General features: G+C 71.0%; 62 protein-coding genes and 1 pseudogene (1 of these 63 only partly in view). 33 read left to right on the forward strand and 30 right to left on the reverse strand.

The window, feature by feature from the left end; translation table 11 throughout:
* Window positions 1-181: 181 nt before the first annotated feature.
* From DVA66_RS00005 to DVA66_RS00040, 8 genes are all read right to left on the reverse strand, one after another.
* Window positions 182-646, reverse strand: a complete 465-nt coding sequence (locus tag DVA66_RS00005; protein ID WP_198671342.1) for a lasso peptide biosynthesis B2 protein — start codon at window positions 644-646, stop codon at window positions 182-184.
* Complete coding sequence (locus DVA66_RS00010; RefSeq protein WP_114558163.1) at window positions 643-900, reverse strand: lasso peptide biosynthesis PqqD family chaperone; 258 nt, start codon at window positions 898-900, stop codon at window positions 643-645. The genes DVA66_RS00005 and DVA66_RS00010 overlap by 4 nt, the downstream gene beginning before the upstream one ends.
* A 40-nt stretch (window positions 901-940) precedes the next feature.
* Window positions 941-2,761 (reverse strand): asparagine synthase-related protein, encoded by a 1,821-nt coding sequence (locus DVA66_RS00015; protein ID WP_114558164.1) that lies wholly within the window; start codon window positions 2,759-2,761, stop codon window positions 941-943.
* 112 nt (window positions 2,762-2,873) lie between these two features.
* Window positions 2,874-3,494 carry a response regulator gene (locus DVA66_RS00020; protein WP_114558165.1) on the reverse strand — a complete coding sequence of 207 codons (621 nt, stop codon included), beginning with the start codon at window positions 3,492-3,494 and terminating at the stop codon, window positions 2,874-2,876.
* Window positions 3,494-4,837, reverse strand: coding sequence for a sensor histidine kinase (locus DVA66_RS00025; RefSeq protein WP_114558230.1), 1,344 nt, complete (start codon window positions 4,835-4,837; stop codon window positions 3,494-3,496). Before DVA66_RS00025 ends, DVA66_RS00020 begins: the two co-directional genes overlap by 1 nt.
* 6 nt (window positions 4,838-4,843) lie before the next feature.
* Entirely contained in the window at window positions 4,844-5,608 is a 765-nt protein-coding gene (locus DVA66_RS00030) for an ABC transporter permease (RefSeq protein WP_198671343.1), read from the reverse strand.
* Entirely contained in the window at window positions 5,608-6,543 is a 936-nt protein-coding gene (locus DVA66_RS00035; RefSeq protein WP_114558166.1) for an ABC transporter ATP-binding protein, read from the reverse strand. The genes DVA66_RS00030 and DVA66_RS00035 overlap by 1 nt, the downstream gene beginning before the upstream one ends.
* A 634-nt stretch (window positions 6,544-7,177) precedes the next feature.
* Window positions 7,178-7,936, reverse strand: coding sequence for a class I SAM-dependent methyltransferase (locus DVA66_RS00040; RefSeq protein WP_114558167.1), 759 nt, complete (start codon window positions 7,934-7,936; stop codon window positions 7,178-7,180).
* A gap of 319 nt (window positions 7,937-8,255) precedes the next feature.
* On the opposite strand from DVA66_RS00040, the gene DVA66_RS00045 reads away from it, so the two are divergent.
* Window positions 8,256-8,945, forward strand: coding sequence for an NUDIX domain-containing protein (locus DVA66_RS00045; protein WP_114558168.1), 690 nt, complete (start codon window positions 8,256-8,258; stop codon window positions 8,943-8,945).
* Window positions 8,946-9,597: 652 nt separating this feature from the next.
* Here DVA66_RS00045 and DVA66_RS00050 read toward each other — a convergent pair.
* The 4 genes from DVA66_RS00050 to DVA66_RS00065 form a co-directional block, all read right to left on the reverse strand.
* A complete protein-coding gene (locus DVA66_RS00050) occupies window positions 9,598-10,446 on the reverse strand; it encodes an aminoglycoside phosphotransferase family protein (RefSeq protein WP_157973727.1) in 849 nt (282 codons plus the stop codon).
* A gap of 37 nt (window positions 10,447-10,483) precedes the next feature.
* Window positions 10,484-11,245: a GNAT family N-acetyltransferase gene (locus DVA66_RS00055; RefSeq protein ID WP_114558170.1), complete on the reverse strand. Its 762-nt coding sequence runs from the start codon at window positions 11,243-11,245 to the stop codon at window positions 10,484-10,486.
* 338 nt (window positions 11,246-11,583) lie between these two features.
* Window positions 11,584-12,066 (reverse strand): type II toxin-antitoxin system VapC family toxin, encoded by a 483-nt coding sequence (locus tag DVA66_RS00060; protein WP_114558171.1) that lies wholly within the window; start codon window positions 12,064-12,066, stop codon window positions 11,584-11,586.
* Complete coding sequence (locus DVA66_RS00065; protein WP_157973729.1) at window positions 12,053-12,841, reverse strand: hypothetical protein; 789 nt, start codon at window positions 12,839-12,841, stop codon at window positions 12,053-12,055. The genes DVA66_RS00060 and DVA66_RS00065 overlap by 14 nt, the downstream gene beginning before the upstream one ends.
* Window positions 12,842-12,966: 125 nt before the next feature.
* Between DVA66_RS00065 and DVA66_RS00070 the strand changes: the two genes are divergently transcribed.
* On the forward strand, window positions 12,967-13,563 hold the full coding sequence (locus DVA66_RS00070) for a hypothetical protein (RefSeq protein ID WP_114558173.1): 597 nt from the start codon (window positions 12,967-12,969) through the stop codon (window positions 13,561-13,563).
* A 235-nt stretch (window positions 13,564-13,798) separates the two neighbouring features.
* On the opposite strand, the gene DVA66_RS00075 is transcribed toward DVA66_RS00070, so the two are convergent.
* Entirely contained in the window at window positions 13,799-14,779 is a 981-nt protein-coding gene (locus tag DVA66_RS00075) for a CPBP family intramembrane glutamic endopeptidase (protein WP_114558174.1), read from the reverse strand.
* A gap of 244 nt (window positions 14,780-15,023) precedes the next feature.
* On the opposite strand from DVA66_RS00075, the gene DVA66_RS00080 reads away from it, so the two are divergent.
* Both DVA66_RS00080 and DVA66_RS00085 read left to right on the forward strand, forming a co-directional pair.
* Window positions 15,024-15,242 (forward strand): YdeI/OmpD-associated family protein, encoded by a 219-nt coding sequence (locus DVA66_RS00080; protein ID WP_198671344.1) that lies wholly within the window; start codon window positions 15,024-15,026, stop codon window positions 15,240-15,242.
* Window positions 15,239-15,823, forward strand: a complete 585-nt coding sequence (locus DVA66_RS00085; protein ID WP_114558176.1) for a CGNR zinc finger domain-containing protein — start codon at window positions 15,239-15,241, stop codon at window positions 15,821-15,823. The genes DVA66_RS00080 and DVA66_RS00085 overlap by 4 nt, the downstream gene beginning before the upstream one ends.
* Before the next feature lie 153 nt (window positions 15,824-15,976).
* Here DVA66_RS00085 and DVA66_RS00090 read toward each other — a convergent pair whose 3' ends face one another.
* Window positions 15,977-16,375: a hypothetical protein gene (locus DVA66_RS00090; RefSeq protein WP_157973730.1), complete on the reverse strand. Its 399-nt coding sequence runs from the start codon at window positions 16,373-16,375 to the stop codon at window positions 15,977-15,979.
* A 178-nt stretch (window positions 16,376-16,553) separates the two neighbouring features.
* Complete coding sequence (locus DVA66_RS00100; protein ID WP_114558179.1) at window positions 16,554-17,744, reverse strand: Cmx/CmrA family chloramphenicol efflux MFS transporter; 1,191 nt, start codon at window positions 17,742-17,744, stop codon at window positions 16,554-16,556.
* Window positions 17,745-18,469: 725 nt separating this feature from the next.
* Here DVA66_RS00100 and DVA66_RS00105 point away from each other — a divergent pair.
* Both DVA66_RS00105 and DVA66_RS00110 read left to right on the forward strand, forming a co-directional pair.
* A complete protein-coding gene (locus tag DVA66_RS00105) occupies window positions 18,470-19,018 on the forward strand; it encodes a 2'-5' RNA ligase family protein (protein WP_232821651.1) in 549 nt (182 codons plus the stop codon).
* A gap of 54 nt (window positions 19,019-19,072) precedes the next feature.
* Window positions 19,073-19,663: a class I SAM-dependent methyltransferase gene (locus DVA66_RS00110; protein WP_198671345.1), complete on the forward strand. Its 591-nt coding sequence runs from the start codon at window positions 19,073-19,075 to the stop codon at window positions 19,661-19,663.
* A gap of 179 nt (window positions 19,664-19,842) precedes the next feature.
* On the opposite strand, the gene DVA66_RS00115 is transcribed toward DVA66_RS00110, so the two are convergent.
* Window positions 19,843-20,148 (reverse strand): hypothetical protein, encoded by a 306-nt coding sequence (locus DVA66_RS00115; RefSeq protein ID WP_114558182.1) that lies wholly within the window; start codon window positions 20,146-20,148, stop codon window positions 19,843-19,845.
* Window positions 20,149-20,772: 624 nt separating this feature from the next.
* Between DVA66_RS00115 and DVA66_RS00120 the strand changes: the two genes are divergently transcribed.
* The 5 genes from DVA66_RS00120 (at window position 20,773) to DVA66_RS00140 (ending at window position 24,294) form a co-directional block, all read left to right on the forward strand.
* Window positions 20,773-21,264: an NUDIX domain-containing protein gene (locus DVA66_RS00120; RefSeq protein WP_114558183.1), complete on the forward strand. Its 492-nt coding sequence runs from the start codon at window positions 20,773-20,775 to the stop codon at window positions 21,262-21,264.
* On the forward strand, window positions 21,261-21,962 hold the full coding sequence (locus DVA66_RS00125; protein ID WP_114558184.1) for a class I SAM-dependent methyltransferase: 702 nt from the start codon (window positions 21,261-21,263) through the stop codon (window positions 21,960-21,962). Before DVA66_RS00120 ends, DVA66_RS00125 begins: the two co-directional genes overlap by 4 nt.
* Window positions 21,963-22,036: 74 nt before the next feature.
* On the forward strand, window positions 22,037-22,636 hold the full coding sequence (locus DVA66_RS00130) for a GrpB family protein (RefSeq protein WP_114558185.1): 600 nt from the start codon (window positions 22,037-22,039) through the stop codon (window positions 22,634-22,636).
* A gap of 115 nt (window positions 22,637-22,751) precedes the next feature.
* Entirely contained in the window at window positions 22,752-23,507 is a 756-nt protein-coding gene (gene pyrH / locus DVA66_RS00135) for a UMP kinase (protein WP_114558186.1), read from the forward strand.
* A 1-nt stretch (window position 23,508) separates the two neighbouring features.
* Window positions 23,509-24,294 carry an inositol monophosphatase family protein gene (locus DVA66_RS00140; protein ID WP_114558187.1) on the forward strand — a complete coding sequence of 262 codons (786 nt, stop codon included), beginning with the start codon at window positions 23,509-23,511 and terminating at the stop codon, window positions 24,292-24,294.
* A 70-nt stretch (window positions 24,295-24,364) separates the two neighbouring features.
* Here DVA66_RS00140 and DVA66_RS00145 read toward each other — a convergent pair whose 3' ends face one another.
* On the reverse strand, window positions 24,365-24,628 hold the full coding sequence (locus DVA66_RS00145) for a hypothetical protein (RefSeq protein ID WP_114558188.1): 264 nt from the start codon (window positions 24,626-24,628) through the stop codon (window positions 24,365-24,367).
* Between the two features lie 88 nt (window positions 24,629-24,716).
* Here DVA66_RS00145 and DVA66_RS00150 point away from each other — a divergent pair, with 88 nt between their 5' ends.
* Entirely contained in the window at window positions 24,717-25,289 is a 573-nt protein-coding gene (locus DVA66_RS00150) for a GNAT family N-acetyltransferase (RefSeq protein WP_114558189.1), read from the forward strand.
* Here DVA66_RS00150 and DVA66_RS22055 read toward each other — a convergent pair whose 3' ends face one another.
* Window positions 25,290-26,501 (reverse strand): NUDIX hydrolase, encoded by a 1,212-nt coding sequence (locus DVA66_RS22055; protein ID WP_408608880.1) that lies wholly within the window; start codon window positions 26,499-26,501, stop codon window positions 25,290-25,292.
* Between DVA66_RS22055 and DVA66_RS00160 the strand changes: the two genes are divergently transcribed.
* Window positions 26,410-27,126: a rhamnogalacturonan acetylesterase gene (locus DVA66_RS00160; protein WP_114558191.1), complete on the forward strand. Its 717-nt coding sequence runs from the start codon at window positions 26,410-26,412 to the stop codon at window positions 27,124-27,126. The genes DVA66_RS22055 and DVA66_RS00160 overlap by 92 nt on opposite strands.
* Window positions 27,127-27,309: 183 nt before the next feature.
* Here DVA66_RS00160 and DVA66_RS00165 read toward each other — a convergent pair whose 3' ends face one another.
* Window positions 27,310-27,735 carry an NUDIX hydrolase gene (locus DVA66_RS00165; RefSeq protein WP_198671347.1) on the reverse strand — a complete coding sequence of 142 codons (426 nt, stop codon included), beginning with the start codon at window positions 27,733-27,735 and terminating at the stop codon, window positions 27,310-27,312.
* An 80-nt stretch (window positions 27,736-27,815) separates the two neighbouring features.
* Between DVA66_RS00165 and DVA66_RS00170 the strand changes: the two genes are divergently transcribed.
* On the forward strand, window positions 27,816-28,565 hold the full coding sequence (locus DVA66_RS00170) for a DNA methyltransferase (RefSeq protein WP_114558193.1): 750 nt from the start codon (window positions 27,816-27,818) through the stop codon (window positions 28,563-28,565).
* Between the two features lie 118 nt (window positions 28,566-28,683).
* Here the strand turns inward: DVA66_RS00170 and DVA66_RS00175 are convergent, their stop codons facing one another.
* On the reverse strand, window positions 28,684-29,271 hold the full coding sequence (locus tag DVA66_RS00175) for a TetR/AcrR family transcriptional regulator (RefSeq protein ID WP_114558194.1): 588 nt from the start codon (window positions 29,269-29,271) through the stop codon (window positions 28,684-28,686).
* Window positions 29,272-30,186, reverse strand: a complete 915-nt coding sequence (locus tag DVA66_RS00180; RefSeq protein WP_114558232.1) for an SDR family oxidoreductase — start codon at window positions 30,184-30,186, stop codon at window positions 29,272-29,274.
* A gap of 144 nt (window positions 30,187-30,330) precedes the next feature.
* On the opposite strand from DVA66_RS00180, the gene DVA66_RS00185 reads away from it, so the two are divergent.
* Genes DVA66_RS00185 through DVA66_RS00195 form a run of 3 tightly spaced genes read left to right on the forward strand, consistent with a single transcriptional unit; the run spans window position 30,331 to window position 32,404 of the window.
* Window positions 30,331-30,891: a TetR/AcrR family transcriptional regulator gene (locus DVA66_RS00185; RefSeq protein WP_232821648.1), complete on the forward strand. Its 561-nt coding sequence runs from the start codon at window positions 30,331-30,333 to the stop codon at window positions 30,889-30,891.
* Entirely contained in the window at window positions 30,888-31,643 is a 756-nt protein-coding gene (locus tag DVA66_RS00190; protein WP_114558195.1) for an ABC transporter ATP-binding protein, read from the forward strand. The genes DVA66_RS00185 and DVA66_RS00190 overlap by 4 nt, the downstream gene beginning before the upstream one ends.
* Complete coding sequence (locus tag DVA66_RS00195) at window positions 31,640-32,404, forward strand: ABC transporter permease (protein WP_114558196.1); 765 nt, start codon at window positions 31,640-31,642, stop codon at window positions 32,402-32,404. The genes DVA66_RS00190 and DVA66_RS00195 overlap by 4 nt, the downstream gene beginning before the upstream one ends.
* A 33-nt stretch (window positions 32,405-32,437) precedes the next feature.
* On the opposite strand, the gene DVA66_RS00200 is transcribed toward DVA66_RS00195, so the two are convergent.
* Together DVA66_RS00200 and DVA66_RS00205 are read right to left on the reverse strand one after the other, a co-directional pair.
* Window positions 32,438-33,025, reverse strand: coding sequence for a DUF402 domain-containing protein (locus tag DVA66_RS00200; RefSeq protein ID WP_114558197.1), 588 nt, complete (start codon window positions 33,023-33,025; stop codon window positions 32,438-32,440).
* Entirely contained in the window at window positions 33,022-33,804 is a 783-nt protein-coding gene (locus DVA66_RS00205; protein ID WP_114558198.1) for an exodeoxyribonuclease III, read from the reverse strand. The genes DVA66_RS00200 and DVA66_RS00205 overlap by 4 nt, the downstream gene beginning before the upstream one ends.
* 188 nt (window positions 33,805-33,992) lie before the next feature.
* On the opposite strand from DVA66_RS00205, the gene DVA66_RS00210 reads away from it, so the two are divergent.
* The 5 genes from DVA66_RS00210 to DVA66_RS00230 all read left to right on the forward strand — a co-directional run bounded on the left by DVA66_RS00210 (window position 33,993) and on the right by DVA66_RS00230 (window position 37,556).
* Complete coding sequence (locus tag DVA66_RS00210) at window positions 33,993-35,045, forward strand: hypothetical protein (RefSeq protein WP_114558199.1); 1,053 nt, start codon at window positions 33,993-33,995, stop codon at window positions 35,043-35,045.
* Window positions 35,042-35,572, forward strand: coding sequence for a phage holin family protein (locus tag DVA66_RS00215; protein ID WP_198671349.1), 531 nt, complete (start codon window positions 35,042-35,044; stop codon window positions 35,570-35,572). The genes DVA66_RS00210 and DVA66_RS00215 overlap by 4 nt, the downstream gene beginning before the upstream one ends.
* The gene (locus DVA66_RS00220; protein ID WP_114558200.1) at window positions 35,569-36,237 is read left to right on the forward strand and encodes a DUF3618 domain-containing protein; all 669 of its coding nucleotides are present in this window, start codon (window positions 35,569-35,571) and stop codon (window positions 36,235-36,237) included. Before DVA66_RS00215 ends, DVA66_RS00220 begins: the two co-directional genes overlap by 4 nt.
* 106 nt (window positions 36,238-36,343) lie before the next feature.
* On the forward strand, window positions 36,344-37,324 hold the full coding sequence (locus DVA66_RS00225; RefSeq protein ID WP_114558201.1) for a YihY/virulence factor BrkB family protein: 981 nt from the start codon (window positions 36,344-36,346) through the stop codon (window positions 37,322-37,324).
* 112 nt (window positions 37,325-37,436) lie between these two features.
* On the forward strand, window positions 37,437-37,556 hold the full coding sequence (locus tag DVA66_RS00230; protein ID WP_114558202.1) for an excalibur calcium-binding domain-containing protein: 120 nt from the start codon (window positions 37,437-37,439) through the stop codon (window positions 37,554-37,556).
* 31 nt (window positions 37,557-37,587) lie between these two features.
* Here the strand turns inward: DVA66_RS00230 and DVA66_RS00235 are convergent, their stop codons facing one another.
* Window positions 37,588-38,091 carry a CGNR zinc finger domain-containing protein gene (locus DVA66_RS00235; RefSeq protein WP_114558203.1) on the reverse strand — a complete coding sequence of 168 codons (504 nt, stop codon included), beginning with the start codon at window positions 38,089-38,091 and terminating at the stop codon, window positions 37,588-37,590.
* 108 nt (window positions 38,092-38,199) lie between these two features.
* On the opposite strand from DVA66_RS00235, the gene DVA66_RS00240 reads away from it, so the two are divergent.
* Both DVA66_RS00240 and DVA66_RS00245 read left to right on the forward strand, forming a co-directional pair.
* On the forward strand, window positions 38,200-39,060 hold the full coding sequence (locus DVA66_RS00240; RefSeq protein WP_114558204.1) for an alpha/beta fold hydrolase: 861 nt from the start codon (window positions 38,200-38,202) through the stop codon (window positions 39,058-39,060).
* Window positions 39,061-39,109: 49 nt separating this feature from the next.
* Window positions 39,110-40,960, forward strand: a complete 1,851-nt coding sequence (locus DVA66_RS00245; RefSeq protein ID WP_232821649.1) for a gamma-glutamyltransferase family protein — start codon at window positions 39,110-39,112, stop codon at window positions 40,958-40,960.
* 211 nt (window positions 40,961-41,171) lie between these two features.
* Here DVA66_RS00245 and DVA66_RS00250 read toward each other — a convergent pair whose 3' ends face one another.
* The 3 genes from DVA66_RS00250 to DVA66_RS00260 are packed head-to-tail and all read right to left on the reverse strand — an operon-like array spanning window position 41,172 to window position 43,898.
* Window positions 41,172-42,041, reverse strand: a complete 870-nt coding sequence (locus DVA66_RS00250; RefSeq protein WP_157973732.1) for an ABC transporter permease — start codon at window positions 42,039-42,041, stop codon at window positions 41,172-41,174.
* On the reverse strand, window positions 42,038-42,898 hold the full coding sequence (locus tag DVA66_RS00255; protein ID WP_114558206.1) for an ABC transporter permease: 861 nt from the start codon (window positions 42,896-42,898) through the stop codon (window positions 42,038-42,040). Before DVA66_RS00255 ends, DVA66_RS00250 begins: the two co-directional genes overlap by 4 nt.
* A complete protein-coding gene (locus DVA66_RS00260; protein WP_114558207.1) occupies window positions 42,891-43,898 on the reverse strand; it encodes an ABC transporter ATP-binding protein in 1,008 nt (335 codons plus the stop codon). The genes DVA66_RS00255 and DVA66_RS00260 overlap by 8 nt, the downstream gene beginning before the upstream one ends.
* Window positions 43,899-44,091: 193 nt before the next feature.
* Here DVA66_RS00260 and DVA66_RS00265 point away from each other — a divergent pair, with 193 nt between their 5' ends.
* Both DVA66_RS00265 and DVA66_RS00270 read left to right on the forward strand, forming a co-directional pair.
* On the forward strand, window positions 44,092-45,819 hold the full coding sequence (locus tag DVA66_RS00265; protein ID WP_114558208.1) for an ABC transporter transmembrane domain-containing protein: 1,728 nt from the start codon (window positions 44,092-44,094) through the stop codon (window positions 45,817-45,819).
* Window positions 45,816-47,648 carry an ABC transporter ATP-binding protein gene (locus DVA66_RS00270; protein WP_114558209.1) on the forward strand — a complete coding sequence of 611 codons (1,833 nt, stop codon included), beginning with the start codon at window positions 45,816-45,818 and terminating at the stop codon, window positions 47,646-47,648. Before DVA66_RS00265 ends, DVA66_RS00270 begins: the two co-directional genes overlap by 4 nt.
* A 908-nt stretch (window positions 47,649-48,556) precedes the next feature.
* Here DVA66_RS00270 and DVA66_RS00275 read toward each other — a convergent pair.
* Complete coding sequence (locus DVA66_RS00275) at window positions 48,557-49,399, reverse strand: LysR substrate-binding domain-containing protein (protein ID WP_114558210.1); 843 nt, start codon at window positions 49,397-49,399, stop codon at window positions 48,557-48,559.
* A 93-nt stretch (window positions 49,400-49,492) separates the two neighbouring features.
* Here DVA66_RS00275 and DVA66_RS00280 point away from each other — a divergent pair, with 93 nt between their 5' ends.
* The 3 genes and pseudogenes from DVA66_RS00280 to DVA66_RS21845 all read left to right on the forward strand — a co-directional run bounded on the left by DVA66_RS00280 (window position 49,493) and on the right by DVA66_RS21845 (window position 51,478).
* On the forward strand, window positions 49,493-50,725 hold the full coding sequence (locus tag DVA66_RS00280) for an MFS transporter (protein ID WP_157973733.1): 1,233 nt from the start codon (window positions 49,493-49,495) through the stop codon (window positions 50,723-50,725).
* Window positions 50,726-50,759: 34 nt separating this feature from the next.
* Window positions 50,760-50,978: pseudogene (locus DVA66_RS22060) on the forward strand (SDR family NAD(P)-dependent oxidoreductase); the annotation flags it as partial.
* Window positions 50,979-51,100: 122 nt separating this feature from the next.
* The gene (locus DVA66_RS21845; protein WP_269801576.1) at window positions 51,101-51,478 is read left to right on the forward strand and encodes an SDR family NAD(P)-dependent oxidoreductase; all 378 of its coding nucleotides are present in this window, start codon (window positions 51,101-51,103) and stop codon (window positions 51,476-51,478) included.
* A 420-nt stretch (window positions 51,479-51,898) separates the two neighbouring features.
* Here DVA66_RS21845 and DVA66_RS21850 read toward each other — a convergent pair whose 3' ends face one another.
* Both DVA66_RS21850 and DVA66_RS21855 read right to left on the reverse strand, forming a co-directional pair.
* The gene (locus DVA66_RS21850; protein ID WP_157973734.1) at window positions 51,899-52,315 is read right to left on the reverse strand and encodes a phosphotransferase enzyme family protein; all 417 of its coding nucleotides are present in this window, start codon (window positions 52,313-52,315) and stop codon (window positions 51,899-51,901) included.
* A complete protein-coding gene (locus tag DVA66_RS21855; protein ID WP_114558213.1) occupies window positions 52,315-52,803 on the reverse strand; it encodes a phosphotransferase enzyme family protein in 489 nt (162 codons plus the stop codon). The genes DVA66_RS21850 and DVA66_RS21855 overlap by 1 nt, the downstream gene beginning before the upstream one ends.
* A gap of 774 nt (window positions 52,804-53,577) precedes the next feature.
* Between DVA66_RS21855 and DVA66_RS00300 the strand changes: the two genes are divergently transcribed.
* The 4 genes from DVA66_RS00300 to DVA66_RS00315 form a co-directional block, all read left to right on the forward strand.
* Entirely contained in the window at window positions 53,578-53,934 is a 357-nt protein-coding gene (locus DVA66_RS00300) for a hypothetical protein (RefSeq protein ID WP_114558214.1), read from the forward strand.
* A 176-nt stretch (window positions 53,935-54,110) separates the two neighbouring features.
* Window positions 54,111-54,500, forward strand: coding sequence for a hypothetical protein (locus DVA66_RS20690; protein WP_157973735.1), 390 nt, complete (start codon window positions 54,111-54,113; stop codon window positions 54,498-54,500).
* Between the two features lie 9 nt (window positions 54,501-54,509).
* A complete protein-coding gene (locus DVA66_RS00310; protein WP_114558216.1) occupies window positions 54,510-54,731 on the forward strand; it encodes a helix-turn-helix transcriptional regulator in 222 nt (73 codons plus the stop codon).
* A gap of 297 nt (window positions 54,732-55,028) precedes the next feature.
* Window positions 55,029-55,152 carry the 5' portion of a GNAT family N-acetyltransferase gene (locus DVA66_RS00315; protein ID WP_114558217.1) on the forward strand. The gene runs 407 nt beyond the window's last position, so only the first 124 of its 531 coding nucleotides appear in the window; its start codon is at window positions 55,029-55,031; its stop codon lies off the right edge, out of view.

The raw sequence follows: 55,152 nt of genomic DNA on the forward strand, positions 1-55,152 counted from the left end.
GTGTGCGTCGCGGGTGGTCAGCTCTTGCGGTCGGCGATCGGGTTCCAGCCCTCGGCCTGCCCGCCGATGCCGAAGCCGGTCTCGTCCTGGAAGCGACCCAGGTCGGTCACGATCGGTGCGTCGTACGTCATGTCCTCCACCTCCTTCCGTGGTCTCGGAGCTCGTTGACCGGCGGTGCCGGTCAGGTCTGGGTGGCCTCCGCCGGGGTCGGCACGGCGGGGCCGGTCGGGGTGGTCGCGGTGATGGTGAAGAACTTGGCGAAGTCGGCGCTGCTCATCGGCTCGTCGACGATGCGACCCTCGGCCTCCAGCCAGGCGTGCGCGGTGAACGGCGGTGCCGACAGGACGCCCACGCACCACTCGGGCCAGAGCCCGCGGCTGCGGCAGAGCAGGGCGGTGGCGAGGGACCGCACCAGGCAGGCCGACCCGCCGCGGCAGAAGGCGCTCACGCTGAGCACGGTGTCGCGCAGCTCGCGGACCTCGGCGTAGCTGGCCGGTCGGGCGCCGGTGCTGACGCCGCGGAGCAGCCGGCGCAGGGTGTGCGGGGGCAGCTTGGCCAGGGCCAGGGCGCTGCCGACGGCCGCGCGGGTCCGCAGCTGGTCGATCAGGCCGGCCCGTCGGGGCTGGGAGGGCAGCACGTCGCTCACAGCAGCCCCACCTTCCGCAGCTGGGAGGAGGTCGCCTCGACGTCGCGGCGGGCGGTGGCCTCGTCGATCTCGTAGGTCTCGACCAGCTCGCGCACCGCGGCCTCCTGACCGCGGCCGTCGGTGAGGCACCGGCAGACCACCAGCGCGCTGTCGTTGAGGTGCCAGTAGCGGCCGTTGACCTCGTCCAGCGCCACGTGTCCGTACTCGGTGGTGGCGAAGCTCAGGGTCCGGCGGTGACGGGTGCGTCCGAACATGGGAGTCCTTCCCGAGGGTGGTGGGGCGGGTGGGGTGGCGTCAGGCCGCGAGGGCCCGGCGCGTGGACAGGTTGCGCAGGAAGAGCGCGGCGTTGACGGCCTGGTGGACGTGGCCGGGCGGGGTCTCGCGGGCCTGCGGTGCGGTGGTGCCGAGCAGCAGGTCGCGGTCGACCAGCTCGGAGTCGAGCAGACCGGCGTCCTCCACCAGGGCCATCAGGGCGGCGTGGTGGCGTTGGTAGCCGCGCACCGACTGCGGTCCGCCGCCGACCTTGGTGGTCCGGTCGAGGTAGTCGTCGGGCAGCACCCCGCGCATCGCCTGCTTGATCAGCGGCTTCCACTCCAGCGGGGTGTCCCGCTCCACGCGGCGCACCGAGAGCACCGGGGTGACCACCCGGTCGTCCAGCAGCGGCGCCTCGTAGGCGACGCCCACCGCCTGGCCGATCTGCCCGGTGCCGCGCACCAGCCGGGCGGCGTCGCGGATGAAGAACAGGTCGCTGTGGCCGGCGGTGGTGGGGTCGAGCGGTTCGACCTGGTCCAGGGCGTCCAGGGCCCGCCGGCGGACCAGCTCACGCGCCGCGGGGGTGAGCCACGGCGGCAGCGTGACCGGGGCGGACCAGTCGTTGAGCTGCGGGGCGCCGGAGGTCGCCGCGCCGTCGAGGGCGGCCTGCACGGTGTCGGCGTACCAGCGCCGGTAGGAGCGTCGGTCGGCCAGCTGGCGCAGGGTCTGCAACCGGCCGATCCGCTGCGGGACGTGCTCGGAGCGGGCGCGCTGCCAGGCCCGCAGCGGGTTCGTCCTCGCCAGCGTGTGCTCCCAGGCGCCGATGCCGCGGAAGACGTGGTCGCCGCCCAGACCGTTGAGGTGGGTGCCGATGCCGCGCTCGCGGTCGTCGAGCAGCATGGCGTGGATGCGGGGGCCGGCGGTGGCGGCCTGGGTGGGCTCGTCGAAGGGCACGGCGAGCTCGTCGACGCCCTCGTAGAAGTCCTGCAGCTCCTCGGTCGCGCCGACCAGGTGGGTGTGCACGCCCGGCATGAAGCGCAGCGCCAGCTGGGCCCAGTGCAGGTCCTCCCGGCCGCCGGGGTCGGTGTTGAACAGGGTGCGGGCCAGCACGCCGGTGGGGCCCTGCGCGGCGTAGTAGCACAGCGGGGTGGAGTCGAGCCCGCCGGAGAGGTCGCAGGCCAGCTGCTCACCGGGGCGGCCGCGGCTGGCGACGGCCTCGCGGACGGCGTCCCGGAGCAGCTCGGCACCCTCGGCCCGACCGAGCACCGGCTCGGGCACGGACCACCAGCGGCCCTGCCGGACGCCGGTGCCCGCGGCGTCGACGACGAGGTAGCACTCACCGCGCAGCTCCTCGACCTCGTGCCACAGCGTCGTGCCGTTCAGCGGGTGCGGCAGCGCCCCGACCAGCCGCAGCGCGAGCAGCTCCGGTGCGACCTCGAACCCGCCGAGGACGGCGAGCACGTCGGCCCGGTCGGCGAGCACCTCCACACCGGAGACCCGGGTGCGGTGCAGGCGGCGGGTCTCCATCGCCGGCCCGTTCGCGTACAGCTCGCCGTCGACCGAGGCCAGCGCGAGGTAGCTGCCGGCGAAGCGGTCGGCCAGCGTGGTGGCCTCGACCGCCCGGCCGATCCCCGCGGCGACCCGCTCGAGGTCGGTCGCGGTGGCGCTGGTGGGGCCGACCAGGGCGGTGCGGGTCGAGCCGGCCGCGGCGGTCAGCACCGGGTCGACGCCCTGGCGGACCATCAGCCAGGGACGTCCGGAGGCGTGCGGGACGACCACGTCGGCCGCGTCCCGCAGGCGGTCTGCCACGGGTGCTGCGGCGGTGGTGTCGGGGAGGGCCACCAGGAAGCCGGTCTCGAACATGTGCACCAGCCTGCTCGGCCCGCGGGCCCTGCGCGTCCTCTCCGATGACGACTTCGGGTCCTACCCCGGTAGGACTTCCCGGGTGGACGTCCGTCGTGGTTGTGCGAAGAGGTCACCGGAGCAGGCGGCGACGGTATCCCTCGGCGACCGCCGCAGCGCGATCACGAACGCCGAGCTTGTCGTAGATGTGGAGCAGATGGGTCTTGATGCTCGCTTCACCGATGAACAACGCGGCCGCGGCCTCCCGGTTCGAGCTGCCGTTCGCGACCAGCTGCAGCACCTCCTTCTCGCGGTCGGTCAGCGTGCTGGCCCCGGACTTCCGGACCTGGCCCATGAGGTGCTGCGTCACCGATGGCGCGAGCACCGACTCACCTCGCGCGGCTGCCCGGACAGCTCGCATCAGCTCGTCGGGCAGCGCATCCTTCAGGAGGTATCCGGTCGCACCCGCCTCGATCGCCGGCAGCACGTCGCTCTCGCTGTCGAAGGTGGTCAGGATCAGCACCCGGGCGCTCGGGACCCGCTCGCGCAGCGCCGCGGTCGCGGCGACGCCGTCCATGCCCGGCATCCGCAGATCCATCAGCACGACATCTGCCGCCAGCGTCGCCGCGCGCTCGATGCCCTCGGCGCCGTCACCGGCCTCACCGACCACGACGATGTCCTCGGCGTCGGCGAACGTGTCGCGGAGGCCGCCCCTGACGACCGGGTGGTCGTCGACGATCACCAGTCGCACCATCAGGCGCTCTCCACCTCTGCTCTCGTGCCCACTGGGGCGATCGCCGGGACACGCGCGCTGACGGCGGTGCCGTCACCCGGTGTGCTCTGCACCTCGACGTGCCCGCCGACGCTCCTGATGCGCTGGCGCATGCTCGTCAGGCCGAAGCCGGTGCCACAGCCGTCCACGAACCCGCGGCCATCATCGCGCACGTCCAGCAGGACCTCGGGGCCCGTGTACGACAGGGTGACTCCGACGCGTGAGGCCTCCGCGTGCTTCGCCACGTTGGTCAGGGACTCCTGCGCGACCCGGAAGAGCGACACCTCGATCGCGGGGCTCAGCGGCACGCGGGTGCCGGTGATCTCCACCCGCGTGCTGACCCCCTCGTCCTGCGACCACCGCTCGGCCAGGGTGCGGAGCGCGTCGGGGAGCTGCGCCCGGCCCAGCTCCTGAGGAGCGAGCGCCTGCACCGATCGTCTGGCCTCGGTCAGGCTGCTGCGCGCGAGCCGCAGCGCGCGTGAGACGTGCTCGTCCCCCTCGCCCCGCACGGCGCCGGAACGCTCCGCGGCCTGGAGCTGGGTGATGATGCCGGCGAGACCCTGGGCCAGCGTGTCGTGGATCTCGCCCGCCAGTCGCTGCCGCTCGTCCTGGGCCCCGGACTCCCGGGCTTGGGCGACCAGCTGCGCGTGGAGGCCGGCGTTCTCGTGCAGCGCCGCCTCCAGCCGCTCGACGAGCTCCTCCCGCTTGCGCTCCTCCGGTTCGCTCCGCGCCGTCAGCACGATGCCCACCCCGATCGCCGCTGTCTGCACGGCGACGACCAGGAGGAGCTCCGCGATCGTCTCCGCACTCGCCTCGTCCCACACGCGCATGACCGAGCCGTTGAGAGCCACGGAGGTCACCAGCACGCCGAGCACCCCGACCGGCCACGGCCTGAGCAGGTACGCCTGGAAGAAGCCGGCGACGGTGAAGACGAGGAACACCTCGGAGAACGTCATGAGGGTGACGCACAGTGCTAGCAGCCCGACGAAGTAGACGCTCGCCGACGCCGGCCGGAGCGTCCGCCTCCGGATCGGTAGCGTCTGCCCGACCAGCACCCACACCGCCGAGAGCACGACCAGCCCGAGCACGGAAGCGCCGTCGGGCCAGAAGCGTCCGCCCGAGGCCGGGAGCACCCGCCAGAAGTAGGTCACCGTCGAGATCACCAGCAGCGGCCACGGGGCGACCAGCTGCAGCAGGTCCCAGACCCGCAGCTGCTCCTTCCGCCAGGCCAGCCGGGAGCGGTGGGCGACCGCCGCCTCCTCCGGGGCGGCCGATCCGAGCGCACCGGAGCCCGGCCGCTGATCGGCCCCGACGTCCCACGTCATCGACACCTACTCCCACCGGTAGACCTTGGCGGCGACCGCGCTCGTGATCACTGCGAGAGCCGCCATTATGGCGATCTGCAGCCAGAACGGCTGCCCCCCGGCGGTGGCGGTGATCTCGCCCGCCTCGACGGACCACGCTGCGGTGAGAGCCTGCAGGCCGGGAGGGACGAACTCGCCGACCTCGCGCAGCACGTCGGGCATGACGACACGGGGCAGGAAGGCCCCGCCGAGGAACATCAGCGCGACGAACAGCAGTGTGCCGGTCTGGTTCGCCGCACTGCTCGTGCGGACCACCGCCGCGGCGACCAGACCGATCCCCAGTAGTGCCGCATAGCCGACGACGAAGGCGACGAGGAACTCCAGGGGACGCTCCGGTGGGGCGATGTCCAGCACCGCCCACGCGATGACGATGGTGAGTGCCGCCGAGACGACCACGGACGCGAACGCGACGATCATCTGCGCGAGCAGGACGCTCCGCGGAGGCACGGGCGTCGTCGACAGCCTGCGGAGGATGCCGCGCTCGCGATAGGTCGCGATGACCGACGGGACGTGCTGCACGGCGATCATCACCATCCCGAACACCAGTGCGGTCGGCGCCCAGATGTCGATGGAGCGGAGCCCGCCGTTCTCCGGCGACGCCTCCCTGAGCGTCGGGATGGCGCCCAGCCCGAGCAGGAGTCCCGACGGGAACAGCACACCGAAGGCGACGGTGGCGGAGTCCCGGAGGAAGAGCTTCGTCTCCACCGCGACCAGCTTCGGCAGAGCACGCATCAGCCGACCTCCCTCTGGAAGGACGCCGGGGCCTGCGGTGCGCGACCCGTGAAGGTCATGAACGCGTCGTCGAGGTTGCGCTGGTCGACCCGGAGATCCTCTGCCACGACCTCCGCCCGGGCCAGAGCCCCTGCGACGCTGCTCAGCAGCTCCCCGGTGCCGGTGACCAGCCAGCGGCCGTCCCTGATCTCGACACCGGTGACATCAGGGAGATCGGTCAGAACGCTCTCGTCCAGCGGCTGGCGGACACGGAACCGGACCTGCTGCAGCGCACTCGACCGCGCGATCAGCCCTGCCGGCGTGTCCACGGCGGCGACCCGTCCGCCGTCGATGACGGCGATCCGGTCGCTGAGGCGCTCCGCCTCGTCCATGAAGTGCGTGACGAGGAGGATCGTCACGCCCCTGTCGCGGATCCGCTCGATGAGGCTCCAGGTGTCGCGTCTGGCCTGCGGGTCCAGTCCGGTCGTCAGCTCGTCGAGGATCGCGATCCGCGGGTTCCCGACCAGGGCGAGCGCGATCGAGAGCCGCTGCTTCTGCCCACCGGAGAGCGCCTTGTACTGGGTGCTGCGCTTCTGGGTGAGGTCCAGGAGCTCCATCAGCTCGCGCCAGTCGGCGGGGTCCCGGTAGAAGGAGCTGTAGAGCTCGAGCGCCTCGGCGACCTTGATCGCGTCGGGGAAGCTGCTCTCCTGCAGCTGGACTCCGAGTCGCTCGCGCACCTCCGCCCGGTCCTTGACCGGGTCGAGTCCCAGGACGGAGATCGAGCCCGAGTCGGGTCTCCGCAGCCCGGCGATGCTCTCGACGGTCGTCGTCTTGCCGGCGCCGTTGGGCCCGATGATGCCGAAGATCTCCCCTTCGTCGACGGTGAAGGAGACGTCGTCGACAGCGACGTGCTGCCCGTAGCGCTTGTGCAGGTTCCGTACTTCCAACGCGGTCACAGTGCGACGTTATGGACCGACTGCGGTGCGCCACATCGACCAGGGCGTCGGATCTGGGGTTGATCCCGCCTCCCCCGTTCGGTGGATGTTTGGCACGCAGCGGGCGGACGAGGCGACCGCCCGGCGATCGTCCGCGCGAGAGGTACGGGCCCGCCTCCTGGATGCTCGTCGCCGGCATCGACCCGCATCGAAGTGCTCGAGCTGCTCGAGAACCATCGTCATCAGAGACCGTCCGAGTTACGTGACGCGGGCGGAGGAAGCCCTCGCCGCGTCCTCGGTGACCAGACGCTCGCCGTCGCCTCGAGCACCGCGCTCAGGAAGGAGCAGCCCTGTTGTCGTGACTCGCTGGGTGTTGTCTGGCAGCGTCACCTCGGTGACTCCCCGACGTCCAGGATCCCGCAACCATGCCTTGACGCGGGCGCCAGCCGCTGCGCGGGCGGTCATCGAGGCCGTCGCTGAGCGCTGGCTGGGGTGCGAGCACCTGGCATGGGCCTACAGCCAGGGGTCGGTGGTGTCCGGATTCCGTGACGACTCAGACATCGATCTCGTCGCGGTGTGGGACGAGATGCCGAGTACGAGCACCTTGCCGCTCAGGAGCACCGTCTCGCCGACTGAGCCCTGGGACGATTCGACGCTAGACAGTAGGGAACGACCAGAAGACGCGGACCCGGTGAGGAAGCACGACGGTGTCTTCGGCGCCCAAGCCGAGGTCAACCAGCAGTGTCTGTAGCTCGCTTTCGGCTGCTGTGCGTTCGAGCGCCTTGAGGCGGGAGATCGCGGAGGAAGAGCGCAGCCGGTGGAGCAGGCCTTCGGCGGTGGTGTGCCAGGGGTTGGCGAAGTCGGCCGACTGCAGCGGCGCCCAGCCCGGGACGACGGCGAAGTCATGCCTCCACTGGCCGGTTCTCGAGCTGGGGCTCCCTCCTGGGCGGCGGGAGTCTGCGATGGCGGCGTATTGGTGGACCCAGTCGACGGACTCGTCGTACTCGTTCCAGATCAGTCCCAGACCACGCCCTGGCTTCAGCAAGCGACGGACTTCCGCGAGGGTGGGCCCAGGGTCGAACCAGTGCCAAGCCGTCGCGGCGACCACTCCATCAGCGCATCCAGTAGGGAGCCCGGTGTCGTCGGCGGTGCCGGCGAAGCTCTCGACTAGGGCGGAGGTGTCGATCTGCGATCGCATGCTTTCGGCGGGTTCGACCGCGGCTACCTGCACCGACCGCTGCTCCAGAAGTGTGGTGAAGCTGCCGGTGCCGGCGCCAAGCTCCACCACCTTGTCTCCGGCGGCGACGCCCAGAGCCTCCAGCAGATGATCAACCGCTGCAGCGGGGTAGGAGGGGCGTCCGGCGTGACACGAGGGCGCGGACGACTCGAAGGGCTGTTCGTCGGTGAAAACCACCCGATGAGTCTGACACCATCAGCGGATGCTGCCTGCCGATGGCCATGTCCACAGCGAGTGGTCCTGGGACACAGGTGGCCCCGATTCCGATGCGCGGGGACGGATGCTGGGGGGTCTGCGAGCGCGCGACCCGGATCGGCTTGCCTACAGTGATCTTCACCGAGCAGCTTCTAACGACACCAGTTGAGCTGTCTCATCCGGCCGGTTGCGCACATTCACGCCGAGACCGGCATCGCGTCCCGCTGAGGGATCCGTCAACGGGCGTTTCCAGTGGCGGGTGGGCCTCACTCCGAGACTTTGGTGAGGCAGAATCGGGTTTGTGAGCGCCGACCTGAATCCAGCCGAGAGGCTTTTGCTGCTGGTCGATGAGCTCCGAGGCGCAGGGACCGCGGCGCGACGGTTCGCCGGTGACGCGCACGAGCGTGAGCGCGCAGAGCACCTGCTCGACATAGCCGCACGGCTGGCCGCGCTGACCGAGATCGCCGACGCAGACGCCTTGGTGGCCGGCTTCGTCGACGAGGCATGGATGCGGATGTCTCCGATGGTTGGGATCTCCGCGCTCGTGCGTGATGACGACGGCCGGGTACTGCTGTGTCGGCGCAGCGATGATGCGAGCTGGTGCCTGCCGGGCGGGCTGCTCGAGGTCGGAGAGTCACCGACGAGAGGTGCCTTGCGCGAGCTTTGGGAGGAGGCGGGTTTGACCGGGGAGGTCACCCGACTGCTCGGCGTGTTCGACGGCCCGACCTGGGGGACACGCAGCTCGGTTCACCAGGTGATCATGACCTTCGAGGTCAACGCATCCCGCGGCGAGGTTCCCGTGCCAGGCGTGGAGATGAGCGCTGCTGAGTACTTTGCGGTGGAGGCGTTACCCGAGCCGATGCACCGCGGGCACGACCGGCGGATCTCTGTGCTGGTCGAGCTCGCTCGGACCGGTGGCACCCACCACGACCCGGCGTCCACGATCGGGCAGGACGCGTCGACGCTGCCGATGTTCCAACGTCCGCTCTAGAGGACGTTCTTGTTGCCGCCGGCGTGCTGGTCCGTCAGCAACTGCAACATCTGGCAGGCCGCCCAAGATTGGTGACGTATCGGCGTGCGGGCCAGTGACGTTCGTTTTCGAGCAGGCGTCAGACGGGCACGGGCGATCGCCGAAACGTCGTACGGAAAGCCTGCTCAGTGGGTGTGGTGCTCGGAACGGTCGGTCTGAAGAAGTTCGGGCAGGGGGCACCCGACACTCGCGGCGACGTTGGGCCTTTCAGGGCCAGACTGGGAGTCATGGGATCAAGGGTTGAACCAGGACCGTGCGGTTGTGAGTGCGCTGGGTGCGATCAAGGCTTCCACTGCATGAAGGCCGCCACCGACTGTGGCTGGAAGCGGGTGCGGACAGGGAAGGAGACACCGCCGCGGAAGCGGCGGTAGATCGACCTTCCTGGCGCCACCCCAGCGCCGGTGCAGAAACGATCGTTTTCGAGCAGCTCGGGGCTCGACGACACGCCGGCTAGAAGGTGCTGCTCGATAGTCCTGTGATCCAGGCCACTCCGCGTGTCGAAGGGACTCCGGGCAGGTGATCTCGAAACAGGAGGGCGGGCCGCCAGGTTGTCCCAGGCCGCGGCCTCGACCCCGTCTGTTCCGGTCGACGTTCCCGAGCGTCGGCGGAGTGGTCACGCCTCTTGGATGTCGTCGAAGAGGTCGTGCAGGGCCGAACAAGCCCGGTCGAACTCGGCCGCTGTCTTGTTGCCCGCCCACCACGCCAGGTTGTTGAGGGTGACCGCCACTGCGCACTTGGCGAAGACCTGCGGGCCTTCGGCCTCAAGGGCCGCGGATCGCAGCTGTCTCGCACCGGTGTTGGCGGGATCGGGGTAGACGAAGCTCTGCCGGTATAGGTCGGCGAGGTCGCGGACCCGGGTGCCTCGGCCGATGGTCTGGCAGTCGATGAAGGTCACCGGCCGGTCGGCGGAGCCCAGCAGGATGTTGGAGCTGCTGTAGTCGCCGTGGACGACGTCGAGGCGCGGAAGCGGCGCAGCGCCCACCTTGGCCGCAATCCGTTGGCCGTGTCGGACGAGCGCTGCCCCGGCTCTGGTGAAGGCGCTCACTTGCCTCGTCCAGGGGTGGCCACCGCTCAACACGTCCTCGAGCTGGGCAGAGTCGTCCCTGGCGCTCGCTAGACCGGCGCCCGCTTGAGCAGCGTTGGCTGAGGTGACTGCCTGCGCCGCGTGGGTGTCGATGACCGACATCGAGACGTCGTCGACGTACTCCTGCAGGACGAACGACCCACCTCCAGCCAGCGGTCCAACCGCCAGCCATCGAGCGGCAGGCCAGCCGCGCTCGAGGGCATAGGTGACGGCCGGAAAGGCCTGCAGCAGTTGGTCAGCCCTCCAGCCGGCTGGCTCCCACTTCAGCACCGCACACTGATCGCCCCAGGTGACGAGATGTGCGCCGGTCTGTTCCCCGCCGGAGAGCACTCGCCGCCACCGGTACTCGCGCCCGAGCTGCTCGTTGACCTCGGCCAAAACCACAGCGCACGCACGAAACACTCCCGTAGGACCGTCAGAAGAGCTCACAGCGGTGCGCGAGACGGTCGGAGAACCTCGCGTACGTCGCATAGATGACCGGCTCGCCGGACGGGTGGCGCTCCTTCGGGGCAGCGAAGTCACCGAGGTGGGTGAAGCCGCAGGCCCGCGCAACTGCCACGGACCCGGTATTTTCCACCTCTGCCCGGATGACGGCACGCCGCCCGATCCCGGCTGCCTCCAGGAGCGCGCAGACAAGGTGGACCGCAGCGGTGGCGACGCCACGACGTCGCGCCCACGGGTGTATCGCGTAGGCGATGTTGACGGAATCGGGGTCGGGAAGGTCTTCTGCGTCGGGATCGAAGTCGATGTAACCAGCAAGTTCGTCCTCGAGCAGCACGGCGAATCCTCGCTTACCGACTCCTCGACGAGCGTTCTCCTCGAGGGCGGCGAAGGCGCGCTGAGTTGACTCGGTGGTGCTTGGTGCGCCACTCAGCCAGCGGATGGTCTCTTCGTCTTCGCCTGCGTTGTGTGGGGCCACGTCGGCTTGGGAGATGGGTCGGAGCCGAACACCCGGGAGGCGCTGATGCGGGTGCCGGGCTTGGTCGCCGTTCACACGAGGACTCTCTTCGAGTGGCCAGTCACGGTCAAGGAGATTGAGGGATGCGCCCGACAGTCCGCCGCTCACCGGAGCGCGCCTCGGGCGGTCCAGTAACGATCGTTTCTGCACCAACCCGACCGCAGAACCAGCGTGTGACGTGGACCACACACGGAGTACGGTTCTGAGTAGGCGCCCCACCTAATCCCCAGAGAGGTGGGGCGCCACGCGCGCACCACTTAAGCAACGGCCCGAGCGGTACGCCGAGTCGCGCGGGTGAGCGCGAGTCGAGGTAAGGGGCCGGTCCAGGTCGGTAGGGCGACCCTGGGGTGGGGCCGCCCCTTCGGCTGGGTCAGGCGATGACCCACGTTCCCGCGTCGCGGTAGCCGGGGACCTGCTGGAAGGTGTCCGAGGTCCTCAGTGCGTGTCAGCGGCGGGATCGACGAGGTACCTCGCCGGCAGCCCCACTAGAGGGGCTGCAGGCCGCCTGCGACGCCGGACACCGCTGAGTACTGGCGGCAACGAGTTCGGTGCAGCCGCTAGCCCGGCCCGATCAGTGGTAGGGCGTCCTCGCCTAGAGCACTGCCAGGTAGTGCAATCTCCACGCCCCGAACGGTGCTGCCGATGGTGAAGTCGTTCTCGTCGATGGTCATGAACATGTCGACGCCCGCGAACACCGCCGAGGCTAGGTGGGTGGCGTCAGCTGTCTTGAGGTGCAGTTCGCGCCGTAGGTCCCGCGCCAGAACAGCGACCTGACGCGTCACCTGGACCATCGTGATGACACTCGGGTTATCAAGAACCCTGAAGATCGCGTTCTCCTTGGCCGGGTCGACTGGGTCGTCGTAGCCCCCACCCAGGACCTCAGGGAACAGCAGCGTAGAGCCGAACAGCTTGACCTTCTGGGAGTCTGCTTCGTGGAAGAGCGTAGCTATGCCCGGGGCATGCTCAGGGCGGTCTCCGGTGATCCGCGCGATCAGCAACCCCGAGTCGATGGCGACCTTCTTGGGCTCAGCCTTCGCCACGGACCAGCCTCAGGTACTCGCGGGCACCGAGGCCACCGGTCATCTCGGGGTAGAAGCCGTGAGGCAGCGCCTCAGACAGGTTCACTCGCTCTCGGTCGAGGACGCGCAGCGAGTCGAGGTTCACGCGCAGCACCTGCCCGGAGACGTTTTCGTGAAGGACGCCAGTGACCTCGACGTGGGAATGTGCCCAGGCGTTGCGCATCTCCTCGACGTGCTGCTCCCCGAACCGGACGTCGATCCGGCGGCCGGTGAGGTCAGACCACAAAGCGGCTGTGCGCTGCTTGCCTTTGGCGGTGACCCGGCCTAACACCCCGACGACGGACCCGTAGCTGGTGATTCGGAGATCGGTAGCGGACTTGAGGTGTCGACCAGCGCGTCGGGTTACGTGCGCCCGAACGTCGTCTGGCCCATGGACACTGAGGCGCAGACCGGTGTTGTCATCATCGCCAAGCCGGGATGCGACCCTCGCGGCCCGTTGCCCGACGCGCAGGTTCCAACCGCGCGGGAGCTGCTCGGTCTCTTCAGCCTCATTGAAGCCGCGCACGAGGCTGAGCGCGGCTCTGCTGGCAACGTCGGGCTCGCTGATCGATCGCAACGCCGCTGAGGTGCCCGAAACCGAGTGCACCCGCCAGTCGACCTTGCGGGCCTTCGCGTCGCGGAACTGCTCCAGGTCAGCGGTGATAGCCAGCAGGTGCAGAAGGTCGGTGCCGGTCTCGAAGGGGGTGAGGGCAGGCATCTGATCGAGCGGTGTCTCAAGCTCGTAGTCGATCTGCACGGCCTCCACAGCTACCTCCCCGTGCCCATCTTGCCGAACGACAACAGAGGGCAGCGCAGCGGCGTCCCCTACTTGAGCTGAGTGTCGCTCAGCCGGGGGGACTCCGCACCTGCTCGAGAACCAACGTGTGCCCTCGGCACGCAGAGCTGCTGTTCGAGAAGGGGGATGCGGCAGGCTTCGAACTCGACGTCCAGCATGTGCCCCGCGAGACCTTCGACGGCTGGCTGGAACAGCTGGATCGAGGACTGGGCTGGGCCGGCGAGCAGTGGCCGACGCCGATCCACGTTGCCGCCGGTCTCGCCCAAGGAGTGCTGCTCGTCGACCCGGCAGGGGAAGGCGAGGTCATCCAGCAACGATTGCGGGAGCCCGCTCCCCGACTCGTCCAGGTCGTGCTGGAGCAACTTGATGCACGTACGCCGAGCTTCCTCACCGAGCTGCAGAAGGCGCACGACGCTGGGAACCTGTGGCTTCACGACTCGCTGGCCGTCGAGCTGCACCGACTCGTCTACATCGCGTGGTTCCTGGCCGAGGGGCACCATCCGCCGTTCCTCAAGCACCTTCCGCAGTGGTTCGAGACGCTCGACCTGAACCCGGACATCCAACACCTCGAAGCCACCTACTGGGCCGTCGGCGACCGAGGCGCCCGCCGGGGAGCCCTTCGCGAGCTCGCGCTCGCGGTGCTGCAACTGGGCCCGCCCCCGGATGACACGCCACCGGCGTGACCGCGTCTGAAGTCTGCTCGGAACGACGCGTGGCCGTGGGGTGACACGGCCTTCCAGCAGCGGTGCCGACCCGGCGTGGCGTCGACCGCTCGAACTACTCGAGGAACCAGCCTGGCCGAAGGCAGGCAGGACGCCACGGCTGGACGCCTCGGCACCGGAGGTGGTGGAGCTGGCCTGCCCGGCTGCGTCCGAGCCATGGTGAGCCGGCTCTGAGTGCGCGGACCGTACCGACCAGTCAACGACCCCCGGCCCGGTGGCCCCAGGAGGCCCGTGGTGGCGCACCCTTCTTGAACAGGCCGTAGACGACGGCCAGGAACACCGGGACCGACACGAGGTTCGACAGGTCGTAGAACAGTGCGTGGTACTCACTGACCCCGACGAGGCCTGGCGTGGTGACCACGGTCCCGCTCGCGCTGATCAGGACGAAGTTGGCGATGTTGTTGGCGAAGTGGGCGCCGATGGCCAGCTCGGTGGTGCCGTCGACCAACGACACGACCGCCCAGATCAAGCCCATGCCGAAGAAGTAGTTGAGGAAGATCGAGAGCCAGCCCCCCGCTGCCTCGGGGTTGCCGACGTGGGGCAGGGTGAAGACCACCGCCGACACCAGGGCGAGGAAGATGCGGTTGGTCCACACGAGGCTGGCGGTCTGGACGAGGTACCCGCGGAAGAAGAGCTCCTCCGTGGTGGTCTGGATGGCGGTCAGGACCAGGGCGACGGGCACGAAGAGCGCGAAGGTCGCCACGTCGGTGTTGAGGGTGAAGGTGTCGGGATAGACGAGGTACTGCACGAGTCCGATCACCAGCAGGAAGGGCAGCAACCAGGCTACGAACCCGTGAACGATGCGACGCCAGCTGATCCTGGCAGCTGCGGTGACGAGCGTCCGAGGGTGTCGTCGGTGGATCAGCCCGACCGCGATGAGGACCGCGCCGAGGGTGACCGGCCACCCCGCCATCAGCACGAGGAAGCCGCCCACGGGTCCCAGGGCAGCGAAGTCGACTCGGCCGAAGGCAGCCACGCCCTCCTCCCCGCCGAGCGCGAACGCGACCAGCGCGCTGGCCACGTTGGCGACCACCATCCATGCGAAGAGGACGAGGGCCAGACCGAGGAGGTAGTGCCACCAGCGGTGTCGGCCCCGGCGAGCCGCCTCCACGTAGCTCTCGTGCTCCCTGCTGCGGGAGTCCGCCGCCGTCTCGGTGGCCTCGCTCGCTGCACTCATCGATCCTGCTCCCGCCGTGTCCTCACCCGTCCCCACCCGGCGGATCCGGACGGTCGGCCGCTCTCTCACGAGGCGGCGTAGATCAGGACACACCGTGTCCCAGGGCCACGGTCAACGGCACTGCGCCAGTTGCAGCAGGCCGAGGTCACGACGGTGCCAGCCGGCGCGGTTGTGGGGGTCCGACCTAGACCCAACTGGTAATACCGGTTAGAGTCGGCTCATGTTGACTCGGAAGCAACAAGCCATGCCAGACGACATCGCTACGGAGCTCGAGCGTGCTGGTGTGCGCCAGCACTACGACAGGCGCCCCGCCTACCAGCGCAACGACTACCTGGCGTGGGTCGGGCGGGCCAAGACGGCGGACACCCGCCGCCGGCGCATCGGCCAGATGCTCGAGGAGCTCGCTCGCGGAGGCGTCTACATGAACATGTCGCACCCACCCTCGCGCAGGCACCAGGAGTGAACGAGCCCGCAGACACCAAGGTCTGGCTCGTCCCAGCCGATGGCCGCCGGTGGCGCTTCGATCCGGGCTCGGTGAGTCTGGCCTTCGGCTACACCGGTGACTTCGGTCATGGGGTCGAGGAGTGGGAGAGCTTGCGAGGGGCCAGCGACCTCGATGCCTGGCTCAGCGAGCGCTTCGGCCCGATGTCGGCAGCCTCTGACTCCGAGGTGCTCTGCTCCGCCAAGCAGCTCCGAGCCGCGATGACATCTGCCGCCCGAGCTGCGGCGGTCGGTCGTCCGCTCGATGCGGGCGACGTCGACACCATCAACGACTGGGCCAGCCGGCCGGCCCTCCACCCGCATCTGCCGGGTGGGACGACGGCACCGACGCCACCGACGCCAGCACAGCTCCTCGCAACCATCGCCCACGACGGCGTGCGATCTCTGAGCGGCGCGAGGGGCACGATCCGCGAGTGCACCGCCGAGGACTGCCGGCTGATCTTCCTCGACACCTCCAGACCGCAGAACCGCCGCTGGTGCTCGATGGGTCGCTGCGGCGGCCGGGCCAAGGCCCGCACGCACTACGCCCGACACACTCACTGACTCCCCGCACTCCGCCACAACCCGGCGTTCGCGCAGGGGGTCATCGCTTCGGCCAGTTCCACTCTCCACGTCGCGGGGGCAGAACGGCTCCGACGGCCAGGGACAGCCAGTCGGTGGTGCCGTGGCTCCGCTGCGGACTACCCTCACGGAAGGTCAGAGGAGCCGTTCGTACTGCAGGTAGACGTAGACGTCCCCCCGCCTGACCCCCACCCCGGTGCAGACGCGTCGCAGATCCAGCCAGCCCCTGGCGTGGCAGCTCTCGCCCGGCTCTCCGTCGATCCCTGCGGGCAGTCCCAGCGCGGCGCCCACACCCGCTGCGAGCTCCTCCTCCGACCCGGCCGCAGGCCCCCTCACCGTCAGCTCGCGCCAGCAGCCGCCCGAGGCGCAATGGACCTCGTCGGCGACGACCGTGACTCCCGCAGGCAGGGGTGCGAGCTCGGCTGCGGGCGGCACCGCCATCTCGTCGACCTGCAACCACAGCACCGGGGCGGCGACGGCCGCAGCCAGCCCGACCGCGCAGGCCGACACCACGGCGATGGTCGTGCGGCGCATCCTGGAACGAGCCCGAGCACGGGCGGTCGATCGGTCCACGTGCTGCCTCCCTTCTTCCCGCGGGGGTTGAGACGGCCTGGACGGAGCACCATCGAGGGTCATAGTCCTCCTCCGAGGTTCGCGCAGCCGTCGGGACGAGCCACCACCGGGCGCGTCCACCAAGGACCACGCGCGACCATCACGTGGCCCACGGAGCCACCTCCTGGTCGACGCGGGGGGCGATCAGCCGCAGGAGCGGCAGCACCACGAGCAGGAAGAGCGTGACGAGCACGGAGCTCACCCACACCGGGCCCAGGTAGCCCGAGCCCGCACCGAGGGCCGCTGCAGCGAGGGCGGGGCCGCCGGCCGCACCGAGGTTGAGCGCCGCGGTCGCGTACGAGCCGGCCATCGTGGGCGCGCCGGGGGCCTCGTACAGCACCCGGGTGACGAGGGTGCTCCCCACCGCGAAGGACAGCGCCCCCTGCACGAGCACAAGGGCCAGGAGCGCCACCGGCTGGTCGGCCAGGACCGCCAGTCCGATCCAGCCGAGCAGCAGCAGTGGCCCGCCGACCACGACGACGGTGCCGGGACGCTGGTCGGACAGCCGTCCCGCGACGGTGACGCCGACGAAGGAGCCGGCACCGAACAGCACGAGCACCAGCGGGATCCACAGCTCGCCCAGGCCGGCGACCTCAGTGATGACCGGCGCCAGGAACGTGAACGTCGCGAAGGTGGCGGCGTTCACCAGGGCAGCCAGCACCATGACCACGACCAGCCGGGGCTTGGTCAGCTCGGCGACCTCACCCCGCAGCGCCGGGCCGACCGGACGGTCCTGGCTGGCCGCCGGCCTGGCCGGGATGCTCCTGACGACGCCAATCGCCGCCGGTAGGCACAGCAGAGCGACCGCCCAGAACGTGGCCCGCCAGTCGAGCAGGGCGCCCAGCACCGCGCCGCCGGGCACGCCCGCGACGGTGGCGAGGGTCGTCCCCGAGAGCAGCACCGCCAGCGCACGCCCCTTCTGGTTGGCCGGCACGAGGGTGGTGGCCGTCGTCAGGGCGATGGCGAGGAAGCCGGCGTTGGCCAGAGCAGCGACCACCCGGGTGGCGAACAGCACCCAGAAGGTCGTGGTCACCGCCCCGACGACGTGCGAGACGACGAAGACCGCGAGGAGACCCAGCAAGCTGGACCGAGCAGGCCAGCGACGCGCGACCACCGCCATCGACGGCGCGCCGACGACCATGCCGACCGCGAAGGCCGACGTCAGCAGGCCCGCCACCGCGACCGGGACATCGAGGCTGGTCGCGATGTCGGGGACCAGGCCGGCGAGCATGAACTCCGAGGTACCCATGGCGAACACCGCCATGGCGAGCAGGTAGAGAGACAAGGGCATCGAGGCACCTCCAGGGCGAGAGCGAGAGAAGAAGGTCGTCTCGTCATCGCGGTCAGCGCCCGGCCGGGTGCGCGCACGCCCGATGCGGATGAGGTGCGCAGGAGGAGGGAAGAGCTCAGGGGTTCTGGGAGCTGACGGCGTGACCGCGAGCCCCCACCGTGGATGCCTCAGGACTCGACATGTCGGCGACACTACGCACGACCTGGCGGCCGGGCAATCAACTTCTGCGGAGGGCTCTGGCGGCACCGCGAGGACGGCCGGCGACGACGAGATGACGCTCTGGAACTTCCTCAGAGCACCAGCAGGAGCAGCGCCATGGCGATGACGGCGAGGATCGCCACGCCGACGGCGTTCCGGCTGCTGGAGTGCAGCCGTGCGACGGCCACGCCGCCGACGACCGGAAGAGCCGGTGCGGCGTTGTCCGAGGTCCTCGACCTCGAGCGTGAGGTCGTGCTCGACTGGGACGAGCCGCAGGACTGGTTCACCCAGGACTACTGCCTGATCTTCCGCCCACCTACCCCGAGCAGCTGACCGGGTCAGCGTTGTCGAGTGGCTCAACAACCATCGTCACTGAACCGAGCCAGAGCCCGCCGAGACCGATGAGTCCCCGCCCGGCTGCGTCCGGGACGGTGTCAGGTCGACCCAGCGCCACCATCGCACGCCTGCGTAAAGCCGGTGCACCGGAGCTGGCGTGTACCTAGCCTGGCGCGATGTACAGCTTGGACGTGCCGCCGTCACCGGCTGCGCCCACCCGGACCGCCGTCATCGTCCACATCGCCAGCGCTGACCCGATCGTGCACCAGCACCGCTCCCGGCTGGACCGCGCCGCGGCCTGCGGGGTCCCCGCCCACGTCACCGTCCTCTCCCCCTTCGTGCCCCCGCACCGCATCGACACATCGGTCATCTCGACCCTGGAAGCAGCGGTGGCCTCCGTCGCAGCCTTCGACTGCGACTTCGTCCGGGCGGACTGGTTCGACTCCGACGTGCTGTGGCTCGCTCCGAGTCCGGAAGCTCCGTTCCGCCAGCTCACCGAAGCGGTGTGGACCGCGTTCCCCGATCACCCGCCCTACAGCGGCGCCTTCACCTCGCCCCAGCCGCACCTGACCGTGGGTGAGGCACAGCTCGCAGACCTCACCGCGTTGAAGGCGGCAGAAGTAGCGGTGCAACGGGGACTACCGTTCCGCCACCATGTCGATCACGCACTGCTGATCGCCGGCAGTGACGAGCCCAGCTCCTGGCGAACCGTGCACCGCATTCCGCTCGACCGACCCTGACGTCGAGACCGTCGCCCCGTCCCAGGCTGATGAGCGGCATGCCACAGTGCTCCCGTGGGAGTGGAGCAGGACAGCTCGACCTGGGACGACGAGGCCGTCGGCTACGACGAGCCCGCAGATCATGGGCTGCACGCCGCTGGAGTCCGTGGAGCGTGGCGGGACCTGCTGCTCGCGCAGCTACCGGACCCGCCCGCGGCGGTCGCCGATCTGGGCTGCGGTACCGCCAGCCTGTCGGTGCTCCTCGCCGCAGAAGGGTTCGCCGTGCACGGCGTGGACTTCTCCGCCGCGATGCTGGAGCGGGCGAGAGCCAAGGCGGACGGAGCCGGCGTCGAGATCGCGTTGACGCACGGGGACGTCGCTGTGCCGCCACTCGGCGACGGGCTCTTCGACGTGGTGCTCTGCCGACATGTCCTGTGGGCCGTGCCTGATCCGGCGGCCGCCCTCGGGCGCTGGCTGGAGCTGCTCCGACCGGACGGCCGGCTCGTCCTCATCGAGGGCATGTGGGGCACCGGGGTCGGGCTGGCCTCCTCGCGGACCGAGCAGCTCGTCCGCGAGGTCGGACGTGAACCGGTGCGCCACGACCTGACGGACCCGGCGCTGTGGGGCCGGACCATCACCGACCACCGCTACCTCGTGACGGCATGACGGGGACGGGGTCGGCGGGGTAGGCATCCGGCCGTTCTCGACCCGACCCCGATCCGCGCACTCCGGGCGTCCGCGCCTCCCAATCTGTGCTGCAGGTGCGCTCTGCTCTGGTGGTCCGAGGGGATCTGCTGGGGGCGAGACCGACGCCGGACCGGCGGGCCGGTCCGAGGCTGCCCGGTTCAACGGGGCCGGAGCCGGTACCGGTACAGGCGCGTGCCCCGGAAGCGCCAGGAGCTGACGGCATCCCGGACGGTCATGATCAACCGGGGACTGGACCAGGACTGCGACGGCTTGGTCAGCATCCAGCCGGCACCGACACTCACGGTGGCATGGGCCACCTGGCCGTGCTCGGTCCACATGAAGACGGTCCCCGGGTCGTCGTCACGTGCGGTGCCGCTGATCGGCTCGGCGTGCTGTTCGACCCAGGTCTGGAACTGCTGCGGATCCACCTGGACGTCGTCGGTGTCGAGCCCGGACGCCGCCATGACGGTTCCGAAGCAGTTCGGTCCGGATCCGTGCGCGAAGGTGCCAGCCAGCGCTCGGGCTTGGGGAGAAGAGGTTCCGCGCGCTCCCACACACCGGTGGGGAGGACGTCGTGCCGACTGGGACGCACCGCCCCGGAGGCGACCCAGCGGAGCATCACCTCGTCGCCGGCGGCAGCCAGCTCCGAGGGCCACACCGGCATCGTCTTCGGGCGTACCGTCCTGCGCCGGATGGCCAGGAGGGCCCGCCGGTGGCTGGGTCGGAGGGCCCAGAACTCGGCTCCGCTGAGCCAGGTCCACGTCCCGTCGTACATGAAGAACGTGTCCTGCCACTCCGCGGTCGGCTGCACGCGACGGTCGGGAACGGCGGCTGCCACGTCCGGTCGCATCAGGTCGGTGCGGAAGGGCTGCACGGGCGGGGCGAACCAGCCTCGCCAGCGCTCGAGCACGTCAGCGGCAACGGTTATCCCCAGGACCTGGGCTGGTTGCTCCATCCGAGCTCCTCGTCTGCCGGAGCCGAGTTGGTTCGCTGCAGAGATGATCGCGCACTCCGATCGCGCGCGGCGAGATCGTCGATGAGGGCGCGTCCGCGTACGGCCCCGCGCATCCTCTGCGAGGCTCCATGCCATGTCTTTGCTGGAGCAGGACTTCTTCGACGCTGTCGCCAGGCGCCGGCTGGTACGGCCCTCGGTCCGAGCGATCATCTTCTCCGCCGACCAGCAGCGCCTCCTCGTCCAGCGGCCGAGCGACTCCCCGGGGGCCAGCTACGCGTTCATCGGCGGCGAGTACGAGATCGGCGACACCTTCGAGGGGCGGTTGCGAGCCGAGATCGAGGAGGAGACGAACGCACGCCTGGTGAGCTGGGAGTACCTGTTCGTGGTCGAGAACCGGTTCATGGCGGGCGACGAACGAATCCACGGGCTGGAGCACTACCTCCGCGCGACGATCGACCGCGAGGACGTCACCTCCCGGGAACCGCACCTGGTGCAGGAGTGGCTGCCTGCTGCTGAGGTGACATCGGCCCCGCTGCGACCCGCGGTGGTGCGCGACCTGCTCGGCAGCGACCTGACGGGCGTCCGCCACCTCGTCGCTGACGGCTGGTCGTCGGACCCGCGATGAGCGATCACTACGACACGTTCGCCGACAGCTACGAAGCGGAGAACGCCGCCAGCCTCATGAACGCCTTCTACGAGCGACCAGCCATGATCGCGCTGGCCGGCGACGTCCGTGGCCGGCGGATCCTCGACGCCGGATGCGGCTCGGGCCCGCTCTCGGCCGCACTGCGCGGCCGGGGCGCCATCATGACGGGCTTCGACGCCAGTCCGGCGATGATCGAGCTCGCCCGCCGGAGGCTCGGTGCGGACGTCCCGCTGCAGGTCGCCGACCTCGGCGAACCTCTACCGTTCCCCGACGACGCCTTCGACGACGTCGTCGCCTCGCTCGTGCTGCACTACCTGCAGGACTGGAGCGGCCCCCTCGCAGAGCTGAGACGCGTGCTGCGTCCCGGCGGCCGACTGATTCTCTCGGTCAACCATCCCACCGTCCGCCTGTTCACCCATCCCGACGAGGACTACTTCGCCATCCGGCAGTACTCCGAGGACTTCGTGATGGCGGGGAAGGAAGTGGTCCTCACCTTCTGGCACCGTCCTCTGCACGCGATGACCGACGCGTTCACCGCGGCGGGCTTCCGCATCTGCGTCCTCTCCGAACCCCCGCCGGCACCCGACACCCCGCGCGTCCTCCTCCCGCCCCGCATCGCCGCCGGCGAACGCACCGCCTTCCTGGGCTTCATCTTCTTCAGCCTGGAAGCGGCCTGAACCACAACTGCCCGCACCGGACCCCCGGGGAGGTGCGACTTGCCTGCCCGCGACGCCCACGGAAGGGTGCTCCTGTGCCGTTCGAGGACGAGCTCGGCGACGGGGTCACGGTGCACCCCTACCGTCCGAGCTGGGCAACCGAGGCTGCTGACCTCGCCACCACACTGAGCCGAGCAGTCCGGTCCGCGGTCGCCGTGGAGCACATCGGCTCCACAGCCGTCGCCGGCATGTCGGCCAAGGACGTCCTGGACATGATGGTCGTGGTGCCCGATCCCACCGCCTCGGATGTCGAGCACGACCTCACCTGGCTCGGTTACCGCCGCCGCCCCGAGCCGTGGAACAACAGCGAGCCAGCCGCTGGGCGACACTGGCCCAAGATGACCTTCGCCCCTCCCGTCGGCGGCAGGGCCCAGAACATCCACGTCCGGGCGGTCGGCAGCCCGACTCTGCGGCTGGCGCTCCTCTTCCGTGACCACCTGCGCGCCAGTCCGCAGCGGACGGCCTGGTGGTCGGAGCTGAAGACCGCAGCGGCTGCCGTCGCTCCTGACCTCGCCGCCTACGGACGTCTCAAGTACCCCGCCTGGTGCCTGCTGATGGAGCTCGCCGAGACGTGGGCCCGTGACACGGGCTGGCGACCACCCGACCACGGTCTCCTCGCGGGCGACGACGTCTGATGCCGGAGTGGCCGTCCCTCGCTGCGGCTGCCGCGGGAGTACCGGTTCTCATGCGCGAACCGGGTCGGTGCGGTGTACTGGGCCAAGACCCCAGCCGCCGACGTCAGGAGTCGCCATGCCCAGGTACAGCCGAGCGGTCCTGAAGCTGAGCGGTGAGGCGCTCGCTGGCGAGGCCGGCTGGGGCGTCGACCCGAACCGCCTCGCCCACCTCAGCGACCAGGTCCTCGCCGTGCACGACCTCGGCGTCCAGGTGGCGGTCGTGGTCGGCGGCGGGAACTACTTCCGCGGCCGGATGGCCGACGGGTGGGGCATCGGACGAGCCGAGGCGGACAACATCGGCATGCTCGGCACGGTCATGAACGCCCTCATGCTCCGCGGCGCCCTCACGGCACGCACCGACGCCGACATCCGCGTGATGACCGCGGTCCCGATTCAGTCCGTGGCCGAGCCCTTCATCCGCCTGCGCGCCATCTCCCACCTCGAGCAGGGGCGCATCGTCATCCTGGCCGGCGGCATCGGGCAGCCCTACGTCACGACCGACTACCCGGCCGTCCAGCGAGCGCTGGAGCTCGAAGCCGATGCTCTGCTCGTCGCCAAGCGCGGCATCGACGCCGTCTACGACAAGGACCCCAACCTCCACCCCGACGCGGTCCGCTTCGACCGGCTGACCTACGACGAAGCCGTCGCCCGAGGTCTCAAGGTGATGGACACCAGCGCCTTCGTGCTCGCCGGCGAACAAGCCCTCACCATGCACGTCTTCGACATCGCCCAACCGGGCGTGATGCGCCGCATCTGCCTGGGCGAGGACGTCGGCACCCTCATCACCGCAGCCGGGCGAACCGTGCTGAGCGGCGCGGCAGACCTGAGCTGACATGACGCCGCACCCCGACGACGTCGCACTGTCCCACCGGCTCGCCGCAGCCGCCGACGCGATCAGCGCTCCCCTGCACGGCGACCCACTCCGCGTCTCACGCAAGGCCGACGGCACCCTGGTCAGCGCCGCCGACCTGCTCGTCGAGGAGGCGCTGCTGCAGATCCTGCGCGAGGAGCGTGCCGGTGACACCGTGCTGAGCGAGGAGCACGGCACCCTCGCCGGGAACCCCGGACGCCGGTGGATCCTCGACCCGATCGACGGCACCGACCCCTTCCTGTCGGGCCAGCGTTCCTGGGGCACCCACATCGCCCTCGAGGTGGACGGCGAGCTGGAGATCGCGGTCATCACCAGACCCACCGAAGGACGACGCTGGTGGGCCGCCCGCGGACAGGGCGCCTGGTCGCGCCGGGCGGACGCGCCCCGTGCCGAGGACACCGCGCTCCGCGTCTCCACGGTCGACCGCCTGGCGGCCGCTCGCGTCGGCGGCTTCGTCGACCCGGGCTCACGGACGGCGGCGGTCATCGCCGAGCACGCCCGCTGGGTCGCTGATCCACTCGGGGACGTCATCGGCCTGGTCGAGGGCAGGGTCGACGCCGTCATCGCCCCGGGCGGGCAGCTGTGGGACCACGCCCCGCAGGTGCTGCTCACCGTCGAGGCCGGTGGCCGGTACACCGACCGTGACGGCGGCAGCAGCCCCGCAGTCCGCGGGGGCCTCTACACCAACGGCGCGCTCCACCCACAGGTCCTGGCTGTCCCGGAGCTGGGCTGGATCGCGGCCCGGTGATCGGCTCGAGCTCGATGCCGGCGGGTGCTCCACCCGTCGACACCGGGTCCACGACCACTGCTGAGGTTGCTCAGCAACGGATGATCTCTGCGCGCCGGAAGCGCGCGGGCTCGCCGGCGAACTCCAGCACCGCTCCCTCCAACGGGCCGAACCCCTCACCCCAGGAGCGGTGATCCGCTCCGGGCAGGCAGCTGACCAGACCCGCTTCCAGGTCACCTGAGTGGCCGACGAAGAGGACCCGCGCGTCGCTGTTGCCGTGGGGAGTCATCAGGTCACGCCAGAGAGCCGCGATCGTCCGGGACCACCGGAACAGCAGGTCCTCCAGGAACGACATGTCCTGATCGTCACAGACGATCCCGAGCCGCGTCTCCTGACCGCCTGGGCTCTGGCCGAGGTCGACCGGCTGCTGGCACTCTCGATCCGTGGCCGAGGCGTCCGTACCGATCGAGTTCGCGGAGTACGCCGACGACGAGCTGCCCGAGCTGCTCCGCGTCCAGGTTCTGGACTTCCAGCGGATCGTCTGGCCCGAGGGCTTCGCCGGAGCGAACCGCTTCCGGACGTGGACGTCCCACCCGAGCACGGCACCGATCCACCAGCTGTACGCGGCTGGGTCGCAGCTGGTCTCGCACCTGGAGATCGTGACGGTCACCGTGACCGTCGACGGCCACGAGTACCGCGCGGTGAGCCCGACCGCGGTGCTGACCTATCCCGCGTTCCGCCGCGAGGGATGGAGCACCCGGCTGAACGCCAGGGCCGTCCAGCGGATCGACCGCAGCACCGCCGACATCGGACTGCTCACCTGCTCACCGGAGCTGGCTCCGTTCTACGGCAGGGTCGGATGGACGCTTGCTCGCGACGTCCCCGTCATCGTCGGTCCCGAGGGAAGGACGTGGCAGTCCGAGGACGTGCTGCTGACCCGGGCGATCGGCTCGCGCAGCCGAGACGCACTCGAGCGACTGCAAGACCATCCTCTGCGGATCCAGGAAGAATGGTGATCAACACCAGGGTCTGCTCGACATGATCACGCTGCGGGAGGCCCTGGCGGCGCCGCGTGCGCGAAGTGGTGTGGCGGGCGGTCGAAGTGACGGCGTCCGGACGGCCATCGCCGCGCACGAGCTCGAGCGGGCCACTGAGCACGCTGTCCTGCTCGCCCCGTCGGCGCACCCGGGATCACCGCCACGGGCGAACCCGGGGACGCGTGACACGGGTCGTTGCCGCTGCGCCATCCCGCGGGTGTGGGAGGGCGCCATCGCTGAGGCCGCGAGCTCCGCACCCAGGCGGGCCCAGGCGGTGGCGCCGGTCGGGAGCGAGTCGAGACGGTGCCATCCGACCTGGTCGACCTCGTCGACCTGGGTGGGCCTCGGATCTCCGCTGACCGATGCGGCGAACAACAGCCGCACCCCGTGGCGCAGGACGCCGTCGCCGAGGTCGTAGACGTCGTCGTGGACGGCCAACAGATCACCCACCCGGGCGGTCAGCCCGGTCTCCTCGCCCAGCTCCCGGACCACCGCATCGCTCGGGTGCTCACCGAACTCCAGGCCACCGCCCGGCAACGTCCACAGCCCAGCCGCAGGCCCTGGTGCCACCTGGTGGACCAGCAGCAGCGAACCGGCTCTCGTGCACACGCCGTAGGCACTCACCCGCGTCGATCGAGTCATCGGTGAGCGTACGGCGACCCGCACCGGGGTGGGACCCAGAGCAGGTGCTGCGCGCGCGTCGCTCCGCTGGCGCGGGTACTCCGCTCGCGACGGTGGTGCGCTGTCGGACATCAGGCTGTTGCCGGGCCCGGGCGGATGCCGCGGCAGCCGTTGACTTTGATTCGTTTCAACCCTACGTTGCCCTGGAACTCGACCCCTCGACGTGCGAGAGGCGTCACGGATATCACCAGAGCGCGTGCGCACCCTGCGCAGGAGGTGTGTCCGACGATGCGAGCAGGTGGCGTCGCCAGGCCTGTCCGCCGCCTGGAGCCTCACGGGCGGCACGGCAGGGTGACCCAGCTCGGCGCGCGAGTCACCGAGGTCGTCGAGGAGCTGCTGCCGATCAGCACGGACCGGAGAGCGATCCAGACCCTGGCCTGGTCGGTGACCACTTCGACGAGCCTGAGGAGGACCACCCATGAGCACAGCCCGCCAGACCGTCCACATCGCCGGTGACTCCACCGCAGCGCCGAAGACGGCAGCGGTGCATCCCGAGGCCGGGTGGGGCATGGCCCTGCCCTTCTACCTCGACCCGGCCTGGCAGGTGGCCAACCACGCCGTCAACGGCCGCAGCTCGAAGAGCTTCATCGACGAGGGCCGGCTGGCCGTCGTCCTCGCCGAGATCCGCCCCGGCGACGTGCTCATCGTCCAGTTCGGCCACAACGACGCCAAGGTGGACGACCCCAGCCGCTGCACCGAGCCGTGGACGAGCTACCGCGAGCACCTCGCCGAGTACGTCCGCGGCGCTCGTGCGGCCGATGCCCTCCCGGTGCTGGTGACCTCGGTCGAACGACGGAGCTTCGACCCGGAAGGCCGCGCCCTGCCCACCCACGGCGACTACCCCGAGGCGATGCGCACCCTTGCCCGCGACCTCGCCGTGCCTCTCATCGATGTCCAGGTCGAGAGCCTGGCGCTCTGGCAGCAGCTCGGCCCCGAGGCCACGCTGCGCTGGTTCCTGCACACCGACGACGGGCGACGCGACGACACCCACTTCTCCCCGCTGGGCGCCTCGGCGGTCGCGGCCATGGTCGCCCGCGGTCTGGACTCGACAGCGGCGCTCCCCGCCGGCGCGGTGCGTCGGCTCACCGAGGACGTCCCGGTGTCATGGTTCACCTGGTCCGAATACCCGGCCTGAGCCGCCCGCGTTGGTCGCCAGCGGGTCGCGCGAGCTAGCTGACTGTGCACCAGCCGCAGCGGCTGGCTGTCCAGCTGATCCTCCGCCGAGGAGCGTGCCGGTGACACCATGCTGAGCGAGGAGCACGACACGATCGCCACCCACATCGCCCTCGAGGGGACGCCCGCCGCTCGGCCCTCCGCCTTACCGCGGGGCGCCCAGCACCGAGGCCGCGAGCTGCGCACCGAGACGGGCCCAGGCGGTGGTGCCGGTCGGCAGCGAGTCGAGACGGTGCCATCCGACCTGGTCGACCTCATCGACCTGGGTGGGCCTCGGATCTCCGCTGACCGATGCGGCGAACAGCAGCCGCACGCCGTGCCGCAGGACGCCGTCACCGAGGTCGTAGACGTCGTCGTGGACGGCCAACAGCTCCTCCACCCGGGCGGTCAGCCCGGTCTCCTCCCGCAGCTCCCGCACCACCGCGTCGCTGGGGTGCTCACCGAACTCCAGGCCGCCGCCCGGCAGCGTCCACAACCCGGCCGCAGGGCCCGGCGCCACCTGGTGCACCAGCAGCAGAGCACCGGCTCTCGTGCACACGCCGTAGGCGCTCACCCGCATCGATCGAGTCACCGGGTGAGCGTACGGCGACCGGCTCGGAGCTGCGCCGAAAAGCAGGTGCCGGCACGCCTGTCCGCCGCTAGCGTCAGGGGATGCCGCCCCGCGACGTCGCTGCGCTGTCGGACACAACCAGGGTGCTGCGCCTCCGCTCCACTGTGCCCAGGAGCGACCGGCCCGAAGGCTTCACCGGCGACCTCTGCTTCACCTCCGAGATGGTTGCTGCGTTCGTCCACGCCTACACCGATCCGGGGGACCTGGTGGTCGACCCCTTCGCCGGGTTCGGGACGACGTTGGCCACGGCCCAGCGCCTCGGCAGGGCGGCGGTCGGCTTCGAGATCGACGCCGCCAGGGTGGCTCAGGCCAGGAAGGCGCTGACCGACCCGTCCAGCCTGCGGCATCAGGACGTCCGCCGGTTCGACTGGCGGACGCTGCCGCAGTTCACCCTCGCCATCACCTCGCCGCCGTACATGACGAGGGACGACCACGCGCAGAATCCGCTGAGCGGCTACCAGACCCTGGACGGCGACTACGCCCGCTACCTGCGCGACCTCCAGGAGATCTGCTGCGGCATGGCGACCCGAGCCGCTGGCCCCGATGCCCGGATCGTGCTCAACGTCGCGAACCTGCCGTCCACGCCGCTGGCCTGGGACGTGGGTGCGGCGTTGTCAGAGGTCCTCGAGTTCGAGCGTGAGGTCGTGCTCGACTGGGACGACCCTCAGGACTGGTTCACCCAGGACTACTGCTTGATCTTCCGCCCCCGTGCCGCAGATGGGCTCACTGACCCAGCTGCGTCCGGGACCGTGTCAGGTGCCCCAGCGACCACCGCCGCACGTCCGTCGTAAAGCCGGTGCACCGGAGCGGAGCGGTACCTAGCAAGGCGCGATATCCCGCCCGGCTTCCTCGGCCGCTGCGCGGTCCGCCTCGGGCTGCGAGCCCGCGCCTGGACTCGGCTCGGCAGCCTCACGGCGACGGGGCACGGCTGGCACTGAGGACCGCCTCGAGCTGCTCGCGCATCCATGCCGCGAGGGATCCCTCGCGGTGCAGCGCCCAGCCGATCATGGCACCGTGGTAGGTCGTCTCGACGAGCTTGGCAAGGGCCCTGACGTCCGTGCCGTCACGAAGCTCGCCGGCGATCGACGCCGCCTGCAGGTGGCGCTCGAGCGCCGCGCGTAGCCGGCGCGCGCCGCGCAGGGTTTCCGCGTGGAAGTCAGGCTCGACGAGATCGAGCTGGAGCATCGCCACCGAGTTCGCGATCTCCTCCGGGGTCATGTCCGGGTCCACCGCGCCGACCAGGCCCTCCACGACCCGGTCGAGCGGCGACGGGTGCTCGGCCTCCTCGACCGGTGTGACCCACAGCTCCACGCCGCGGCGGTCCGCAGCGAGGAGCAGCTCGTGCTTGGTGCCGTAGCGCTGGATCAGGGTGGCGGGAGAGAGGCCGACCTCGCGGGCCGCAGCGGCTAGCGTGAGCTTCGCTGGTCCGACGCGGTGGGCGAGTGCGAGGACGCCGTCGAGGACGGCCTCGTCGGAGACGGTGCGCGGACGCGGCATCTACTCGGCCGCCGGTAGCGCGATCTCGGGGTCGGCCGCACGCGCCTCCGCGTCGACCACGCCCCAGTCGGGGCGCTCACCGTCGACGTCGGAGAAGCCGTAGGTGTGCATGAGGTCCCACGAGCCGAGGCACTGCCCGGCGAAGCGGGCTCGGTCGGGGTCGGCGGCGAGCGCCGCGACGCCGCGGCCGAGCAGGTGAGGGGTCTCGGAGTAGCGGAAGTATCCGCCGTGGGCGTCGGAGGCGTCGCGCCAGGTCGCCTCCGTCACGCCGAAGTGCTCGAGCATCGCCTCGGAGCGCAGGAAGCCCGGAGTCACGGAGAGCGCGGTCGCACCGTACGGGCGCAGCTCGGCCGCCAGCGAGAAGCCGAGCCGCACGACCGCCTCCTTGACGTGGTCGTAGGCGACGACGCCACGGAACGGGAGGCCAGCCTTGCCGTCGCCGACTTCCACGACCAGCCCGTCCCCGGTCTCGATCAGCAGAGGTAGCGCGTGGTGCGCGGTGATGAGATGCGTCTCGATCCCGTTGCGCACGATCCGGAGCGTGTCCTCGAGCGGGTGCTCCCACACGCCCTTGACCCAGCGGGTGAACGGATCACCGCCCCAGACGTCGTTGACGAGCACGTCCAGGCGGCCGTGCTCGGTGCGGATCCGGTCCACCAGCGCCGCGACGTCGGACCCGACGGCATGGTCGCAGCGGACAGCGATCCCGGTCCCGCCCGCGGCATCGACGAGCTCCGCCGTCTCCTCGATCGTCTCTGGTCGGTCCATCTCCGAGCGCTGGCCGCGCGTCGTACGACCGCTTCCGTAGACGGTGGCGCCGAGCGCTCCGAGCTCGACAGCGATCGCGCGACCACAGCCGCGGGTGGCGCCGGCGACGAGAGCGACCCGGCCGGCGAGAGGGCGTGAGCTGCTCATGAGCTCCACTATAAACGAACGGTCAGTTATATAGCCACCCCGACCGCCATCTCGCAGCCGTGCTCGTCCAGATCAGGAGCCCGCTCAGGAGTGACCGCAGGAACTCCTTGTGGCACGTGAGTGTTAGTGACTAACATCTGCAGGGTGACGACGCGCAAGGCGATCGAGACCCGCGCCCGGCTGCAGCAGGTCGCGACGCGGCTGTTCGCCGAGCAGGGGTACGACGCCACGACGGTCGAGCAGATCGTCCGCACGGCCGGCGTCAGCCACATGACGTTCTTCCGTCACTTCGCGACCAAGGACGCCGTCATCCTCGATGACGGCTTCGACCCGACGATCGCTGCGGCGGTCGCCGCCACCCCCGCCTCGCTCCGCCCCATCACCCGGGTGTGCACGGGCCTGCGTGCCGCCCTCTCCCACGTCGACGTCCCCGAGCAGGAGCAGGTGCGCCAGCGCGTGCGGATCGCAGCGCAGCACCCAGCGCTCCGGATGGGGATGTACGCGAACACCGAAGCCACCCGCGAGGCCATCGTCGGGGTGCTCCTCGACGACGGCGCCGACGAGTTCGCCGCACGGGTCGCGGCGGCCGCGGTCCTGGCGGCCCTCACCGTCGCCCTGCAGGAGTGGTGCCTCGCCGACGACGGGGTCCCCATGAGCGCAGCCCTGGACGCGGCCCTCGCGGTCGTCGACGGCGGTGCGACGTGAACGCGCTCGAGGTCCGCGGCCTGGGACACCAGTTCGACGATCTGCCGGTGCTCCGCGACGTCGATCTGGGCGTGCTCCCCGGCGAGATCCATGCCCTGATCGGCTTCAACGGTGCCGGCAAGTCCACCCTGATGCGCGCCGCACTGGGCATGCTGCGACCGCGGGCCGGCGCGGTGCACCTGTTCGGGGTGAGGGTCGGGGACGCCGACGCGGCGGTCTGGGAGCGGGTCGGCCACCTGATCGACACGCCGTTCGTGTACCCGGAGCTGACCGTGCGCGAGAACCTCTGGGCAGCGGCCCGGCTGCACGGGGTCCCGATCAGCGAGGTCTCCGCGGCCGTGGACCACGTCATCGCCGAGCTCGAGCTCGCGCCCCGGGCCAGCCGCCGCGCCAGCACCCTCTCCCTGGGCAACCGCCAGCGGGTCGGGCTGGCGAGCGCCCTGGTGCACCGCCCGCGACTGCTGGTCCTGGACGAACCGACCAACGCGCTCGACCCGTCCGGTGTGGTCCTGCTGCGCGGGCTGCTGCTCGACGCCGTCCGTGCTGGGGCCGCGGCGCTGATCTCCAGCCACCACCTCGACGAGGTGGCGAGGATCGCGGACCGGGTCACCGTCATCCACGCCGGAGCGATCGTCGGTGAGCTCGATCCGCACGGCGTCGACCTGGAGCGGGCGTTCTTCGCGATGGTCCACGCCGCCGACCGGGCCGCCCGGTCCCCAGCCGCCACGACCACGGAGGACGAGGTCCGATGAGCCCGGCGTACGCCGTGGAGGCGTTGAAGCTACGGCGCTCACGCGTCGTCCTCGTCGCCACCCTCGCGCTGGTGCTCCTGCCGGCCGCGATGGCACGTGCCTTCCTCGCCGCCGCGGAGCGAGGTGGCGACAACCCGGCCGACCTCAAGGCCGCCGCCGTGCTCCCCGGCGTGGGCTGGACCGGTTATCTCGGCGGCCTGGTGCAGATCTACGCGACCGCCGGCCTGCTCGGCGTCGGCATCGTGGTCGGGTGGTGCTTCGGCCGGGAGTACGCCGACCGCACCGTGGTCTCCCTCTACGCCTCCGCGACGCCCCGAGACAGGATCGCCAGCGCCAAGCTCGTCCTGCTCACCCTCTGGGCCACCGCGGTCGGCCTGACCGCAGTGCTCGTCGCCGGCCTGCTCGGGCTCGCGACCGGGCTCGGCGTGCCCGACGACGGCGATCTGCGCACCGCGGCGCGGCTGTCGGTGCTGGCCGTGCTGTCCGGCATGCTCGCGCTGCCGGTGGCGGCAGCCGCCAGCGTGGGCCGTGGCTACCTGCCCGCCGTCGGCGGACTGCTGGTCCTGGTCGTGCTGGCGCAGATGGCCACGGTCGCCGGGGCCGGTGGCTGGTGGCCGTGGTCGGTCCCGGCCGTCTGGGCGATGGGCCCCGAGGCCGGCATGCCAGTGGTGGCGACGGGCCGTCTCCTCCTGGTGCCTGCCGTCGCGCTCGCCGGTGCCGTGGGCACCGTGCAGTGGTGGCGTCACGCCGAGGTGGGCTGAGGTCGTCCCCGGCTGCGTCGTCGCCGCGTCCCGTCAGCCCTCCCAGCCGTCGCGGCCCGGCTGGCCAGCGCAGCTGAGGAGGGCCAGCCGGTCGAGCCAGGCCGTCACCGTCGACCCGTCGAAGGGCGGCGTGCCGCGGCGGACGTCGGCCAGCAGCTGCTCGGCCCGGTCGCGGACCTGCCGACGCACGTCCTCGGGGTAGTCCCAGCGCACCGAGTGGTCGGCGAACTCGTCCTCGTCGTCGAGGAAGGTGTGGCCGCCCGCGGTGCGGATGACGTCGAGATCCATGTCGGTGGCGAGCAGGACGCCGCGCTCCTCCGTCGACCACCCCACGTCCCACATCAGGTCGACGTACACCTCCACGGCGGCCGGGTCGGCCGGTCGGGACAGGCTCGCCACCCAGTCGGTGGCCCCGGCCGGCACCAGCGCCACCCCGTCCAGGGTGTTGCGGTAGTCGACACCGGGACGCCAGCTGCGGGCCCCGGCGGGACGTCCCAGCCAGGCGCCGTGGGCGTCCGTCCCCAGCCAGACGCCCTCGCGCTGCCAGTGCGGCGACCCCGGCCACTTCGTGCAGCGCGTCAGCACCCTCTCGCCGGGGCGGGCGTCCTCGGGCCAGCTCACGCGGCGTCGAGGTCGACGATGACGGGGGCGTGGTCCGAGGCGCCCTTGCCGGCGCGCTCGTCGGTGTCCACCCTTGCGCCGGTGACCCGGGCGGCCAGCGAGGGCGAGCCGAGCACGAAGTCGATCCGCATCCCGCGGTTCCGCTCGAACCGCTGCCGGTAGTAGTCCCAGTAGGTGTAGACCCCCGGCCCGGGGGCGTGCGGGCGCACCACGTCGACCCAGCCGTCGTCGAGGAAGCCCTGGAAGGCGGCCCGCTCCGGCGGCGTGACGTGGGTGGAGCGGGCGAAGGCGGTGATGTCGAAGACGTCCTCGTCGCGCGGGGCGATGTTCCAGTCCCCGACCAGCGCCGTCGGCTCGGCCAGCCAGCCGGTGGCCGCCTCCCGCAGCCGGGACAGCCAGTCGAGCTTGTAGTGGTAGTGCGGGTCGTCGGGTTTGCGCCCGTTCGGCACGTACAGCGACCACACCCGGACGCCGCCGCAGGTGGCCCCGATCGCCCGCGACTCCGGCGCCACCGGCTCGCCCCAGCCGGGCATGTCGGGGAAGCCGGCCTCGACGTCGGCGATCCCCACCCTGCTGATGATCGCCACCCCGTTCCACTGGTTGGTGCCGGCGGCGGCCACCTCGTAGCCCATGCCCTGCAGCCCGAGCAGCGGCAGCTGGTCCTCCCGGGCCTTGGTCTCCTGCAGCGCGAGGACGTCGATGTCGTGGCGCAGCAGCAGGTCCTCGACCCGCCCGATACGGGAGCGCAGCGAGTTCACGTTCCAGGTGGCCAGACGCACCCAGCCACCCTAGAGGGCGCTCCTGACGGCCCGTTCCCGGCTGGTCCGGCGCCGGGCCGTCACCACATCGTGTGAGTGGGGACACACGGGGTGGGTAGTGCCTGGGACAGACGCCTCCGTCCAGCAGCGTGGCAGGGGCTCGGAACGCAGCGCAGCCCGTCTGCGCGCTTCGGCACAAGGGAGCAGCAGTGAGCAGCTACGGAAACGATCCCGACCCCCAGCCCTACGGCACCGGCCCGCAGGCCTCCGGCGACGACCGGCCCACCACCTGGTCCAGCAGCGACGACCCGACCGCGCCCGGCGTCACCGGCTACGGCAGCACCGTCCAGGACGAGTCGCTGTCGGAGCCCGTCGGCGGCAGCCAGGACACCGGCGGCGGTTCCGGCGGGTCCACCAAGGACGTCGCCCAGCAGGAGGCCTCGCAGGTGGCCGGCACCGCCAAGGAGGGGGTGCAGAACGTCGCCGGCACCGCCAAGGAGGAGGCGGTCAACGTCGCCCAGGAGGCGAAGCAGCGCGCCGGTGACATCGTCGGCACCGTCCTGGACGAGGTCCGGGGCCAGGCGTCCAGCCAGCAGCAGCGCCTCGCCGGCGGCCTGCACACGGTCGCCTCGGAGCTGGGTGAGATGGCCTCGAAGTCCGAGCAGAGCGGACCCGGCACCCAGCTGGCCAAGGAGGCCTCGCGCCGCATCGGCAGCGCGGGGCACTGGCTGGAGAACCGTGAGCCGGCCGACCTGCTGGACGAGGTGCGCGACTTCGCCCGCCGGCGTCCGGTGGTCTTCCTCGCCGGTGCCGCACTCGCCGGTGTGGTGGTGGGACGCCTGACCCGCGACATCGCCGCCAGCCGCACGTCGCTGGACGACCCCGGCCCCCGCCGGGCCAGCGCCACGGGCACCGGTCAGGGCCCCGCCGCCTGGGAGGCCCCCAGCTCCGGCACCGCCTACGGTGCCACCGGCACGACTGGCTACGAGGGCACCGGCAGCACGGGCTACGCCGACACCGGCTACGCCTCCGGCGGCTACAGCCAGGCCGACTCAGCGGGCTACGGGCAGACCGGGGCGAGCGGCTACGGCACGACCGGCACCGGCTACGCCACGGGCTCGCAGGACTTCCCGCCCGGCACCGAACCCGGTGCGGCCACGGACCGTCCCGCCTCGCTGGTCGAGGAGGACCTGACCGACCCGCAGGCCGAGCGTCCGGGTGAGGACCCGTGGCTCGATCCCCGGAACGAGGGGACGCGATGACCGGCCCCACCTATCCGGACCCCACGCCGAACCCGATGCCGGTGCCGGACCCCGGGACCACCCGGGGCGCTGCGGAGTCGCTCCAGAGCGGCGCCCAGGGCACCGGGACCGGCTCGGGCCACCGCGGCATCGCCGAGTCGGAGGACGGCCGGAGCATCGGCCAGCTGCTGAGCGACGTCACCTCCACCCTCTCGACGCTGATGCGCCAGGAGGTGGCCCTGGCCAAGGCCGAGGCCAGTCAGTCGGCGAGCCGTGCGGGCAAGGGCATCGGCATGTTCGCCGGTGCCGCCGTGGCCGGGCTGCTGCTGCTGGTCTTCATCAGCCTCAGCGCCATGTTCGGCTTCGGCCAGTTCATGGGCTACGAGTGGGCGGCGCTCATCGTCGCCTCGGTCTGGGCGATCGTCGCCGTGATCCTGGCCGTGGTCGGCCGCAACGAGATGCGCCGGATCCGCGGCGTCCCCGACACCACCGACACCCTGAGCAAGGTCCCCAACGCCCTGAAGGGGCAGGAGGAGATGAACCGATGAGCACCGAACCCGTGCAGTCCAACGACCCGGAGCAGATCCGGGCCGAGATCGCCCGCACCAGGGCGGAGCTGAGCGACGACGTCGACGCCCTCGCCGACACCGCCAACCCGGCCAACATGGCCCGCCGGCAGGGCGACAAGATGAAGGACGCCGTGACCGGCGTCAAGGATCGCATCATGGGGTCCAGCAGCGATGCCGGGCACCGGGCCGCAGGCGCAGCCTCCGACGCGACGGGTGCGGTCCGCGGGGCCGCCTCCGACGCCGCCGGCGCCGTCCAGGGCGCTGCCTCCAACGTCGGTGACGCCGTCAGCTCCGCCCCGGGCAACATCCGCAGCCAGACCCAGGGCCACCCGCTGGCCGCCGGTCTGATCGCCTTCGGTGCGGGGATGCTGCTGGCCGGGCTCTTCCCGGCGAGCCAGAAGGAGCAGCAGCTGGTCGGCGACCTCCAGGAGAAGGCCGAGCCGCTCAAGGAGCAGGCCCAGCAGGTGGTCCGCGAGGCGGCCGAGAACCTCAAGGAGCCGGTGCAGGAGGCGGCCCAGTCGGTCAAGGAGACCGCCACCGAGGCCGTCCAGAACGTCCAGGAGGAGGGCCACTCGGCCGCCTCGGACGTCCAGGGTCAGGCCCAGCAGTCCAAGGACGCCGTGCAGGAGTCGCGCGGCAGCTGAACCGTCGACGGCCGGAGGACGGCCACCCGCGGAGACGAGCCGTCCGCGTGGTGGGGCGTCCTCCGGCCGTCGCGTCCTCCCCACCGGTTCGAGCAGGAGAGCCACCATGTCGCACACCCCTACCGAGCAGCCCGAGCGCGTCCCTGGCGAGCAGGCCGAGCGCCCCCAGGACATCCCCCGCCAGGGCTGGTTCCAGATCGCCAAGCGCGGCTGGGCCGAGGCCAAGACCGACCAGGTGCCGCTGCTCGCCGCCGGGGTGGCCTTCTTCGGCTTCCTCGCACTCTTCCCCGCGCTGGCTGCACTGGTCGGCCTCTACGGCCTCTTCGCCGACCCCGCCACCATCACCCAGCAGCTCGGGTCCTTCCTGCAGGGTCTGCCGGCCGAGGCCCGCACCCTCATCACCGACCAGCTGACCTCGCTCAGCAGCGGCGGACGCCAGGGGCTCGGGCTCAGCGTGATCATCTCGCTGCTGGTCGCGCTGTGGAGCGCGTCGGGCGGCGTCAGCAACCTCATCACCGCCGTCAACGCCGCCTACGACGAGGACGACGAGCGCAACTTCGTCAAGAAGCGGGGGCTGGCCCTGCTGCTGACCCTCGGCGCCATCATCTTCCTGCTGCTCGTGCTGACCCTGCTGGCCGTGGTGCCGCCGCTGGTGGAGGCGGTCTTCGGTGGCAGCCCCGTGATCCGGTTCCTGCTGCTGGCTGCGCGCTGGGTGGTGCTGGTGGCCCTGGTGATGGCAGCCCTCGCCGTGGTCTACCGGCTCGCCCCGGACCGGGACGCGCCGCAGCTCAAGTGGGTCTCGGTGGGTGCGGTGGTGGCGACGGTGATCTGGCTGGTCGCCTCGATCGGCTTCTCGGTCTACGTCTCCACCTTCGGCAGCTACGCCAAGACCTACGGCGTCTTCGCCGGCATCATCGTGCTGCTGCTGTGGCTGTGGATCACCTCCTACGCGGTGCTCCTGGGCGCGGAGATCAACGCCGAGGCCGAGCAGCAGACCGCGAAGGACACCACCCGCGGGCCCGAGCAGCCGATGGGTGACCGGGACGCGGTGAAGGCCGACTCGCTTCCCGGCGACGAGAAGGGCTGAACCGGACGCTGCGACACGCCGGGACCCTGTTGCAGCGGGGGTCCCGGGCGACCGCACCCCGCACGGGGTCGGCAAGGCGAAGGCCAGGGACGAGGTCTCGGGCTCGACGCCGGTGACGACCTTCAAGAAGAGCGACACCGTCGACGCCTACGACGACGGCGGCTCCAAGCGGTACGAGGGCGAGCGCGACCTCGACCGCGACAACGACGGCATCGCCTGCGAGAAGCGCTGAGCCCACTCGCCCGCCGGGTCTGACGCGGGCGTCAGCCCGCGGCGGCGTCCCGCTGGCGGGAGTGGTGGCGCCGGGCCTTCATCCGGTTGCCGCAGACCGCCATCGAGCACCAGCGCGCTGTACCCGCCCGGGTCCGGTCGACCAGGAAACGCCGGCACTCGTCGTTGCCGCACGCCCGGAGCCGACCGGGACGGGCCTCCTGCAGATGTGACCAGGCGAGGACCGCCCGCACCGCGGGCACCCGCTCGGCGGGGACGTCCAGCTCCCAGCGCACCCCGTCGGGGCCGAGCTGCGGCCGTCGCACCACCCCGGCCAGCACGTTCTCCAGCCCGGCCGGCACCTCCCCGGTGCGCACCGCGGTCTGCAGCACCTCGCGCACCCGGGACAGCTCGGCCACCTCCGCCGCCGACCCGTGGCCGCCGAGGTCGCGCGCGAGGGCCGTCGCGGTGTCGCCGTCGGTGAGCAGGTCCTGCTGCTCGCCGCCCACGACCGGCGTCGAGTTGAGCAGCCTCAGCAGGGCGTCCTCGTCCTCCATGCGTCGCCTCCTCGGCAGATCTCACCAGCATGACGTCTTTGACAGGTTACCCTCTCCGTGCTTGGCTCTTCTAACCACCAACCAACTTCGAGCCAGTTAGGACCTGTCATGCCCACCCACCACCGGTTCGCCGACGTCGCAGGACGCCGGGTCTTCTACCGCGAGGCCGGCTCACCGGACGCGCCGACCGTCGTGCTGCTGCACGGCTACCCGACCAGCTCGTTCATGTTCCGCCACCTCATCCCCGCGCTCGCCTCCGAGCTGCACGTCATCGCCCCCGACCACATCGGCTTCGGGCTGTCCGACGCCCCCGACGTCGACGAGTTCGACTACACCTTCGACGCCCTGGCCGACGTCACCGCGGCGCTGCTCGACGGCCTCGGGATCGAGGAGTACGCGATCTACGTGCAGGACTACGGCGCCCCGATCGGCTGGCGGCTCGCGCTACGCGACCCCTCGCCGGTGCGGGCAATCATCAGCCAGAACGGCAACGCCTACGAGGAGGGCTTCGTCGAGGAGTTCTGGCGCCCGATCTGGGACTACGCGGAGCGCCCCGACGCCGAACGGGAGGCGGCGCTGCGCCCGGCCCTCGACGTCGAGGCGATCCGGTGGCAGTACACCCACGGGGTCCCGGACCCGAGCGTGGTCAGCCCCGACACCTGGACCCACGACGCCGCGCTGGTCGGACGTCCGGGCAACGACCTCGCCCAGCTGGCGCTGTTCCGCGACTACGTCAGCAACGTCGCGCTCTACCCGGCCCTCCACGAGCACCTGCGGACGTCGCGGGTGCCCGTGCTCGCGGTGTGGGGTCGCTCGGACGAGATCTTCGCCCCGGCCGGGGCCGAGGCGTTCCGCCAGCACGCGCACGAGCCCGAGATCCATCTGCTCGACGGCGGGCACTTCCTGCTGGAGAGCGCGCTGGAGGAGGTCGTCCCGCTGGTGCTGCGGTTCCTCCGCACCCGGCTCTGAGTCCCCGCAGCGGCCACGAGATAGTGGACGGCGTCGTCGAGGAGGTCTCGTGTCGTTCACCACCCGCCCCACCCTGTCCGGCACCTTCGGCATGGTCGGCAGCACGCACTGGCTGGCCAGCGCCACCGCGATGTCGGTGCTCGAGCGCGGCGGACGCGCGGCCGACGCCGCCGTGGCCGCCGGGTTCGTGCTGCACGTCGTCGAACCGCACCTCAACGGGCCCGCCGGGGAGGTGCCGCTGATCATCAGCGCCGAGGGCGCGCCGCCGAAGGTGCTGTGCGGGCAGGGTGTCGCCCCGGCCGGGGCCACCGCCGCGCACTACCGCGACCTCGGGCTCGACCTCGTCCCCGGCACTGGTCCGCTGGCCGCGCCGGTCCCCGGTGCGGTGGACGCCTGGCTGCTGCTGCTGCGCGACCACGGCAGCTGGCCCCTGCGCGACGTCCTCGACCACGCCATCGGGCTGGCCGAGCACGGCCACGTGCCGGTGCCGCAGGTGGCGGCCACCGTGCGCAGCGTCGAGCAGCTGTTCGCCGAGCACTGGACCTCCTCGGCCGAGGTGTACCTGGGCGGGGACGGGCCGCAGCCCGGCCGGCTCTTCCGCAACCCCGACCTCGCCCGCACCTGGCAGCGGCTGCTCGCCGAGGCGGAGTCGGCCGGCCCGGACCGCGACGCCCAGATCGAGGCGGCCCGGCGCTGCTGGCGCGAGGGGTTCGTCGCCGAGGCGCTGGTCGCGACCGCCCGCACCGAGACGATGGACTCCTCCGGCACCCCGCACGCCGGCACCCTCGACGGCGACGACCTGGCCGGCTGGCAGGCCAGCTGGGAGGAGCCGGTCAGCCTCGACGTCGGCGACTGGACGGTGCACAAGGCGGGCGCCTGGAGCCAGGGTCCGGTGATGCTGCAGCAGCTGGCCCTGCTCGACGGGGTCGACGCCGGTCTCGACGTCGACGACCCCGCCACCCTGCACCGGCTGGTCGAGGGCACCAAGCTCGCCATGGCCGACCGCGACGCCTGGTACGGCGACGCCGCCCCGGTGGACCTGGATGCGCTGCTCTCACCCGGACACACCGCGGCCCGTCGCGCCCTGGTCGGCGAGCAGGCCTCGGCCGACTGGCGTCCTGGGACGCTCGCCGGCCGCGAGCCGGTCGTCGCCTCCCACATCGGGCGGCTGCTCGCCGGTGAGGTGGCCGCCCAGACGGGGGCCGGGTCGGGTGAGCCGACCGTGCAGCACGCCGGGGACGTCCGCCCCGAGCAGCCCGACGCCGTGGCCCCGCCGGTGGACGCCGACGGCACCACCCGCGGCGACACCTGCCACCTCGACGTCGTCGACCGCTGGGGCACGATGATCTCGGCCACCCCGAGCGGCGGCTGGCTGCAGTCGAACCCGGTGGTGCCGGGGCTCGGCTTCCCGCTCGGCAACCGGCTCCAGATGGCCTGGCTGGACGACGGCCTGCCGAACACGCTGACCCCCGGACGGCGCCCGCGCACCACCCTGACCCCGAGCCTCGCCTCCTACCAGGGACGTCCCACGCTGGCCTTCGGCACCCCCGGCGGCGACCAGCAGGACCAGTGGAGCACCCACTTCCTGCTCCGGGTGCTCGCCCGCTTCGCCCAGGACCGGGTGCTCGACCTGCAGGGTGCGATCGACGCCTCGAACTGGCACACCAACGCCCTGGTCAACTCGTTCTGGCCGCGCGGCTACGAGCCGGCCTCGCTGGTGCTGGAGAGCCGGGTACCCGCCTCGACCGTGCAGGCGCTGGAGGCCCGCGGGCACCGGGTCACCCTGGGCGGACCGTGGTCGGAGGGACGTCTCAGCGCCGTCGCCCGCCACCCCGACACCGGCGTCCTGCTGGCCGCGGCGAACCCGCGCGGTATGCAGGGCTACGCCGCCGGCCGCTGAGCCGCAGCGCGCTGACCCATCCCTAGCGCGCTGACCCATCCCAGCGCGCTGACCCATCCCCAGCGCGCTGAGCCTGTCGAAGCGCGAGCTCCCGCCCTTCGACAGGCTCAGGGCGTTGTGGTGGGCTCGCGCGTTGTGGTCGGCTCGGCGTTGTGGTCGGCTCGGCGCCGTGGTCGGCTCGGCGCTGTGGTGGCGTCCGGTGCGGGCGGGGTCAGGCCGAGGCGCCGGTGTAGCGGCGCAGCGCGAAGAACCAGAACCAGCGGGAGGCGGCGAAGAACAGCAGCGCCAGCCCGGCCGCGCTCAGCGCCGAGGTGTACGTGAGGCGCCCGGTCAGCGCCTCGGAGGGCACGGTGACGGCGAAGGCCACCGGGACGGCGAAGGTGAGCACGATCCGCAGCCAGCCGGGGAAGATCGTCACCGGCCAGCGCCCGGCCTCGCCGAACAGCGACTGGAAGATCGCCAGCACGTTGTCGAGCCGGACGAACCAGAACGCCATCGTGCTCAGCGCCAGGATGAAGCTGTAGACCACCACCAGCCCGCACAGCAGGGTGAGCAGCGACAGCACCACGTCGACCACCGACAGCGAGGCCTGCACCCGGGTCATCCCGAACACCACCACCCCGAGCCCGACGAGGACGTCCACCAGCGCCTGCGGCCGCACCACCTGCACGCTGGCCAGCAGCTGGGAGTCGGCGGGTTTGACCAGGGTGAAGTCGAAGGTGCCGAGCCGGATGCCCTCCATCATCGCCTCCATCGACGGCCGCACCACCAGCCCGAGCACGCCGCCGATGAGGAAGTGCACGCCGATCAGCACGAGCAGGTCGTAGGGCCCCCACCCGGCCAGGTCGGTGGTCTGGCCGAACACCACCGACAGCCCCAGCACCTGGGTCGCGAGGGTGATCACCGCGTTGACCACCGAGAGGACGAAGTCGGAGCGGTACTGCACGAGGTTGAGCACGCCGAGCGACAGGTAGGTGCGCAGGATCCGCAGGTCGTGGCGGACCAGCCCGGCCAGCCCGCCCTCCCCCGGCGCCTGCCGCGGGCCGGACGTCCAGTCCGCGTCGAGCCGCTCGCCGGTCACGAGCCCACCGCCGAGTAGACGCGGACGGCGCGCCGCCAGACCACCCGCAGCAGCACCAGCGCCACCAGGATCCAGCCCAGCTGGGCGAGGTAGCCGACCCACACCTCGGCCCCGGTCCGACGCCCCAGCGCCACCTCGACCGGGAAGGACACGATCCAGGGGAACGGCGAGGCGTGGGCGAGGGTGCGCACGGCCTCGGGCAGCACCGCGAGCGGGGCGAAGGAGCCGCTGAGGAAGAGGAACAGCGAGAAGTAGAGGTTGTTGAGCGCCGACACCTTCGTCAGCCAGAACGCCGACAGCGCCAGCACCCACTCGAGCAGGAACCGCACCGCCATCGCGAGCACCAGCGCCGGCAGGAAGGTCAGCACCTGCACCACGCCGATGCCCGAGACGTCGCCGCCGAAGCCGATGACCAGCAGCACCATCGCCGGCAGCACCCCGACCAGCCCGATGACCTTGTAGCTGAGGTTGTCGCAGACGTCCTTGTGGATCGGGTGGATCGGGCGCAGCAGCAGCGGCGACATCGCCCCGGTGCGGATCCGCCACTCGAACTCCCACATCAGCCAGATGAAGGTGAGGTGGTCCACCAGCATGGTGATGGCGAAGTAGGTGACGAACTCGGCTGAGGTGAACCCGTTGACCTCTCCAGCCGGGCCGGCGACGGTGCGCCAGACCACGATCGAGACCATCGGCTGGATGACGGTGGTGACCACCCAGATCGCCACGGCGCCGCGGTAGGCCAGGTTGTTGGCCGTCGACGCCCCGAACTCGCCGACGTAGTAGCGCCGCAGCGCGCCGAACGAGACCTTCGAGAAGTCCGGACGCCCCGACACCGGCCGGGTCGCGACGTCAGCCACCGTCGACCTCCGCGCTGGTGGCCTCGAAGACCTGCTCGATCACCGACTCGATCGGCGGCTCCTCGATGACGAGGTCGCTCACCGGCAGCCCGGCCAGCAGCCGCGCGGCCACCCGGGGCGTCTCGGCCTTGGGCACCCGGACGCTGAAGCCGGTGGCCGAGCGCTCCACGGCGTGTCCGTCCACCAGCGGGCCCAGTGCCGCCGGGTCGAGCGGGTGCTCGTCGGCGAGCTCGACGTTGATCGTCTTGTCCCCGGCGAAGCGGTGCACCAGCTCCTCCAGCGCCCCGTCGAAGAGCAGCCGGCCGTGGTGGATGACGATGACCCGCCGGCACAGCGCCTCGACGTCGGCCATGTAGTGGCTGGTGAGCATCACGCAGGCGCCGGTGCGCCGGTTGTACTCGGCCACGAAGGAGCGGATCCGCCGCTGCATCGCCACGTCCAACCCGATGGTCGGCTCGTCGAGGAAGAGCACCTGCGGGGCGTGCAGCAGCGAGCCGGCGATCTCGCACTTCATCCGCTCACCCAGCGACAGGTTGCGGACGGGTTTGCGCAGCAGCTCCTCCAGCGCCAGCAGCTCGCTCAGCTCCTCGACCCGGGCCTTGAAGTCGGCGTCGGGGATGCGGAACACCGCCTGGTTGAGCTTGTAGGAGTCGAGCACCGGGATGTCCCACTGCAGCTGGTTGCGCTGGCCCATGATCAGCGCCATCTGGCCGAGGTAGCGGCGGTCGCGCTCCCACGGGACGTGGCCGAGCACCGTGGCGGTGCCCGAGGTGGGGTGCAGCAGACCCGACAGCATCTTCAGCGTCGTGGTCTTGCCGGCGCCGTTCGGCCCGAGGAAGCCCACCACCTCACCGGGCTCGATGGTGAAGCCGACGTCGGTGACCGCGTGCACCTCGCGCCGGCGGCGGCGCACCAGAGCCCCGACGGCAGCGCGCAACCCGCCCTCGCGCTCGGGCACGAGGTAGGTCTTGTGCAGCCGGTCGACGGTGATCGCGGTCATCGCACCTCCTGCGCCGAACGCTATCGCCGGGGTCCGACAGCTCCGAGCCATTTCCGGCTCCGTCCGCCCCACCGGCAGAACCCGGGGATGGGCGCGGCCACCACCCGCTACGCTCCAGCTGCCCGCCGACCGGCACCGACCACGCGTCGCGATCCCGCCCCGGGCCAGCCCTGCGGTCACCGAGGAGGATGCAGTGAAGCGCCGCACGCCGCCTGCCGCCGCGACCGGCCGCTCCCCGCTGTGGGGTCCGATGTTCCGGCGGCACCGCCGCCCGCTCGTCCTCGGCTACCTGCTGGCTACCACGCACCAGGTCTGCGAGGCGCTGGTCCCGGTCGCGGCCGGCTATGTGATCGGGATCGCGGTCGCCACCTCCAGCGTCCCCGCCATCCTGCTCGGGGTCGGCGCAATCCTGCTGCTGTTCGCAGTCCTGGCGAGCGCGGCGGCCTACGGCTACTACCTGATCGGCAAGGCGGCGGTGACCGAGGCCCACCTGCAACGGGTGGCGGTCCTCCGGCGCATCCTGGGCGACCCCACCGTCGGTCGGGACCGTCAGGCCGGTGAGCTGCTGTCCATCACCAGCTCCGACACCCAGGGCGCGACCCAGCTGATGGAGACCGTCGGCGGGCTGCTGGCGTCCACGGTCGGGCTGACGGTCGCCGCGGTGGTGCTGCTGCGTATCGACCTGGTCCTCGGGCTCGGCGTCCTCGTCATGCTGGCGGTCCTGGTCGGCGGTGTCCGGCTGCTCTCGCCGTACCTCGAGCGCCGGCTCAGCGCCCGCCAGCAGGCCGTCGGGCTCTCGGCGGCCGTCGCCTCGGACCTGCTGACCGGGCTCCGCTCGCTGCGCGGGTTCGGCGGGGTGGCCGAGGCCGTCCGGCGCTACCGCACGGCGAGCCGCCTGTCGCTGGACGCGACGGTCCGGGCCACCAGCTCCAACGCGGTCGTGGGGGCCACCAGCCGGCTCGCCACCGGCGCCCTGGTGGTGCTGACCGCGGCCGTGGCCGCGGGCTACGCGGTCGAGGGACGGATCAGCCTGGCCGAGCTGGTCACCGTCATCGGCATGGCGACCTTCCTGCTCGATCCGATCGGTCACATCACCCGCTCCGTCCAGGAGCTGGCGGTGAGCTGGGCCAGCGGGCGCCGGGTCGCCGAGCTGCTCACCCCGTCCGCGTCCCAGGCCGCGGTGGACGACCAGCGACCGGACGGGCCGCTCCAGCTGACCGCCGTCGTCGACGACGGGCTGGGGCCGCTGTCGCTGACCCTGGCGCCGGGGGAGCTCCTGGGCGTCGTGACGACCGACGTCGCCACCGCCGACACGCTGAGCGAGCTGCTCGCCGGCTCCCGGGCCCCGACGGCGGGCACGGTCTGCCTCGGCGACGTCGCCGTCGCCGAACTCCCGCCCGCCGCCGTCCGCTCCCGGCTGCTGGTCGAGCCGCACGCGGTGCACCTGCTCGGCGGCTCCCTCGCCGCGGCCCTCGACACGGGGGGCGGTGCCGAGCGGCAGGTCGAGCTGCCGGCGGCCCTCGACGCCGCCGCCCTCCGGGTGGAGGACCTGACCGGCCACGCCGACGCCACCGGTCCCGGCCCTGCACTGGCCGACATCGCCCTGCTGGACCACGGCGCCAACCTCTCCGGCGGGCAGCGCCAGCGGGTCGCGCTCGCCCGCGCCCTGCTGGCCGACCGGGACGTGCTGGTGCTGCGCGACCCCACCTCCGCGGTGGACGCCGTCACCGAGGACGCGATCGCCGCCGGTCTGCGACGGGTCCGCGCCGGCCGGCGCAGCACCGCCGTCCTCACCACCTCCCCGCTGCTGCTGAGCCGGTGCGACCGGGTGCTCTTCGTCGACGCGGACGGCTCGTCCACCACCGGCTCCCACGCCGATCTCCTGGCCGTCGACGCCTACCGGTCGGTGGTGCTGCGATGAGCGCGCGGGGGCAGGACGCCGGAGCCGGCTCGACCCGGGACCACCAGCTGCCGGTGGCCAGCGGGCGGGACACTGCGGCGGCCGTCGGCCGGGCGGCGCTCGCGCTGCCGCGTCTGGTGGTCTCCAGCACCGTGGCCGCCGTGGTGGGCAGCATCGCGACCATCGCGACCCCGGTGCTGCTGGGCCGGATCGTCGACGTGGTGCTCGCGGCGGTGGATCGGCGCACGGACGTCTGGGCCGCGTTGACGCCGCTGCTGGTCGCGGTGGCCGCGGCGGTGGTGGTGGGTGCGGTGCTCACCAGCCTGGCGCTGCGCGAGGCCGAGCGGCTGGGCGCCTCCATCGCGGCGGACCTGCGTGAGCGGGTGGTCGACCGGTCGCTGCGGATGGCGCCGCAGACCCTGGAACGGGCCGGCGTGGGCGATGTCAGCACGCGGGTGACCGAGGACGTCGAGGTGTTCACCCGGTCCGTGCCGACGATCTCGGCGGTCATCAACTCCCTCATCACGGTGGGCGTGTCCGTGGTCGCCTTCGCCGCGCTGGACTGGCGGCTCGCGCTGGCCTTCTTCACCGTCGTCCCGGTGTATGTGCTCTCGCTGCGCTCCTACCTGCCGAGGGCTGCGGTGCTGTACGCCGAGGAGCGGTCCCGTGCCTCCACCCGCTCCCGCGTGCTGCTGGAGTCGGTGCACGGCAGCCGGACGGTGCACGCCTACGGCATGGGCGAGCTGCAGACCGACCGGGTGCAGGGTGCGTCCGAGGCGGGTCTGGCCGCGGCGCTGCGGGCCCGGCGGGCCTTCGCCGGCTTCGCCTGGACCATGAACGCCGCCGAGGCCGTCGGGCTCAGCGCGCTGGTCGCCTGCGGCTTCCTGCTCGTCCGCGCCGACCTGGTGACGGTCGGGGACGTCACCGCGGCCGCCCTGCTGTTCCACCGCCTGTTCGGGCCGCTCGGCCTCCTGCTGACGTCCTTCGACGACGTCCAGCGAGCAGCCGCAGCGCTGGCCCGGATCGTGGGCGTCGCGCGGATGGACCCGCCGACCTCGCGGGTGCGCCCGCCGCGGCTGTCCACCGCGACGGTGCGGCTGACCGGCATCCGGCACGCCTACGACGATGGCCACGAGGTGCTGCACGGGATCGACCTGGTCGTCCCGGCGGGCACCTCGCTGGCGGTCGTCGGCGAGAGCGGCGCCGGCAAGACCACCCTGGCCGCCATCGCCGCCGGCGTCTTCCCCCCGTCGGCCGGGACGGTCGAGCTGGTCGACGGCGACGACCCCGGCACGGTGCTCGACCTGGCCGATCTCGACCAGGTCGACCTGCGCTCGCTGGTGGGCCTGGTCAGCCAGGAGAGCCACGTCTTCGCCGGGACCCTGCGGGCCGACCTGCAGCTCGCCAAGCCCGACGCCACCGACGACGAGCTGGAGGCGGCGCTGGACGGCACCGGAGCCGCGACCTGGGCGCGGGCGCTGCCGGACGGCCTGGACACCGTCGTCGGGGCCGGCGGGTACCCGCTCACCCCGGCCCAGGAGCAGCACCTGGCCCTGACCCGGCTGTACCTGCGCGACCCACCCGTGGTGGTGCTCGACGAGGCCACCGCCGAGGCGAGCAGCGCCGGCGCCCGCGACCTCGAGCGGGTCGCCGAGGAGCTCCTCGCCGGCCGGACAGCGGTCGTCGTCGCCCACCGCCTCACCCAGGCGCGCGCCTGCGACCGCATCCTCGTGATGGCCGACGGCCGTCCGGTCGAGCTGGGCCACCACGACGAGCTGGTCGCGGCCGAAGGGATGTACGCCCGGCTGTGGCGCACCTGGACGGCCTCGGGCCGGGACGCCACCGCCTGAAGCGGGGTCGGCCCGCGCTCGAACTGTGCAACCGCGGCGACCATGTGGCCAGCAGCCGTCCGGCTGAGGGTGCCGAACGACACGGTTCCGCTCCGGAGCTGCACATCCGGCACCCCCGACTTCGTTGACCAGGGCCACCAGCCGGGGAACCGCCGGCTGAGTCGGTCCAGCTCCACACCGTGGCGCCTCAGGCCTTCAGCTGAGGCCACCACTCTCCAGCCCGATCCGCTCCCGTGATTCGCAGACGTGATCAGTGACGATCCGCTCCTCGTCGAGTCAGCGGGAGCGGGCGCCGATCATGATGCAGCAGACGAAGTCGGTGGGCGAGTGCGAACCGCATCCGTGGGTCAAGTTCAGCGACCCTCCAGGAAGCGTCGAATCCAGGAGCCGGGTGCGGGTCGACCGTGCTCACTCGTGCGTAACCCGACTCAGGCACACGTGACTCGCTGCTCAGAAGTCGCCCGTGCTGCCCTCTCGGGACAACCTGTGCAGTGAGCGCGGTTTTCGCACGGCTCTGCAACGGCGATTCGCGCTACCGCTAGGGCTGCTCGAAACCGATCGTCACTGGCTCGCTCTAGGGGGGCACGCCATCCGTGACGTATCCCCGGGCGACTCTCCTGACGTTGCAGTTGTCACCCCGCCACCGGGCATCTCATCGTGCGGGGTAAACGTGCATCAGGCTCAGGCCATGGCGCGGCGCGCGAGTCGGTTGCGCCACACGAGCTGGAAGGACCGCTTATCGGGCGCTGCGGAAGTTAAGGCTTCGATCGCTGTGGCTCAGCTGTTGCTAGCCCGGTTTCGGAGGCTTCTTGTTCGAGGTGGTCGGCTCCCGCCTCGTGACTTACCAAGCGCCTGGCCCGCCGAAGGAAAGCTATGGGAAGACGAGAACGCCGCAAGCGGGGGCGTGGCTAACTTTGCGCCCAGAGGGCGGCGACGGCGGGGCGTGCGAGGGTTGTTTGGCGTGCGCACAACGCGATGGTGAGGTCTGGCAGGGCCGTTTGAGGGTGTTCAACGACGAGGTGGGGGCTGGGCGCCGCGGTGATGACCAGCTCGGGTAGCGCGGCGACGCCTCGACCGGCGCGGGCCAGCGATAACACGGCTTCGTGGCTCGCGGGAGCGGCGATGATGTCGGGAACTACACCGAGGTCACGAAACCATGCGTTGACTCGCTCTCGGGCGAGGCCGGCAGCGGGTAGCAGATACCGGCGACGCGCGATCGGCGCTTCCATCAGCTCTGCGATGGCGGCGAAGACGACCGGGGTCGTGGTGAGTGGCTTGATCGCGAGACCCTCCGGCACGTGGTCGGGGACGGGGACGATCGCAATGTCGCTCGATCCTTCGAGGATCCGTGGCAGCGCGGACACCGCGTCGCCGGTTTCCAGGTCGATGGCGAGATCGGGATGCCGGAGTACGAGCACTCGGATGAGGTCGGGTACCAGCAGGGCGGCGGCAGTTGGTGTGGTGTGCATCTTGATATGACCGAACATGGCCGGTCGCGGGCCCTGTCCGCTCTGGTGGGCCTCCCACGCGCTGACCGTGGTCGCGGCGAACTCCGCGAAGGACAGGCCCGCCTGCGTGATCGCGACTCCGCGTGGCCCGCGCTCAATGAGCTGTTCACCAGCGTCGCGTTCGAGTCGTTGCACCAGACGCGTCAGGGTCGATGCGCTGACGTGCTCGGTCTCGCTCGTGCGCCGGAAGCTCAGCGAATCGCATAGTCGCAGGAAGACGCGAAGTTCATCGACGTGACGCACCGCCCCTCCTCTCCCACTAGTTCCGCAATGCGCAACAACCTATCGCTGATGTTGCGCTTGTTGGTGCATACGTTTCGTCGCCACTCTGAGACTGTGCGTGAGACCAGTTCCGTGCTGCACGTGTTCCAGCGCCCCGGGTACCCCCTCTACCTCGTCACCGCAACACTGTCGCGCATCACCGGCACGATGTTCAGCGTCGCGGTGTTCCTGCTGTTCCTCGAGCGCACCGACAACCCAGCGACCGCGGCGCTGATCGTTGCGGCCGGAACGATCCCCGCCGCGCTCTCAGGCGCACTCCTCGGCGCATGGCTGGACTCGGTGGCCCACCCACGGCTTCTCATCGCCATCGATCAAGGGACCAGCGTGCTCGCCCTGGCCGGGCTGCTGATCGGAGCGGGCGAGCTGCCGACGCTGGCATGCGCGGCACTCGCGGTTGCATACGGCGCGACCAGGCCGTGGTCGATAGGCGGATTCACCCGCGCGATCCCCGAACTCGTGACTACTGAACAACTACCCGCGGCGAACGTCTTGGAGTCGGTGAGCTTCAACACCGCATTCATCATCGGCCCGCTACTCAGTGCCACCCTCGCCGCCGCGGGTGGCGCTGACCTCGCAGTGCTCATCGAGGTACTGCTCACCGCGGTAGCGACCGTTCTCGTCCTGGCCACGACCGTGCTCGACCGACGACCTTCGGCATCGAGTATCCCGTCGTTTCGGCGCGCCTGGGTCCAGGGGTGGACGGTGCTTCGCGACCGACGGGATGTCACCGCATCGGTAGTCATCGCTACCCTCTGGACGGGACTGAGCGGCTTCTACGTCGTCCTCTTTCCACTGCTCAGCGCCGCGACTCTCGGTAGCCCCGATCACGGTGGGCTCATGTGGGCGCTGTCCGCCACCGGATCGATACTGGGCGCCTTCGCCAGCCGGCGGATCGTGCAGGCCGACTTCTCTCGTCCCGCCCTCTCGTTGCTGCTCTTGCTCTCCTCCGGGTGCACCATCTGCTGGCTGGCATCGAGCCCCGTCGTCCTCGGCGCGACCATCCTCGGCGCAGCCGCAGGGGCGGCGCCGCTCATGCTCCTGTGCGCACAGATCCGCCTCGCTCGAACGCCACCCCCGGCTCGCGGCAGCATCTTCACCATCCTCGGCAGCCTCAACCTCGGAGCCTCCGCAGTCGGCACGGTGATCGCCGGATCACTTGCGGCGGAGTGGGGAGCCGCCGCCGCCACCCTGATGCTTGGTGCGTTCACCGCGACCCTCGCCCTCGTGGCCTGGACTGCTCTTCGCCGCCACCAACCACCGACCACATCAGCGAGAGGAACCGACTGAGATGCCGAGTACGGGAAAGGCCACCATCGAGACCATGAACAGGGGCGCTCGGGTTATTGCTGTCACCGGAGGCTCGCGAGGCATCGGAGCGGCGATCGCTCGCCGTCTTGCCGGAGAAGGCTACGCAGTAGTCGTCGGTTATCGCTCCGGCAAGGACACGGCGGATGACCTCGTGCGTGAACTGGGCGCTCTGGCGTCTACCCATGCCGTGGAGGTCACCAACCCTCAGTCCCTTGACTCCTTTCTCGACTTCGCGGAGGCCGTCGGACGGCTGGTCGGCGTGGTCGCCAACGCTGGAGCGGTACGCGGTCGGATCCCCCGTCACTCGACCCTGCGATTCTTCGCCACGACCTCGAGGTCAACCTCCTCGGTCCCGTGCTCACCTGCCGCGCCGCTGCGCCACGTCTACAGGAAGCGCACGGGTCGATCGTGCTGCTCGGGTCGGCTGCCACCACGAGCGGCAGTCCGGGAACCTACGTCCACTATGCCGCCGCGAAAGCAGGGGTTGCCACCCTCACCGTCGGGCTGTCGAAAGAGCTTGCACCATCGGGCGTCCGCGTGAATTGCGTCGAGCCCGGCACGATCTGGACCGACTTCCACCTCGACCCGGACCGTCCAACGAAGGTCGCCTCATCCATCCCCCTGGGCAGGGCGGGACAACCCGAGGAGATCGCGGGCGCAGTCGCCTGGCTCCTCTCCGATGACGCCAGCTACACCACCGGCACAGTGCTGCGCGTGGCCGGCGGTCTCTGACTCAAGCGAGGCGTGGACGCCCTGAGGACGATCCCCTACTGACACACGGGGGGCGTCGCGCTACTGGCGCCCAGCAAGTCGCCTGCTCGAAACCTCTGATCGGAAAAGAAGGTGGCGTGGGTCACACGACTTTCGAGCGGCGATTCTGAGCCAGCGTGTCGCCGACCTGGCGAGACCGCTCGAAAACCATCGTCACTGGTCCGGCTCCGGAGGATCACGCGATCTGTGACGTATCCCTGCTCGGCTCTGCCAGGTTGCAGTTGTCGCCCCATCACCGTGCATCTCACCGTGCGGGGCATACGTGCATCCGCTCGCCTTGTGGGGTGCCGGTCACCGACTGGACGGCCTGGGCCAGTGAGGGGCCCCCTTGAGCGTCGCGGTGTCGAGTCCGCCCGTGCGACCCGTGGGGACTGTGCAGGGTCAGCAGCCGGCGTCGCGGGCGGCGTCAGCCAGTCCCTCGAACGCTCGATCGACCCATCCTTCGGTGAGTGTGGCCGACCCCATCGTGGCCGGCTTGTCGATGAGGTGGAACTTCAGGTTGTCGATGTGGGCCAGGATCCGTAGCCAGGGCAGCGCCCTCAGCTCGACCTCGGGCAGTGGTCGCTCGTCGACGTAGCCCTGCAGGAACGAGTCGGCGAAGGCAGTCGACAATGCTCCGGCCAAGTCCTCGACCTGCCAGCCTGGTCCGGCGAGGTCGAAGTCGTAGAAGTAGACGATGCCGTCCTGGTCGACGTGGATGTTGTCCAGCGACGCGTCGCCGTGTCGGAGACCCCATCGCAGGCCCTGGTCAGCCAGACGCTCCAGCTCGGCTCGCGCTGCGGCGGCGCTGCGCTGCACTAGTCGCTGCTGAGTGCTCCCGGGGTGAAGCACCGCACTGACCGTTCTGGTTCGTCACCTCGTCGCACGCTGCGTCGCGGATAGGTGCTGGTGAACGCGTCGGCGGCATTGTGGATTCGGGCGAGGGCGGCACCGACCGACTGGTACAAGCCGTCGCTCCATGGCGGTTGTGGCTTGCTGCCAGGAACCCATCGGGTCAACGTGAAGCAGCGCGGTCCCTCCGGTGCTTCCAAGACTCCGGCCGAGCTCCCGGTGGTCGTCGCGACGTCCGCTGCCACCGGCAGACCGGCCTCGACCAGGTAGCGGGCCAGCTGTTGCTCCCAGCGGACCTCGTCGGCTTCCAGCCGTCCCGTTCCGTAGACCTTCAGCACGTAGGTATCGGTCCCGGTGTCGATGCGGTAGACGTCGTTCATGAACGAGCGCACCAGGGTGGCGGCAGAGGGCTGGATCGAGTAGTTGTGTGCGACCAGCTCCATCGCGGTGGCCACCGACGGGAGGGACCTGGCCCAGGGGCTCGTCGGCGACGAAGTGCTCACAGGTGTGCAAGGTACGGGCCGCCCGGGCGTGCCCGCACCAACATTCTGTCGTCGGAGTGCGCTATAGGATCACAGCCCGCTGAGGAATCCCTCCGCAGGCGTCAGCACGCCGATCGGTCATCGGAGCAGGCGTTGTGCCGCCTCGGGTGACTCCTCGGTCGCCCAGGCGAGGAGTCGGGAGTGCCAGCGCCCGAGGCGATGGCGGGCCGGCTCGGGAACCTCGGGATTGGACTGCCAGGACGACCACTCATCGCTACGCAACCAGCCGAGGCACCCGACGACCCGGTAGGCGAACAGCAGATCGGGTGAAACACGCTTGCCGTACCCGGCGAAGAAGGACGACGGTAGACCGTCGAGTCCCCTTCGAGGGAAGCACTGAAGCAGCATCGCTGCCTATCGACCCGGCTTGCATCAGTCCACAGGCGGACCTTCTTCGCGATGGCCACCTCGCTGGTGATGGCGGGCCGTTGTCCGGGATTAGTCATGCCGCGCGTGGTGACGAGATCCGCGGTCCACTGACGACCGTCACTGAACAGTCGAATGCGTGGCGCCCAGGATGTCCGAGCGGTGGCATCTCGGAACGCTCCCAGCCAACCTCCCGCATCGACAATCCAGCGAGAAATGCGGCGACTCCCGCCACAGCCCACACCACCCCATTGGCCCAGCTACTTCAGGGCGGCACCATGGGGCCGTGGCTGGGCGACGAGGGGGCGCCAGTGGTGACCGATGACTGAGGACTCATCGAGCGTTGAGGTCCTCATCCGGTTGTTCGCCGGCTGGGCAGAGTCGGAGCTGTGGCACGACGGGCCGGTCCCCTACGAGGAAGCGCGCCTGGACCCCTCCCTGGTCACTCGGCTGCAGGAGTGGGCGAACGAGCACTACCGCGCCTACGCCGAGCACGGCGACAGCCCGACCGACACCCGCGACCGACTGGCTCACCACGGTGTGGCACTGGCCCAAGAGGTGGCGCAGCAGCTGGGCGATGGCTTCATCGTGGAGGTCGACGATCCGACCCGCCCCGGAAAGCTCCGACTTCGAGGGGACAGCCGCGAGCTCGGAGGCTGCTGCCGCCCTACGGGCTAGAGCGATCAGCGCCCGGGCCCGACAAGAGCAGCTGCGGAAGTCGGCGCAGGACAGGACCTGCTACTGGACTGCATCCAGTTCGACCGCAGGACCAGCCGGTGCGGATGATGGCGCTGAGGCCCGACCTGAGTAAAGCACACTTGTCATGAGTGGCAAGCATGCTTTACGTTGGGCGCATGTCAAAGACACTTGTCACTCCTGCGAAGACCTACCACCGCGAACTCGCGGTGGCGATCGCGGCGTACGTCGTCCTGCTGCTGATCGCAGTCCTGGCACTCCCTGCTCTTGAGACGTCACCTTGGCGGTGGCCGTTGATGGTGCTGCCGGTGCTGCCCGGCCTCGGCGTGGCGTGGGCGCTGCTGCGCTTCATCCGCCGCAGCGACGAGCTGCAGAGCCGGATCGTGGTGGAGTCGCTGGCGATCGGCTTCGCCCTCGGTTCGCTGGCCACGCTGGGCTACGGCTTCCTGCAGCTGGCCGGGGCGCCGCCGCTGTCGTGGATCTTCGTGTGGCCGGTCTACGGGCTGTCCTGGGCGGTCGGCTCCCTGATCGCCCGGCTCCGGTACTGAGGCACCGCGGTGGAGAACATCATCCGGGACCTGCGCCTCGACCGCGGCTGGACCCAGGCCGACCTCGCCGCCCAGCTCGGAGTGTCACGCCAGACCGTGAACTCGCTGGAGAAGGGGCGCTACGACCCCAGCCTGCCGCTCGCCTTCACCATCTCCCGCGTGCTCGGCCGACCGATCGAGCAGATCTTCACTCCAGCCGACCACCTGCCCGACGGTCCCGCCGCGGGGTGACCCGCGCACCTCGCGGCCTTGCTGAGCGGTGCTCGGTGTCTGGGCTCGCGGTGCCCACACCAGCGCGGCGCCAGCGAGCGCCTCGGACCGGTGGGCGTTGGGGCACGGCGTCTGCTAGCGGCAGGACGTGGGGGTAGGACTTCACCAGCCGACCCCTCATCGCACGCGAGAGCAGCCTCCGAGCCAGACTGCTGCGAGCCCGCGCGTCACCAGGTCTACGCCGCTGCCGTGCCGGATGGCGTACACCGGCTGCCCATAACCAGTCGCCATGTTCGCCGGCACGGATCAAGATCAGGCATGGCGATGATATGCCGTCTGCAGCGCGACGACGACCAGGACCTGATCTATGACGTCCACAGAGCAGCGTTCGCCTCAGATCTGCACGGCCGGCTTCCGGCTGCGATCGGCTCAAGCCCGCAGT

This window comes from Desertihabitans aurantiacus (assembly GCF_003344635.1).
In the GTDB taxonomy this organism is placed as follows: Bacteria; Actinomycetota; Actinomycetes; order Propionibacteriales; family Propionibacteriaceae; genus Desertihabitans; species Desertihabitans aurantiacus.

Coding starts and splice junctions, on each gene's coding strand:
- DVA66_RS00075 (WP_114558174.1), bottom strand. CDS start 14,779: ATGAGTGCAGCGAGCGAGGCCACCGAGACGGCGGCGGACTCCCGCAGC.
- DVA66_RS00180 (WP_114558232.1), bottom strand. CDS start 30,186: ATGAGCAGCTCACGCCCTCTCGCCGGCCGGGTCGCTCTCGTCGCCGGC.
- DVA66_RS00215 (WP_198671349.1), top strand. CDS start 35,042: ATGACCGGCCCCACCTATCCGGACCCCACGCCGAACCCGATGCCGGTG.
- DVA66_RS00240 (WP_114558204.1), top strand. CDS start 38,200: ATGCCCACCCACCACCGGTTCGCCGACGTCGCAGGACGCCGGGTCTTC.
- DVA66_RS00175 (WP_114558194.1), bottom strand. CDS start 29,271: ATGCCGCGTCCGCGCACCGTCTCCGACGAGGCCGTCCTCGACGGCGTC.
- DVA66_RS00100 (WP_114558179.1), bottom strand. CDS start 17,744: ATGCCCTTGTCTCTCTACCTGCTCGCCATGGCGGTGTTCGCCATGGGT.
- DVA66_RS00220 (WP_114558200.1), top strand. CDS start 35,569: ATGAGCACCGAACCCGTGCAGTCCAACGACCCGGAGCAGATCCGGGCC.
- DVA66_RS00020 (WP_114558165.1), bottom strand. CDS start 3,494: ATGGTGCGACTGGTGATCGTCGACGACCACCCGGTCGTCAGGGGCGGC.
- DVA66_RS00270 (WP_114558209.1), top strand. CDS start 45,816: ATGAGCGCGCGGGGGCAGGACGCCGGAGCCGGCTCGACCCGGGACCAC.
- DVA66_RS00160 (WP_114558191.1), top strand. CDS start 26,410: ATGAGCACAGCCCGCCAGACCGTCCACATCGCCGGTGACTCCACCGCA.
- DVA66_RS00300 (WP_114558214.1), top strand. CDS start 53,578: ATGACTGAGGACTCATCGAGCGTTGAGGTCCTCATCCGGTTGTTCGCC.
- DVA66_RS20690 (WP_157973735.1), top strand. CDS start 54,111: ATGTCAAAGACACTTGTCACTCCTGCGAAGACCTACCACCGCGAACTC.
- DVA66_RS00115 (WP_114558182.1), bottom strand. CDS start 20,148: ATGGCGGCGTCCGGGCTCGACACCGACGACGTCCAGGTGGATCCGCAG.
- DVA66_RS00140 (WP_114558187.1), top strand. CDS start 23,509: ATGACGCCGCACCCCGACGACGTCGCACTGTCCCACCGGCTCGCCGCA.
- DVA66_RS00125 (WP_114558184.1), top strand. CDS start 21,261: ATGAGCGATCACTACGACACGTTCGCCGACAGCTACGAAGCGGAGAAC.
- DVA66_RS00015 (WP_114558164.1), bottom strand. CDS start 2,761: ATGTTCGAGACCGGCTTCCTGGTGGCCCTCCCCGACACCACCGCCGCA.
- DVA66_RS00120 (WP_114558183.1), top strand. CDS start 20,773: ATGTCTTTGCTGGAGCAGGACTTCTTCGACGCTGTCGCCAGGCGCCGG.
- DVA66_RS00260 (WP_114558207.1), bottom strand. CDS start 43,898: ATGACCGCGATCACCGTCGACCGGCTGCACAAGACCTACCTCGTGCCC.
- DVA66_RS00010 (WP_114558163.1), bottom strand. CDS start 900: ATGTTCGGACGCACCCGTCACCGCCGGACCCTGAGCTTCGCCACCACC.
- DVA66_RS00080 (WP_198671344.1), top strand. CDS start 15,024: ATGCCAGACGACATCGCTACGGAGCTCGAGCGTGCTGGTGTGCGCCAG.
- DVA66_RS00025 (WP_114558230.1), bottom strand. CDS start 4,837: ATGACGTGGGACGTCGGGGCCGATCAGCGGCCGGGCTCCGGTGCGCTC.
- DVA66_RS00195 (WP_114558196.1), top strand. CDS start 31,640: ATGAGCCCGGCGTACGCCGTGGAGGCGTTGAAGCTACGGCGCTCACGC.
- DVA66_RS00090 (WP_157973730.1), bottom strand. CDS start 16,375: ATGCGCCGCACGACCATCGCCGTGGTGTCGGCCTGCGCGGTCGGGCTG.
- DVA66_RS00225 (WP_114558201.1), top strand. CDS start 36,344: ATGTCGCACACCCCTACCGAGCAGCCCGAGCGCGTCCCTGGCGAGCAG.
- pyrH (WP_114558186.1), top strand. CDS start 22,752: ATGCCCAGGTACAGCCGAGCGGTCCTGAAGCTGAGCGGTGAGGCGCTC.
- DVA66_RS00235 (WP_114558203.1), bottom strand. CDS start 38,091: ATGGAGGACGAGGACGCCCTGCTGAGGCTGCTCAACTCGACGCCGGTC.
- DVA66_RS00030 (WP_198671343.1), bottom strand. CDS start 5,608: ATGCGTGCTCTGCCGAAGCTGGTCGCGGTGGAGACGAAGCTCTTCCTC.
- DVA66_RS00145 (WP_114558188.1), bottom strand. CDS start 24,628: ATGTCGTTCCTGGAGGACCTGCTGTTCCGGTGGTCCCGGACGATCGCG.
- DVA66_RS00170 (WP_114558193.1), top strand. CDS start 27,816: ATGCCGCCCCGCGACGTCGCTGCGCTGTCGGACACAACCAGGGTGCTG.
- DVA66_RS22055 (WP_408608880.1), bottom strand. CDS start 26,501: ATGCCCCACCCGGCCTCGGGATGCACCGCTGCCGTCTTCGGCGCTGCG.